The sequence below is a fragment of the Actinoplanes rectilineatus genome, assembly GCF_000962825.1.
Lineage (GTDB): Bacteria > Actinomycetota > Actinomycetes > Mycobacteriales > Micromonosporaceae > Actinoplanes > Actinoplanes rectilineatus.
Map to the genome: position 1 here is coordinate 1 of NZ_JZKF01000020.1, position 55973 is coordinate 55973.

Below are 55973 nucleotides of genomic sequence, written 5' to 3' on the forward strand. Positions count from 1 at the left end.
GCCTCCCCCACTGCCTCCCCCACTGCCTCCCCGACGCCGACCGGGACCCCGGGCACCACGACGTGGGCTGCGGGAACGGCGTACGCGGTGGGCGCCCGGGTGACCTACAACGGTGCGCCCTACCAGTGCCGGCTGGCGCACACCGCCCTGGCCGGATGGGAGCCGCCCAACGTGCCGGCACTGTGGACGGCGCTCTGACGACGACACCGGCGGCGCAGCACTGGAGTTGATCAATCCCCGCCGGCACACCGCACCCGAACGCCGGGAAACAGCGGAACCCCTGCGGCCGATTGATCAACTGCACTGCTCTCACCACCGGCTCTCACCACCGGCTCTCACCACCGTTCTCGGCTCGCGGGTGGACCGCAGTCGACGGCTGAGCCGACCGAGCCGTCAGCCACGGCTCTCCGGGAGGATGGCAATCAACCGTGGGCGACGGCCCAGCGCCACCCAGCCGTCGCCCACGGTCGTTTCCGACCCCCGGACGAACCACAACCGACGGCCGAGCCAACCCAGCCGTCACCCACGGCCGCCTCCGACCCCCGGACGAACCACAACCGACGGCCGAGCCGGCCGGAACGCCACTCGACCTCTCCCGATCTCGGCAACGGCCCCGGACAGGCCGCGAGCGGCTGAACGGCGCCGACGCACGAGGCCACCGGAGACGGCGCCCGGCAGACGCAGCAGCATCGACGGCCATGTTCATAATCGACTCAAGCTCAGTGGCATGGGGGGTACGCTCGCCGGATGCCTGAGTTGATCACGCCGACGACCGCCCTGCACCGCGCCTGGATAGAGCAGCGCGACGAGTGGGGCCGGGGCGTGCACCAGGACGGCGCCGGTCTGCGGCCGGACGACGACGTGGACTCGCCCGCCGGTTTCGAGGCCTGGGTGCGGAAACTCGCCGCCGAGGAGGATCCGTCGGTCGCACCCGTCCCGGGTTGGGTGCACTGCACCTACCGCTGGATCGTCGAGGACGGCCGTCTCGCCGGGGCGATCGCCCTGCGGCACGAACTGAACGACTTCCTGCTCGAGGCGGGCGGTCACATCGGCTACGGCATACGCCCGTCGGCCCGCGGCCGTGGCCTCGCCGTCTGGGCCCTGGGCGCGATGCTCGACGTGGCCCGCGACCGGGGTTTCGACCGGGTCCTGGTGACCTGCAATGTCACGAACCCGGCGTCCGAGGCGGTCATCGTCCGCCAGGGTGGTGTCCTGGAGGACGTGCGGGAGACGTCCCTGGGCACCCTCAAGCGGTTCTGGATCACGCTCTGACGTTCGGGAGGACTCTCAGGCCCGGCGTTCCAGGAAGTCGTAGACGTCGCGGTTGTCCACCCCGGGGAAGGTGCCCGGCGGCAGCGCGGCGAGCAGGTGCGAGTGCACCCGGGCGCTCGGCCACGCGTTGCCCGACCAGCGGTCCACCATCGCGGCGGGCGCCCGGCGGCAGCAGTCCGGGTCGGGACAGGTCGAGACGGTACGCCCGGAGACGTCCCCGCCCCGGAACCAGCGGGCGTGTTCATAGGGTGTCCCGACCGTCACCGAGAACTCCCCGGACCGGGTCGACTCCACGTGGACCGTGCACCAGTACGTCCCGGCGACGGTGTCGGTGAACTGGTAGAACGACGAGTACGGGTCCTCCGCCTCGAACACCGTGCGCGACGCCCACTGGCGGCACACCGGCTGCCCCTCGATCGCCCCGGTCACGTCGGAGGGGAAACGGACGTTGTCGTTCTCGTACGCCTTGTAGACGATGCCGCTCTCGTGCACCCGGGCGAAGTGCACCGGGATGCCGAAGTGGTGGGTGGCCAGGTTGGTGAACCGGTGGGCGGCCGTCTCGTAGGACACCCCGAACGCGTCCCGGAAGTCGTCGATCGCCAGGGCCCGGTCGGCTTTCGCCGCGGTCAGGAAGTCGACCGCGAACCGTTCCGGCATGAGCAGCGCCGCCGCGAAGTAGTTGACCTCGACCCGCTGCCGCAGGAAGTCGCCGTAGTCGGCCGGGTCGTTGTGCCCGAGCACGAAGTGTCCCAGTGTCTGCAGCACGACGGCCCGCGGGTCGTGGCCCTTGCCGCTGGCCACCTGGGGCAGGTAGATCCGGCGGTTCCGCAGGTCGGTGACCGAGCGGGTGGAGGTCGGCAGGTCGTTGACGTAGTGCAGGCTGAACCCGATCTGGGCGGCGATGTCGAGGATCCCCCGCTGGGACAGCGGGCCGGTCGCGTGGCGTACCGAAAGAAGAACCTCGGCGGCCGCACCCTCGATCTCGGCGAAGTAGTTGTCGCGCTCGCGCATGTCGGCGCGCAGCGCCGCGTTGGCGCGCCGGGCCACCTCCGGGGTGGCGCTCTGTTCGGCCCGCACCCGGCCCAGTTCGCGGTGCAGCCCGATCAGCGCTTCCAGGGCGTCGGCCGGCAGCCTGCGCCCGGCGCGTACCGGCGGCAGGCCGAGTGCCGCATAGGTCTCGCTGTTCTGCAGGCGGGCCAGCTCGATCTCCAGCCCGGCGCGCCGGCTCGGCGCCTCCGGCCGGAGAAGATCCTGCAGGGGTACGCCGAGAGCGCCCGCAATCGCCTGCAGCACCGACAGTTTCGGCTCGCGCCGCCCGTTCTCGATCAGCGACAGCTGGGACGGCGCCCGTCCGGCGGCCGCGCTGAGCTGTTCGAGCGTCAGTCCCTTGGACCGGCGCAGGTGCCGTAGCCGCTGCCCGAGGGTCACGAGATCGATGTCGGTCGGTGAATCCGTCACGGCTTTTGACGCTAGCAGAATTTCCGCACTTCTTCTGCCGACAAAGGCCTTCAACGACGGCCCCGGGTCCCCTGAAAGTGGAGTTCTTCTGAAAGAGAGGGCACTCCGATGACCGACACCAGAGGCGGTACCGCTGCGGACCTCACTCGGGCCTGGGCCGGCGACCCGCGATGGACCGGCGTGACGCGCGACTACACCGCGCACGACGTCGTGAAACTGCGCGGCACCCTGCAGGAACGGCACACGCTCGCCGAGCGCGGCGCCGACCGGCTGTGGAACCTGCTGCACTCCGAGGACTACGTCAACGCGCTCGGCGCCCTCACCGGCGGCCAGGCGACCCAGATGGTGCGGGCCGGCCTGAAGGCGATCTACCTGTCCGGCTGGCAGGTCGCGGCGGACGCCAACCTGTCCGGTCACACCTACCCGGACCAGTCGCTCTACCCGGCGAACTCGGTGCCCGCGGTGGTCCGGCGGATCAACAACGCGCTGCTGCGCGCCGACCAGATCGACACCGCGGCCGGCCGGCACGACCGGGACTGGTTCGCGCCGATCGTCGCCGACGCGGAGGCCGGTTTCGGCGGCCCGCTCAACGCGTTCGAACTGATGAAGGCCATGATCGCGGCCGGCGCGGCGGGTGTGCACTGGGAGGACCAACTGGCCAGCGAGAAGAAGTGCGGGCACCTGGGCGGAAAGGTCCTCGTCCCGACCCAGCAGCACATCCGCACGCTCAACGCGGCCCGCCTCGCCGCCGACGTCACCGGCGTGCCGACCCTGGTCATCGCCCGCACCGACGCGCTCGCCGCCGACCTGCTCACCACCGACGTCGACGAACGCGACCAGCGGTTCCTCACCGGCGAACGCACCGCCGAAGGTTTCTTCCGGGTGCGGCCGGGTGCCGGGGCGGCGATCGCCCGCGGTGTCGCGTACGCCGGCTACGCCGACCTGCTCTGGGTGGAGACCGGCAAACCGGATCTGGAGTTCGCCAAGCGGTTCGCCGAGGCGGTGCACGCCGAGCACCCCGGCAAGATGCTCGCCTACAACTGCTCGCCGTCGTTCAACTGGAAGCGCAACCTGGACGACGCCGACATCGCCCGCTTCCAGAAGGAGCTCGGTGCGATGGGCTACAAATTCCAGTTCGTCACGCTGGCCGGCTTCCACGCCCTGAACCACTCGATGTTCGACCTGGCCCGCGGGTACGCCGAGTCCGGCATGACCGCGTACGTGAAGTTGCAGGAGGCCGAGTTCGCCGCCGAGGCCGACGGATACACCGCGACCAAGCACCAGGCCGAGGTCGGCACCGGTTACTTCGACGCGGTCTCCACCGCGCTGAACCCGTCGTCGTCCACCACCGCCCTGCGCGGCTCGACCGAGACGGAGCAGTTCTGACATGGGCTTTCCCGAAGAGATCACCCTCACCGGCGACCGCCACCCGGAGATTCTCACCGACGAGGCGCTGACGTTCATCGCCGCGCTGGACCGCGAGTTCGGCGCCCGCCGCGTCCAGCTGCTGGAACGCCGGCGCCGGCGCCGGACCACCCGGGTGGACGAACTGGACTTCCTGAACTCCACCCGGCACGTCCGCGACGACCCGTCCTGGCAGGTCGCGCCGCCGGCGCCCGGCCTGCTGGACCGGCGTGTCGAGATCACCGGACCACCCGAGCGCAAGATGACCATCAACGCGCTCAATTCCGGCGCTCGCGTGTGGATGGCCGACTTCGAGGACGCGACCTCGCCGACCTGGGAGAACGTGATCCTGGGGCAGGTGAACCTGCGCGACGCGCTGGACGGGACGCTTGACTTCACGGCGGCGGACGGCCGGATCTACGAGGTCAAGTCCGAGATCCCCACCATCATGGTCCGCCCGCGCGGCTGGCACCTGCCCGAATGCCACCTCCGGATCGGCGGCCGGGCCGTCTCCGCCTCACTGTTCGACTTCGGCCTCTACCTGTTCCACTGCGGACACCGGCAGCTCGCCCGCGGCAGCGGCCCCTACTTCTACCTGCCGAAACTGGAGTCGCACCTGGAGGCCCGCCTCTGGAACGACGTGTTCGTCTTCGCCCAGGACCATCTGGGCATCCCCCGCGGCACGATCCGGGCCACCGTGCTGATCGAGACGGTCAACGCCGCCTTCGAGATGGACGAGATCCTCTACGAGCTGCGCGAACACTCGGCCGGACTGAACGCGGGCCGCTGGGACTACCTGTTCAGCATGATCAAGAACAGGCCGGACGTGGTGCTGCCGGAACGGTCCCAGGTCACCATGACGACACCGTTCATGCGCGCGTACACCGAACTGCTCGTCAAGACCTGCCACCGCCGCGGCGCCCACGCCATCGGCGGGATGGCCGCCGTCGTCCCCAGCCGCGACCCGGTCGCCGCGAAACGCGCCCTCAACCAGGTCCGCCAGGACAAACGCCGCGAGGTCGGCGACGGCTTCGACGGCTCCTGGGTCGCCCACCCCGCCCTGGTCGCCACCTGCCGCGAGGTCTTCGACCAGTGGCTCGCCGCCGAACCGCACCAGATCGTGCGCAAACGCGACGATGTCCGGGTCACCGCCGCCCAGCTGCTGCAGGTGCGGTCCGGCGGTGTCACGGTCAGCGAGGTCGCCCTGCGCACCAACGTCAGCGTCGCCCTGCGTTACATCGCCGCCTGGCTCGGCGGGCGCGGCGCGGTCGCCCTGAACGGCCTGATGGAGGACGCCGCCACCGCCGAGATCTGCCGCGCCCAACTCTGGCAGTGGATCACCAACGGCACGCCGACCGACGACGGCATCCCGGTCACCGCCGCCCTGGTCACCCGCATGCTCCGCGAGGAGCTGGACGTCCTGGCCGAGACCGGAGCCCTGGACGAGGACGAGACGCGCCGCTTCCACCAGGCCCGCACCCTGCTCACGGTCCTGACGACCGAACGGACGTGCCCGGAGTTCCTCACCCTGCCGGCATACCTACGGCACCTGTCGGCCGCTCCGGTCGCCGCCCACGCCCCTGTCGCGGCGTGACGGCGAGGCGGCACAGAGGGTTGTCGGGACCCTCTGTGCCGCCGCCCCCCACTCTCCGCCCCCGACCCGCGGCGATCCCGGTGCGCCGGCCACCCTGGGCGGTGGCTGCTGCGCCACGATCAGCGTCGCGGTACGGTCAACGGCGGTCCTGCCAGGTGCACAGGCACACCTTGTTGCCCTCCGGGTCGGCGAGGACCCAGAAGCTCGGGGCGTTCTCGTCGGTCACCAGGGTGCCGCCCGCGGCCAGCGCGGCGTCGATGCGAGGCTGCACCTGGGACGGGTCGAGCCACAGGTCCGGGTGCCAGTGCTGCCGCGGCTCGGTGTCGCCGGACTCCTGGAACCACACCGTGGGCACCGTGCCGTCGGCCTTGCGGACCTCGTCGCCGAAGCCCTCGGCGGAACGCTGTTCGGCGCCGAGCACGGCCGCCCAGAACGGCGCGACCGCCTTGGGGGCCGGGCTGTCCAGCGCCATCTCGACACGGGACGGCCCGGCCGGGTCCAGGGCCACCCCGGCCTCGGCTGCCAGCTCACTGATCCGGGTCGCGAGCCGGATGTCGCGCCCGGTGACCACGTCCACGTCGTGACTCCAGAGGCGCACGTCCACGTACGTGTACCGCAGATCCAGATCCGGATGGTGGTCGGCTTCCTCGGCGGCCGCCCCGATCGCCGCGACCAGCGCCAGGCCGGTCGCGAAGTCCCCGGTCGTCAGCCGCGCGTTCAGTGTGCCGAGCAGGTAGACCCACCCGTCCGGGGTGCGGGCGGCGATCTCGGATCCGGTCAGCTTCGTCATGCCCCCATGCTCGCACCGCCCGCCGCTCACCGGCAGCACAGGAAACTCATAGTCAAATTTCAGGACATGTCCGGCTGATACCTGTTGCGGGTCGAACAGCGGACCATCGTCCGGTGCACACCGCGATGAAAGCGCTGCTGGCCGTCGCCGCCGCCCAGGTCATCGGCCTCGCCGTCGTCGGCCACGGCCTGCTGCCCGGCAACGGTTCCATCCTGATGGCGGTCCTGCTGTACTACGTGCTGAGCACCGGCTCCCTCAGCCGGGGCCGTTCCGCCCGCCTGCTCACCGCCGGCGTGGCTCTCCTGACCGTGGTCGCCGTCCTGAGCGACGGTTTCAGCGGCGAGGCGTGGCCAGGCGTGTTCGGCATCGGGCTCGCCGCCCTGTACGGGGCCGCCTTCCTGCTGGTCGCCGCCTTCCTGAACCACCGGGGCTGGCCCGCCCGCCGCCCGACCCTGCTCTGGGCCGGCACCGTCGTCGCGGTCCCCATGGCGATCCTCTCCTTCCTGGCACTCCCCGCCCCCGGAGTGTCCGAGCGGCGCTGGTCCCCCGACGTCGTCACGTGGACAGCCACTCCGCAGGGTCTTCAGGAGCGTCGCCTGGCGCCGGCACCGGATGAGCCGCCGACGGAGGTGAGCACGTTCCGGTTCGACGCTACCGACCCGGACAGCACCGGCTTGAACGCCACCGACTTTAACGCCATCGATGCCGACGCCTTGCAGGCGGTGATCGTGGAGATGGACAGGAAGCGGGCGGAGGAGCAGGCCGCCGCCCCGCCGCCGAGCCAGTGGGCGATCGCCGTCGACCCCGCCCCCCTTTCCACCCTCCTCGTCATGTCCCTGATGATCGTCCTGCTCACGCTGGTCACCGTGATAACTCCGGCTGAACCGGAGGATCCGTTCGCCCCCGGCCCGTACATCCCCGGCATAATGCTTCTCATCGATGTCGGGGAGGGCAGTGGATGAGCGGGCCGATGGCGCCGTGGTGGCAGGAGACCCACCGGGCGGCACAGTTGCTGGCGTCCACGGTCGGTGCGGCCGTGACCCGGGCCGGGGAGAGTGGCGTCTACGAGTCGCCGCCCGGCACTCCACCGCCGCGCCGGCGACGGCAGCCGGCCTCGCTGCGGCACCTGGCCGAGGTGATCCGCACGCACCGGCTGGCGCCGGGGCTCTCGGTCGACAAGGACATCGTCGCGGGTGTGCTGGCCGGCGATCTGAAGCACGTCACCGATCCGACCGCTGTCGTGGCGGTGGCCCGGGCCGCGCACCGGATCGCCGGCACCGAGTTCACCGACACGGACGCCGAGCGGCTGACCGTCGCCTGCGCGCACGTCGCCGAGCTGGCCGCCCGCGCCCGTGAGGCGGACGAGACGGCCGGTGACCGGGTGCCGGTCCCGCTGGAAACCCCGATAAAAGACGAAAAGCCCGTCATCGACGCCTACTTCACCACCCGGCCACCGCGCCGGCGGCGACTCCTGATCGCCGCCGGCCTCGCCGTCGCCACCCTGGCCGGTGCGGCCGGCGCCGCCGTCGCGCTGTCCCCGGGCGAGGGGCAGAGCGACGGCGGCACCCCCGATACGGCCGCCTCCGCCCCGGACGCCGACTGCCTGACCGGCGCCTCCGGCAACGATGTGATCCCCCGGACCCCCGAGTTCTTCGCCGACGACGCGGCAACCCGGCTCAGTCCCACCCTGGACTTCGACGCGATGAACGGGTCGGCCCGGTACGCCCGGCACGAGGGACGCACCTATTACTGGGGGCGGGCCGGTTCGGACGATCAGACCCCGCATTCCGGTGGTTCCCGGGTGCGGTGGCGGATCGCGGACGGCCCGTGGCGCAGTTGTGCCACCCCGTTGCCGCAGACCGAACGCGGTTACGTGCACTCGCCGGCGGTCGCCACCACGATCGGCGGGCAGGCGGTCACGCTCCAGGTCTGCCTGTGGCGGGACAGCCCGTTCCGGGAGAACTGCACGACCGAGATCGCCACCGGTTAGGCGGTCGGCGCGTACCAGTTGGGGGTGGTGTATCCGTTCCAGGACAGCCGGTACTTGCGCAGGGTGGCGAAGGTGGTGTCGGCACACTGCTGGTAGCCGGGGCTGTTCAGGGTCTGCACGTTGCCGCTGCCCGGGTCGAAGCGGCCGGTGATGAAGTACCCGTCGTTGTGGGTGTCGCAGACGACACCGACGTAGCTGCTGCCCGACTTGATGATGACGACGTAGCCGACGAGGACGGTGCGCGCGTCGTTGTACAGGTACAGGGTGCTGCCGGACGAGTCCGCCTCGTAGTCCGGCCCCACGGCCAGGGCCGGCGACGCGATCAGGGTGGCGCCGACGGCACCGGCGACGGCCACCGCCGCCGCCCGCTTGAAGATGCCCATGTGCTGCTCCTTCCCGGTCACCGCGTGTCGGTGACGGGACCAAGCATCGGCGGACGACGATCCGCCCTTCAAGGCGTAACCGTCTCCTGAGCTGGTGATCTGTCCCCCGCAGACAGATAGCGAGAGGGCAGGACAGCGCGAGCCATCACGGTCACGCAGGTGATGCCGTTGATGAAGGCGGCGACCACGTCGCTCGGGTGGTGCATGCCCCGGTACATCCGGGCCAGCGCCACCCCGAGCGGGACCAGGATCAGCGCCCAGCACAACGCCTTGAGCCAGGTGTGCCGGGCCAGGCCGGCGAGCAGCACCGCCAGCCCGAGATAGAGCGCGACCGCCGCGGAGGTGTGACCGGACGGGAAGCTGGAGGTGGGGGGCGACTCGTCGAGGCGCTGCACCTCGGGGCGGGGCCGGTCGATCGCCACCGTGGTGAAGTAGAAGATCAGGGCCTGCGCGGTGACCGCCAGGCTGAGGAAGACCGGCTCGCGCCAGCGCCGCAGGGTGATCGCCAGGATCACCGCGGCGAGCGCGGTCACCCCGATGATCACTTCGGTGTTGGCGATGCCGCTGAGCACCGAGGACACGTCGGTGAGCACCGGGGTGCGGTCCGCGGCGAGTTCGCGGTTGACCGCGTCCTCGACGGTCAGCGGCCAGAGGTGGGCGGCGGCCCGGGTGAGCAGCATCCCGAGGCCGACCATGAACAGGAGCAGTGTGCCGAGCGGCAGCACCACCCGCTTGAATGTGTGAAGGGCGATGGCGGGCACCGCCGCTACCTACCCCCGGACGCTCTCCGGCACACTCCGGCGCCCGGCGAGACGGCGGAACACCGGCACGGTCACCGCCGGGACGGCCAGGCCGACCAGCAGCCCGGCCAGGACGTCGCTGGTCCAGTGCACGCCGAGCAGCACCCGGCTGTAGGCGGTGACCAGCGGGATCAGGATCGCCGCCGTCCACAGCAGAACACGGGCCGCCGGGCGCTCCCGGACGGTGGGCAGCAGGACGAGCAGGAAGACGGCCGCGCCGAGCGCGTTGTTCAGGGCGTGGCCGGAGGGGAAGGACAGGCCCGCGGCCTGGGCCACCGGATCGAGGAACTCCGGGCGGTGCCTTCCGATCAGCAGTTTGAGGAGTACGCCGAGAAGCCCGCCCGCGATCATCGTGGTCGTCACCCAGATGGCGGTGAGACGATCGTTGTGCCGCCACCACAGCCAGCCGACGAGTCCCAGGGAGCCCAGCCGCCACACGTTCGGGTCGAAGACGAGGCTCCACCAGGCCATCGTCTCGACCCAGCCGGGGTGGGCCAGCGCGTAGGCGTGCAGCCGGTCGGTGACCGCCTGGTCGGCGTCGTGCAGGGGACCGGCTCCGGCCACCACCATCAGAGCGGTGAGCAGGAACGGGCCCAGCAGGAGCGCCGCGGCCACGGCTGCCGCGCTCGTGCGTACGCTGGAGAAGATCTTGTGCTCGGACCGCATGGCGGCCAATTACCCCATGTTCTCCTGTACGTCACCTGAGGTTCAGGAACAGTTTCCCTCGTGGTTCCGGCGCACCCGCTTAGCAACCGGCGGGACACTCAGGCCGTGGCGTCCCCGGGCGATGGGCCGGTCGTGGCGTCCAACGGGTATGTCCGCCCCTGGGCGGTGTGGCTGGCGGTGGCGGGTGCGGCCGCGGTCGCGTACCCACTGATGCCCGCCGGCCCGGTCGCCAAGATCTACTTCAACGTACTGGGCGTCGGGTCGGTGCTCGCCGTCTTCGCCGGGATCGCCCGGCACCGGCCCGGCAACCGGGGAGCCTGGCTGCTGTTCGGGGCCGGGACCGCGATGTTCATCTCCGGCGACGTCTGCTACGACCTGATGGAGCAGACCCTCGGCGAATACCCGTACCCCTCCTGGGCGGACGGGCTCTATCTGGCCGCGTACCCGCTGCTGTGCCTGGGCCTGTCCCGGCTCGGCAAGGGCCGCGCCGACCGCGTTCACGACGTCGGCGGCATGATCGACGCGGCGGTGATCTCCACCGGGATCGGGCTCGTCTACTGGGTGTTCGTGATCGGCCCGACGCTGTCCGACGCCGGCACGCCGATCGCCGAACGACTGGTCACCATCGGCTACCCGGCGGCCGACGTGCTGCTGACCGCGGTCGGCGCCCGCATGATCACCCGGACCGAGAACCGGTCGCCGAGCCTGCGACTACTCGGCCTGGGCACCATCCTGCTGCTGTGCTGCGACGTCTTCTACTCGCTGCTGTCCAGCGCGCAGGCGTACACCGGAGGGATCTTCGATGCCGGTTTCCTGCTGAGTTACGTCTGCTGGGGGGCCGCGGCACTGCACCCGTCGATGCGGTGGCGTCCCGACCCGGCGGGCTCGGCGGAGTACCGCATCGGCGCCCGCCGGCTCACCCTGCTCGCCGCCTGCTCGATGCTCGCGCCCGGCGTGCTGTTCGTGCAGGGGCTGAGCCGGACGGCGATCTCCTGGGTCGCCGTCGGAGTCGGCGCGGTCGCCCTGTTCCTGCTGGTGGTGGCCCGGATGTGGGGTTTCGTCACGCAGGTGCAGCACCAGGCGCACCGCCTCGAGGGCCTGGCCATGCGCGACGAACTGACCGGGACCGCCAACCGGCGGCGTTTCGAACAGCGCCTCCACGAACAGCTGGCGGCCGGTCCGGTCGCGGTGTTCCTGCTCGACCTGGACGGCTTCAAGACGATCAACGACCGGTTCGGGCACGCGGTCGGCGACGAACTGCTGGCCGCGGTCGCCACCCGGATCGCCGCCGAGGTTCCGCCGGAGGGGCTGGTCGCGCGAATGGGCGGCGACGAGTTCGCCGTGCTGCTGCCCGCCGCCCCTTCCGGCTCCGCCCCTTCCGGGGACGGCTTGGACGCGCTCGCCGACCGGCTCCGGTCGGCGATCCGGCGCCCGGTGCGGGCGGGCGGGCACGACCTGCTGATCAGCACCAGCATCGGCATCACCGCCGGCACCTGCGCCGACCCCATGGAACTGCTGCGGCAGGCCGACGTCGCCATGTACGCGGCCAAGGCCGACGGCGGACGCCAGCGCCACTACGACCCGGAGCTCGACGACCGGGCCGGCGAGGAGGCCCGTCTCGGCGCGGACCTGCGCTCCGGCCTGGCCCGCGGCGAGTTCCACCTGGTCTACCAGCCGATCGTGGAACTCCCGCACGGCGCCGTCGTCGCGGTGGAGAGCCTGATCCGCTGGCAGCATCCGACCCGCGGGTTCGTCGGCCCGGACCAGTTCATCCCGGTCGCCGAACGCAACGGCCTGATCGTCGAACTGGGCGAATGGATCCTGCGCACCGCCTGCGAACAGTTCGTGTCCTGGCAGCGCGAGGGCGTCGCCCCACCCCACTTCGGCGTGAACGTCTCCGCCCGCCAACTCGCCGAACCCGGCTTCGCCGGACTGGTCGCCGACGTCCTCGCGTCCACCGGCGTCCACCCGCACAACCTGGTCGTCGAGGTGACCGAGACGGCCGTCTTCGGCGGCGGCGCGGCGGCGGCCTCGGTCCGTGAGCTCGTCGACCTGGGCGTCGACATCGCCCTGGACGACTTCGGCACCGGCCACTCCTCCTTGGGCCTGCTCCAGACCCTGCCGGTCCGCATCCTCAAGGTCGACAAATCCTTCGTGGAGAACGTGACGATGGCCGGCCGGCACGCGGTGATCGCCACCGCCCTGATCCAGGTCGCCGACGGGCTGGGCCTGGTGGCGGTGGCCGAAGGCGTGGAGACGGCGGAGCAGGCCGCCGAGCTGTACCGTCTCGGTTACCGCAAAGCCCAGGGCTACCACTTCGGCCGCCCGGCGGTGGTTCCCGACTTCGCCCAGAAGACCTCCCTCACCAGGGCGAATACTCCGACGTAGCCGGACTGTCCACCTTGTAGACTCCCGGCGAGGTGGAGGAACTCCGCGACAAACTGGCGAAGGCCGGCGCGACGGTGCACGTCCTCGAACAGCGTGAACTGGAGAACTACCTCGCCGTCCCGCGCGCACTGGCCACGTTCATCCAGAAGAAGCGCCGCGACGGCGGTCGGGACGGCGGCGACGTCACCGAGGAGAAGGTTGCGGCGGCCCTGGAGAAATGCGGTGCCGAGCTGCGTACGATCACCCTCCGCAAGCGGGTCGTCAAAGCTCTGCGTGATCCCGTGGCGATTCCGTCCCGGCTCGACGGAGACGGAGAACTCGCCCACCTCCTCGAAGGCGCGATTCGTACGGTGATAGCCGAGTGGGAGAAACGACGGGACGAGGCCGCCGACATGGTGGAGCGGGAGGCCCGCGACGTCGACCACGCCTGGACCGGCGACTGGCGGGCGGTGGCCCCCGGTGACGAGTTGCTGGACGCGGTCTGCCGGCAGTTCGGGGTTCGCTTCAAGAAGAACAAGGACGGCGCCACGCTGGCCGCACTGCTGACGGCGGACGAGGTTCCGAAGGAGTTGTCCGACCTGCTCAGGACCTTGAGCGCGTAGCCCCGGACCGCACCCAGCCACAGCCCACGCCGCCCCGTCCCGTCCCGTCCCGATCTTGGTGCCCCAGCCACCGCCGAAGGCCGTCAACGCACCAAGATCGCCAGCCGCCGGGGCGGACACCAGCGATCTTGGTGCGACCACCACCCCACACGGGGACCGACGCACCAAGATCGACGGGGCAGGGGCAGGTGGCCGCGAAGGGATGGGTACGGGAAGTAGGTCGTACCCCCGAAGGAAGGCCACAGAGCGGGAGAGAACCCCGTCAGCCGCGCAGTTCGCGGACCGCGTCCACCAGTTCCTGCTGGCTGATCGGGGAGGCCGCACCGGCCCGCGCCTCCTGCATCGCCTTGGTCAGCTGGACGCGCCGCAGCACCTCCTTGATGTCCGCGCCGGTCATCCCGGTGCTCGCGACGCCCAGCGCCGACAGGTCCAGGTCGTCGGCGAACATCCGGAACCCGTCCGACTCGTGGGCGGCGATCAGGCCGCGGATCATCTTGCGGAAAATCTCCGCGCGGGTGTTCTCGTCCGGGCGTGGAACGCTGATCTTCACGTCGAAGCGACCGGAACGGATCAGTGACTCGTCGACCCGGTGCGGGAAGTTCGTGGTGGCCACCACCAGGACGTTCGGGTTCACTTCGATCAGGTCGTTCATCTCCTGCTTGAAGATGCCGGCCACCGCGTTCAGGGCCTGGCTGGCGGCGTCCCCGCCGGCGCCCGCGTAGCTCACGATCGAGTCGAACTCGTCGAACAGGATCAGGGTCGGCACCCGGTAGCGGCGGGCCTCCCGGAAGATGTGTTTGATGTTGCGTTCCGAGCCGCCGAGGTACTTGTCCAGGATCTCCGGGGTGCGGATCTCCCGGAAGTCGGCACCGATCTCGTTCGCCAGGGCCCGGGACAGCATCGTCTTGCCGGTGCCGGGCGGCCCGTACATCAGGATGCCCTGGGGCCGGCGCGCGCCCCACCGGGCCATCGCCTCCGGGTGCGCGAACGAGGTGGCGATCTGGCGCAGTTCGGCGACCACCTCGGTGAGGCCGCCGACCATGTCGAGCGTGACCGTTCTGGTGGTGGGCGGCGCCTTCGGCAGCGTCTCCCGGCTGATCACGTAGCGGCGGCCGGCCAGCGCGTCCGGGCCGGTCAGGTCGATCACGGCCTGCAGGGTGAGGGTGACGAACGCGCGCAGGTGTTCCGGCCCGACCTCGTCCCGCGGCACCTGTGCCTCCAGGTGGGCGACGGTGCCGCTGGGCGCGTAGGTCACGGTCGCCTGCATCCCGACCACGGCGTCGGCGATCACTGCGGGTTCGCGGTCGGCCGCCGGGCCGCTCGTCTTGACGAGACCCAGTTTCCGGTACGCCGCCGCAGCGGCCGTCCCGACACTGTCCACGATCATCGTGGTCACCTGGTCGCCGGCGGCGATCCGTTTGGCGAGCAGCAGACCGATCGGGTCTCGTCCGAGCACCAGGCCGCGCATCCGTTCGGCGGTCATCGGTTCCGGCTCGCAGGAGATCCGTGCGGTGAACAAATGGGCGGGGGCACCCGGCCCGGCGACGCTGGTGACGGTGAGGTCGACCCGCTGGACCGGGGCCGGCCAGGTGGCGTGGCGCAGCAGGCCGACCGGGTTGACCCGGGCTGCGGCCAGCAGGGTGGCCGTGTCCAGCATCTCCACGGTCGCGCCCGCGTATTCGAAGGTCTCGCCGCGCGGTCGCGCAAAGCTCGCCTCGGACATGTTCTCCTCCGTCCTGCGAATTCCGACCGGACACGACCAACAGTGACACGTTCGGGCACGCAGGGTGTTGTTCGGCTTCCGGCAGGCATCGAGGCGGGTTAATCTCAGCCCGCTCACGTCCCGTCCTGACAGGAGTACCCGTTGCGAAGACTCGCCATTCCCACCATCGCCGCCCTGCTGCTCACCCTCGCCCCACAACCGGCGAACGCGGGCGGCCACGACGACGCGAGACGCCTGCGTGAGGCCGTCACCGTCAACGGCGTTCTGGAACACCTGCGCGCCCTGCAGAAGATCGCCGACCGTAACGACGGCACCCGCGCCTCCGGGACGCCGGGGTTCACCGCGAGCGCCGGTTACGTGAAGGACAAGCTCCGTAGGGCCGGATACCAGGTCACCGAGCAGGTCTTCACCTTCCCGTTCTACAAGGAACTGGCCCCGGCCGTGCTGGAGCGGGTCTCCCCCGCCGGCCCGGCGTACGAGACGGTCACCTTCGATTTCTCCGGCACCGGCGACGTGACCGGCCAGGTCGTCCCGGCGCTCAACAACGTGCTGCCGCCGACCGAGGCGCCCAGTTCCACCGCGGGCTGCGCGGCCGCCGACTTCGCCCCGGCGTCGGCCGCCGCACCGCAGGTCGCGCTGGTGCAGCGCGGCGGCTGCGATTTCGTGGTCAAGGCGAAGAACGCGAAGGCCGCCGGGTACGACGCCGTGATCATCTTCAACGAGGGCCAGGAGGGCCGTCAGGTGCTGTTCCAGGGCACCCTGGGCGAGCCGTTCGACCTGCCGGTGGTCGGCCTGAGTTTCGCCGACGGCAGCGCCCTGGCCACCGCCGCGGCGGCCGGCACGGTCAGCGTGCACGTGAAGACCAGCACGTTCATCGACCCGACCGCGAAGACCAGCAACATCGTCGCGGACGCGCGGGGCGGTGACCCGAACCGGGTGCTGGTCGTCGGCGCCCACCTGGACTCGGTGATCGACGGTCCGGGCATCAACGACAACGGCAGCGGTTCGGCCACCATCCTGGAGATCGCCGAACAGATCGCCAAGCTGAAACTGTCCACGAAGCAGAAGCTGCGGTTCACCTTCTGGGGCGCGGAGGAGTTGGGCCTGCTCGGCTCGGAGCACTACGTGGCCCAGCTGACCGACGCGCAGCGCGCCACCATCTTCGCCAACCTGAACTTCGACATGGTCGGCTCGCCGAACTACGTCCGTTTCGTCTACGACGGCGACGGCTCGGACACCGGCACCGCCGGCCCGGCCGGCTCGGGCGAGCTCGAGTCGGTGTTCACCAGCTACTTCGCGAGCAAGGGCCTGGCCAGTTCCCCGACCGAGTTCAACGGCCGTTCCGACTACGGCCCGTTCATCGCGGTCGGCATCCCGGCCGGCGGTCTGTTCAGCGGCGCCGAGGGTGTCAAGACGGCGGAGGAGGCAGCCGTCTACGGCGGCACGGCCGGTGAGCCGTACGACTCCTGCTACCACGAGGCCTGCGACGACATCACCAACCTGAGCAAGCCGGCGTTGAGTGAGCTCGGCGACGCGGCTGCCCACGGCGTCCTCACCGTCGCCCGCAGCAAGGCCGTCTTCACCCCGGCCGCCGCCACCGCCCCCGCGGCGGCTCCGGCCGAGCACGCCGGGTCACACGCGGTCCGCTGATCCCTCTGGTTCGTGGCCGGTCCGTTCCACGGGCGGACCGGCCGCCAGCCAGCGGACACCGAGCACTATCAGGCACGCCACCAGGCCGCCGATGACGGTCTCCAGGCCGCGGTCCCAGAGCAGGCCGCCGATCGGGCGCGGGGCGGCGACCTGGTTCATCACCAGCGCGAGTGGGGTGATGAAGAGCATCGCCACGCCGTAGTGCCGGCCCACCGTCAGTTCGGCGGCCACCTGCAACACCGCCAGGGCCAGCACCGCGGGGTACGGGTCGAGGTGCAGCGCCAGGAGAGCGGCGGCCAGGACCAGCCCGAGCAGGGTGCCGCCGATCCGGTGGCCGGCGCGGACCAGCCGGGCGGTGAACCCGCGGGCGCTGAGCGGGGCCACCGCGGCGACCGTCGCCCAGTACGGGTGGCCGATCCCGGCGGCGGTGGCGGTCGCGCCGGCGGTCAGCGCGGCGAGGGCGCAGAACGCGGAGGTGCGCCAGTCGACCGGTAGCCCCTTCGGCCCGGCGGCCGGTCCGCTCCGGTCCCGCAAGAGGCTCCCGATCAGGATCGAGAAGGCGGCGCTCGCCGCGGTCACCGCCAGCGCGGTGAGCAGGTTCGCCGGTTCCTGCGGGACGGAGGCCACCGCGCCGAACGCGAACACCAGGAACAACGGTCCGGGCGGATGCCAGTCCGCGGCGCTCGCCACCGCGTTGCCCAGCCCGGCGACCACGGCGGCCACCCCGACGGCGATCCAGGCACGGTCTCCGGACAGGCCGGTCAGCACACCGAGCAGCACCGCGACGACCAGGGCCGCGCCCGCGCCGAGCTGCATGACCAGGCGGGACAGTCCGACCCGGTTGCGCCCGTAGAGCGAGGTGAACGCGCCGAACGCGGCGAACATCGACCAGTGCGGACGGTCGGCCGCGAGCACCAGCAGCTGGGGCACGGCCACACTCACCCCGGCCCGCAGCGCCGGTGCGGTCCCGGCCGGAACAGGGAATCTCATACCGCCCTCGACCCTAGGACGCCATGATCACCGGTCGTGGCCGCAACCGCGGAATGTAACCCGGGCCTCACCAGCTGAGCAGGGCCGCGGGCTGCTCCTCGTCCTCGTCGAACGCCTCGGCCAGCTCGCCGAACGCCTCCTCCACCGGGGCCAGCGCCGCCAGCACCTCGTCGAGGGGGCACGGCCCGGCGAACCGGGCGGCGCCCCCGTCGACGGCGAGCAGCGCGAGGAGGTTGTCCCCGTCCGGGAGCACCCCGGCGGTGTCCTCCCAGAACAGCACGTGCCCGCCGCCGTCGTCGCCGGTGAACCGTGCCGCACCGGCCAGCGTCAGCAGCAGCCGCCGGGCCGCGAACTCCCAGACCACGTGTTCGCCGACCGTCCAGAAGTAGGCTTCGAGCGCGCCGTCCCGGTGCCGTACGACGGTGAACGTCTCGCCCTCCGCACCGGCCGCCCGCGCGGTCAGCAGCCGCCGCGGCGTCCAGTCCGTCTCCGACGTGGACCAGTCGTCCGGGCAGTCCCGCCCGTCCCAGCACCACCCACCGAACATGTCGGCCTTGTTCTCGATGATCGACGCGGTGGGCACCGGGGTGTCCAGCCACTCCCGATAGCTCGACTCGGGCATCCGAATCCGGGCAGCGGTGACAAAGGTGTATGACACGTCCGCATCCTAAGCCCGTTCACCTGGGAAAACGTCAAGCAGCTACCGCACGTCGGCAAGCTGTCGCCCGGTAAGGCGATCCCCCGGCTCGATCAACGGCGTCACCCGGAGCCGCGCCCTCGGCGGGTCATCCGTCGAGGGCGTGCTGTCCCTGGATTCAGGGGGCGTCACCACACCCTGTCCGTCCAGGGGTTGAGACATGGCGATCGGTCATTCACGACAGGTACAGCGGGAGTTCCGGCAGACGGCACATTCGGGTTCATTGCCCGAACCTGCCGCTGTGCAGACCGGGGTCGTTTCGTGGCTGCCACTCCGGCGGACGTGATCAGCGGAGCCGAACCGTGGCCCGCCGCCCCCCGGTACGGTGTTGATCAATCGCCCGCCGACCGCAGACGACGGCCCGGAACCGCCAGCCGTCGGCCACGGCTGCCCGGAGAGCGAAATTCAACCGCTGGCGACGGCTGAGGGACCCCGGCCGTCGACCACGGTTACTTTCGGCTGATCAACGGACCGTGGCCGACGGCCGGGCCGGTCGTCATGCCGCCCAACACCGGACCGGCCACCGCCACGGTGACCGCCGACCACCGACCGGTCCCCACGACCTCGATCACGTCGATGTCGGCGCTGCTCAGCGGAGGCTGCCGACCCCTGTCGAACCATCGGAAGGCGTCGTCGGACGACAGGCGCCGAGACTACGGAACCACTCGACTCATCCGCGTTGCGATGAGTCTTACTCGTCACGAGAAGGCCCTCCTTCCCGATTCGGGGAAGCCCGGCGAGGTGAATCACCTGTCAGCCCTTACCGAGGGGTATCCGCCGGGACAGGACCTGGCCGCGCCACGGGTCACCGGAAGGCTGGGCCATCGCGAAACGCTGTGTGGGCACGAAACCCTGGCTCTCGTAGTAGCGGACGAGCGCCCCGTCGCCACCCGCGTAACAGTCGACCCGGAGCAGCGCCCGGCCCGCCCGCGCGGCCGTCGCCTGCGCGTGGGCGAGCAACCGCGCGCCGATCCCCTGACCGGCGAGTTCCCGGTCGGTGACCAGGAGCATGATGTAGAGCTCCGGCTCGCGGGCCGGGTCGGCGTAGGTCGGCGGGCTGCCGAACCCCAGAGCGCCGACGACCCTCGTGTGCTGGACCGCCAGGTGCAGGCCTCCGCAGGCGGCGACGCGGGAGATCAGCGCGCGCACCCGGGGGCTGGCGGACAGCGGCGACGTCCCCCACTGGCCGGACCGTCCGTGGCTGGTCAGCCAGCCGACCGCGTCGTCCAGCAGGGCGAGGACCGCGGGGAGGTCGGCGGGGCGGCCGGGGCGCACGTCTGTCCACTCTGCACTGTCGGTCACCCTGCCATGATGCCCGTCACGTCTAGACCCGTTTCGTGGTCAGGGTGCGAAGCCCGTCCGCGTGGTGACTTCGGGCGCGCTGGACGCCCGAAGTCAACACACCCGTGGCGGTGTGGTGAATACGGGCGCGCTGGACGCCCCAAATCAACACACCCCTGACGGCGTGGTGAATACGGGCGCACTCGACGCCCCAAATCAACACACCCCTGACGGCGTGGTGAATACGGGCGCACTCGACGCCCCAAATCAACACACCCCTGACGGCGTGGTGAATTCGGGCGTGCTGAGCGCCCGAAATCACCACAGAGGCAGACCCTGACTGCGAAGGGTGTCTAGCACGGGCCTCGGGGTTACGTCCGCCGAGTTCCTCATTTAGCCCGCGCCGCAGCCGAAACTCCGGGAGCAGGACTTACCGGGAGGGCGTGGAGATGGGCATTTTCGGCCGGCGCACGGTTCAGACGTCTACCGCGGAGGCGGAGGCGGCTGAGGCGCGGGAGAACGCCGCCGCGGTCATCACCGTGGTTCGCGCCCTGCAGAACGCCACCACCTGGGCGAGTGCGGCCCAGGCCGCCCTGGATTCGGTCCGTGAGTGTTTCGGGTGGGCGTACGGCTCCTACTGGCGGATCGACCCGGATGCGAAGGTGCTGCGGTTCGCGGTCGAGTCGGGCGATGCTGGACCGGATTTCCGGAAGGTCACCCTGGAGGCGTCGTTCGCCGAGGGTGTCGGGTTGTCCGGCCGGGCCTGGCGGTCCAAGGATCTGGTCTTCGTCCCGGACATCGGGCAGGTCGCCGACTGTGTCCGCGCGCCGGTCGCCACCCGGGTCGGTGTGAAGAGTGGCGTCTGCTTCCCGTTGACCGAGAACGGTCGGGTGGTCGCGACCATGGACTTCTTCGCCACCGAGACCGTGGAGCCGTCGAAGCAGCGCCTCGACACGTTGCGCAGCATCGGCCTGCTGGTGTCGCAGGCGTTGCAGCGGGTGCACGAGTCGGAGCAGCAGGCCTCGGCCGCCAAGGACGTGGCGGCGGTCAACACGGTGCTGCGCCAGGTGACGTCGGCGCGGCGGGAGGCCGACATGATCCGGCAGGCGCTGGACACCATCCGGCAGGAGTTCGGCTGGGCGTACGGGTCGTTCTGGGCGGTGGACGCCGAGCGGGGTGCGCTGGTCTTCAACCTGGAGTCCGGGGACGCGGGCGCCGAGTTCCGCGAGGTGACCCGGGCGGCCAGTTTCGCGCCGGGCGTCGGCCTGGCGGGCCGGACGTGGCGGGCCCGGGACATGGTGTTCGTGGCCGATCTGGCCGAGGTGAAGGACTGTGTCCGGGCGCCGGCCGCTCAGCGGGTGGGCGTGAAGTCCGGTGTCTGCCTGCCGATCATCGTGCAGGACGAGGTGATCGGGACGCTCGACTTCTTCGCCACCGAGCGTCTCCGGTTGTCCGAGAGCCGGGAGTCCGCGCTGCGCAACACCGCGTTCCTGGTGTCGCAGGCGGTGCAGCGGATCCGGGAGACCGACCGGCTGAGCAACGCCGGTACCGAGCTGGTCGGTTCGATCAAGGAGGTCGAGCGCAACGTCTCGCAGGCCAGTGAGGTGGCCGGGCAGGCCAGTGACGTGACCGGGCAGGCGAACGCGATGGTGTCCCGGCTGTCCGCGTCCAGCGCCAAGATCGGTGACGTGGTCAAGGTGATCACGACGATCGCCGAGCAGACGAACCTGCTGGCGCTGAACGCGACGATCGAGGCGGCCCGGGCCGGCGAGGCCGGGCGGGGGTTCGCGGTGGTCGCGACCGAGGTCAAGGATCTGGCGCAGAGCACGGCGCGGGCCACCCAGGACGTCACCGAGCTGATCAACGCGATTCAGACCGACGCCGGCAACGTGGTCGAGTCGCTGGCCGCGATCGGGGACATCGTCAACCAGATCAACGAGACCCAGACGCTGATCAGCAGCGTGCTGGCCGAGCAGTCCTCGGTGACGAAGGACATCATCAACAGCAAGAACTGAACTGTTCACGCCGAAAGGCCCCACCCGTTACCGGGTGGGGCCTTTTTGTAATCGAAGACCGCTTTCGATCTCTGTGCGCACGTGGCAGGGTTCACACAGCGCCACCAGAAGACTGCGAACAGCTGATTGTCGCTGTCCGTATTCCCGGCGTACGCCTCCTCTCCATCCGGCACTTTCATGATCCACCGGTACCGCTCAAGGAGGAACAAACAAGTGCGCACTCTCCCCCGCAGGTCCGTCATCATGCTGGCGGCCGCGACCACCGTTCTCGCCACCACCGCGTGCTCCCCGCCCGAGAAGGAGTCCGAGGCGTCGTCGAGCAGCGCGGCGTCCGCCACCAGCGCGGCCGACCTCGGCGGCCTGGAGGCCCTGATCACCGCGGCGAAAGCGGAGGGGCGACTCAACGTGATCGCCCTCCCGCCGGACTGGGCGAACTACGGCGAGATCATCAAGGCGTTCGAGGCCAAGTACTCGATCAAGGTCGACTCGGCCCAGCCGGACGGTTCCAGCCAGGACGAGATCAACGCGGCCAACCAGCTCAAGGGCCAGGACACCGCACCGGACGTGTTCGACCTCGGCATGTCGGTGGCGACCGCCAACACCGCGATGTTCGCGCCGTACAAGGTGGCGACGTTCGCCGAGATCCCGGACGACCTCAAGGACGCGAACGGCACCTGGGTCAACGACTACGGCGGCTACATGTCGATCGGCTACGACAGCGCCAAGGTGCCCGCGCCGACCAGCGTCGCCGACCTGCTCAAGGCCGACTACAAGGGCAAGGTCGCACTCAACGGCGACCCGACCCAGGCCGGCGCGGCGTTCGCCGGCGTCCAGATGGCCTCGATCGCGAACGGCGGCACCGCCGAGGACATCACCGCGGGCGTGAAGTTCTTCGGTGATCTGAAGAAGGCCGGCAACTTCCTGCCCGTCGACCCGACCCCGGCCACCATCGAGTCCGGACAGACCCCGGTCGTCTTCGACTGGGACTACCTGAACGCCGCCCAGTCGGCGAAGACCCCGACGTGGAAGGTGCTGCTCCCGGCGAACGCCGTGCTCGGCTCCTACTACACCCAGGCGATCAACAAGGACGCCCCGCACCCGGCGGCCGCACGCCTCTGGCAGGAGTTCCTCTACTCCGACGAGGGCCAGAACCTGTGGCTCAAGGGTGGCGCCCGCCCGGCGCGCGCCGACGCCATGCAGAAGGCCGGCACCATCGACGCCGCCGCCTACGCGGCACTGCCCGCGGTCGAGGGCACCCCGGTCGTCCCGACCGAGGCGCAGAACACCACGGCGAAGGAGTACCTGACCGCGAACTGGGCCAAGGCCATTGGCTGAGATCGTCGCGGACGCACCGCAGCGCGTGGCCCGCCGGCCACGCCTGCGGGGCGCCGCCCTGCTCGGTGCGGTGCCGTTCTTCGCGTACGTCACGATCTTCCTGGTCGTCCCGACCCTCGTCGTCCTGATCGGCGCGTTCACCGGCGACGGCGGGCACGGGTTCACCCTGGAGAACGTGCGGGCGCTCGGCGACGAGTACATCGTCGCCGCCTTCGGCCGCTCCATCACCCTCTCCGCGGTCAGCGCACTCATCGGTGCCGTCCTCGGCGCGATTCTGGCGTACGCGCTGGTCACCGCGAACCCCCGCGGCGTACTGCGGCGCACCGTCACCGCGCTGGCCGGAGTCCTCGCCCAGTTCGGCGGCGTCACCCTGGCGTTCGCGTTCCTGGCGACCATCGGACTGTCCGGCTTCCTCACCCTCTGGCTGACGGAACACGGCTTCGACCCGTACGCGAACGGGGTCTGGCTCTTCGAACTTCCGGGTCTGACCCTGGTCTACACCTACTTCCAGATCCCGCTGATGGTGATCGTCTTCCTGCCCGCGCTGGACGGCATCCGTCCCCAGTGGCGGGAGGCGACCGAGAGTCTCGGCGGCACCACCTGGCAGTACTGGACGCGGGTGGCCGGACCGCTGCTCGCACCGGCGTTCCTCGGCTCGGCGCTGCTGCTCTTCGCCAATGCCTTCTCCGCGTACGCGACCGCGGCCGCCCTGGTCAGCCAGGGCAGCCCGATCGTCCCGCTGCAGATCCGCGGCGCGCTGACCAGCGAGGTCGTCCTCGGCCAGGCCAACCTGGGCAAGGCGATGGCCCTCGGCATGGTGATCGTGGTGGCCGTGGTGATGGCGCTCTACTCCCTGCTGCAGAGGAGGACCGCTCGATGGCTGGGCTGATCACGCGCCGGGCCCGCCGTCAGCGGGTGTTCCGCTGGACGGTGCTGACCGTCCTCGGTGTCTTCTTCGCGCTGCCGATGGTGGCCATGGTCGAGTTCAGCACCCGCAACGACGAGACCTGGCCACTGCTGCTGGACTGGTCGCAGCTGAGCGCGACCTACCCGGAACTGTCCACCGGCATCATCGCCTCGCTCGGACAGGCCGCGCTGACGGCACTGCTGATGCTGGCGCTGCTGGTGCCGACCGCCATCTGGGTACGCCTGCGCCTGCCCCGGTTGCGGCCGATCGTCGAGTTCCTGTGCCTGCTGCCGCTCACCATCCCGGCGATCGTGCTGGTGGTCGGACTGGCGCCGGTGTACGCCTGGGTCAACTACTTCGTCGGCGGGTCCTCGCTGACGCTCGTCTTCGCGTACACCATCCTGGTCCTGCCCTACGCCTACCGCGCGATCGACACAGGCCTGTCCGCGATCGACGTGCGGACGCTGTCCGAGGCGGCCCGCAGCCTGGGTGCCGGCTGGCTGACGGTGATCTGGCGGGTGGTCCTGCCGAACATCCGGTCGGCGGTGCTCTCCGCAGCGTTCCTCACCGTGGCGCTGGTGCTCGGCGAGTTCACCATCGCGTCTCTGCTGCACCGCACGAACCTGCAGGTCGCCATCGAGTTCCTGGGCAAGAGCAGCGCCACCATGTCGGTGGCCGTGTCGCTCGCCGCCCTGCTGCTCGCCTTCGTCCTGCTGCTGGCACTGTCCCTGTTCGGCGACCGCCGGCAGTCTTCTCCGTCCGGCGAACGCCGGCAGTCTTCTCTGTTCGGCAGACGCCGGCAGTCCTCGAAGGAGAGTTCATGACCGGCGTGGCGGTACACCTGGAGGGTCTGCGCCGCACGTTCGGCCACGTGCACGCCCTCGACGACCTGGACCTGTCGATCGAGCCGGGTGAACTGATCGCGCTGCTCGGGCCGTCCGGCTGCGGCAAGACGACCGCGCTGCGCATCCTGGGCGGGCTCGACGACGCCGACGGCGGGCGGGTCATGGTCGGCGGCAAGGACGTCACGGGGCTGCCGGCCAACAAGCGCGGGATGGGGATGGTGTTCCAGGCGTACAGTCTCTTCCCGCATCTCGACGCCCAGCGCAACGTGGAGTTCGGTCTGCGCCTGCGGTCGTCGAAGAAGGCCGCGCAGCGGGCGTCGGAGATGCTCGACCTGGTGGGTCTGAGCGGGTTCGCCGGCCGCTATCCGCATCAGCTCTCCGGCGGTCAGCAGCAGCGGGTGGCGCTGGCCCGGGCCCTGGCGATCGAACCGCAGGTGCTGCTGCTCGACGAGCCGCTGTCCGCCCTGGACGCGAAGGTCCGGGTGCAGCTGCGCGACGAGATCCGCCGGATCCAGACGGAGGTCGGCACCACCACCCTGTTCGTCACGCACGACCAGGAGGAGGCCCTCGCGGTCGCCGACCGGGTCGGTGTGATGCGGGCCGGCAGGCTGGAGCAGCTGGCCGCGCCCTCCGAGGTCTATCTGCGCCCGGCGACCGCGTTCGTGGCGGACTTCGTCGGTCTGAGCAACCGTCTTCCCGGCGTCGTCTCCGGGGAGAACGTCGAGGTGCTCGGCGCCCGTCTGCCGCTGGTGGCCCCGCACGGCGGTGGCGCGGCGACCGCGCTGGTCCGGCCGGAGGCGGTCGAGGTGGTGGCGGACCCGGCCGGGGCGGCCCGGGTGGTGACCAGCAGCTTCCTCGGGCCGACCAGCCGGGTGACGGTCACCGTCGGCGAACAGGTGGTGGTGGCGCAGGTGCCGAGCAGCCGGCTGGGCTCGCTCCCGGCCGGCGCGCCGGTGCGGATCACCCTGCAGCCGGTGCCGGTCGCCCTGGAATAGACCGTCTGTCGCAAATGTGAGCCGAATATAAGGCCCGGGTCGAAATTCGACCCGGGCCACCGTTTTACACGCCCCCGTGCTCGGGTTACAGTCGGATCTCTCGTGGGAGCGCTCCCACGAGGCTCTACCCCGAGAACGATGCTGATCTTAGCCCGCCGCACCCCGTCTCGGGACACCCCGATCCCGCCGGCATCCACTCCCGCCAGAGAGGACCCGGCAGGCGGCCCGGGCCCCCATACCGGGTCGCCGTCCGCCGGGGCCCACCTCCGGGTGGGCCCCGGCACCCTCATACTAACTCCTCACTTATATAAGTGATTCTTGATAGGGTTCTCGCGTGCATGCGTTCGACGTGCTCGGTGATCCGGTCCGTCGCCGGATCCTCGAGCTGCTCACCGATGGTGAGCAGACCTCCGGCGCCGTCACCGCCACCATCCGGGCGGAGTTCGGCATCACCCAGCCCGCCGTCTCCCAGCACCTCAAGGTGCTACGGGACAACGGCTTCGCCACCGTGCGCCCCGAGGGCGCCCGACGGCTCTACGCGGTCGACGACACCGCGCTGCGCCAGGTGGACGAGTGGCTGGAGCCGTTCCGGAGGTTCTGGACGCCGCGTCTCGCCGCGATGGCCACCGAGGTGGCCCGCGGCAAACGCCGGCGGCGCCTCGCCGCCGGCGACGACGACTGACCCGCAGGGAGCCCCGAGATGATCGACGTCCGACACCAGATCAGCGACGTCCGCCGGACACTCGGCGACCGCACGCTCGAGGCCGGCGAAGCCCGCGTCCTCACCATCAGCCAGAGCTACGACACCGACGTCGACGACATGTGGGAGGTGGTCACCGACGCCGACCGGATCGCCCGGTGGTTCCTGCCCGTCACCGGCGACCTCAAGGAAGGCGGGCGCTTCCAGTTCGAGGGCAACGCCGGCGGCACGATCACCGGCTGCGACCGGCCACGGTCGTATGCCGCCACCTGGGAGTTCGGCGACCAGACCAGCTGGGTCGAGGTGCACCTCACCCCCGAAGGCCCGGACCGCACCCGGTTCACCCTGCGACACACCGCCCCCGTCGACGACCACTGGGAGCAGTTCGGCCCGGCCGCCGTCGGCATCGGCTGGGACTCCGGCCTGCTCGGCCTGGCGATGCACCTGTCCGCCCCGGACGCCCCGCGCGACCCCGCCGAGATCATGGCGTGGTCCGCCTCCGACGACGGCAAGCTGTTCATGCGCCTGAGCGCCGACGCCTGGGCCGAAGCGGACAGCGCCACCGGCACCGAGGCGGAGGTCGCCCGGACCCGCGCGTCAAACACCTACACCGCCTACACCGGCGGCTGAGCCAGCCGGGCGCCCCTCACCCTCCTTCCCGGGTACGCCTCAAGCCGCCCGCCCCTTTTGGTGATCTTGGTGCGGTGACCACCGCCCGAGGCGGTTCCCGCACCAAGATCGCCAAGGAGGCGCGGCGGCGCGCGGCGCGTTCGGCGACGGTCAGTCGGCGCGTTCGGCGGCGGTGAGGCGGGCGGGGAGGGCGGGGCCGCGGCGGCGGGACTTCAGGCGGCCGCGTACGTCCTCGGCGCGCAGGCGGGCCGGCCCGAGCTTGTCGCGGACGGTCAGCCAGGTGCGGGCGGCCCGGATGCGGGGGCCGCGGCGGGCCGGGGTGGACAGCTGGTACCCGAAACGGGTCAGCCGGTCGCCGAACACCGCCTCGCACTGGGCGGCCTCCTCCTCCGACAGACGCTCCTGCCAGCTGCTCACCCGCTGCGTGGTCACCTCCGAGCGGGTCAGCGAGTGCCACGTCTTGTACGCGGGCACGGCCACCGGGGCCAGCTCGCTCGGACGGGCCATCGCCGGGTCGTAGTCCTCGTCGAGGAATCGGCAGATCGCCCGCAGGTGGGTCTCCGGGTCGGCGACCAGGTCTTCGTACCGCACCTGGTGGTAGACGTCGGTCGGGTAGCTGCGGGCGGCCCGCAGCGACGCGTCGGCGGAGCGCGCCCAGTAATCGATCAGTTCGTTGAAGTCGGCCGGCCGCCAGGGCGTCTCCTTGAGCGACGCCACGCAGTCCCGGCCGTCGCGCATGATGTTGATGATCTGCGCGTCGGGGAACAGTCGCAGAATCACCGGCAGGTTCCGCAGGTACGAGGGCCGCTTGTCGCCCCAGCGCGGTTTGCCGAACCGGTCCGCGTACAGCTTGAAGACGGTGCCGAGCGCGGAGCCGAGTGTCGGCGGGGCGGTCGCGACGGCCGCGATCACCTCGGACGCCTCGAGACCGAGGTCGTCGAAGTGCAGGGTCCCCGTGATCCACTCGGCGAGGGCGCGGCGCTGCGCGGGGTCGCTCAGGTCGCCGAACTCGTGCCGGCGGAAGTACGCGGGCAGCAGGAACCTGCTCTCCGGCGGCAGCGCGATCCGCGGGTGGGCGTGCAGCATCAGCTGGAGCATCGTCGTGCCGGAGCGCGGGCATCCGACGACGAAGATCGGGCGGTCAGTGGACATGGCTAGGCACCATAAACTCCGGTTTGTCCGATTTGCAAAAAAGCTAGCATTTCGGCGGCTTATGTGAGTACCAGTCGGCAATGTGTCCCCCGACCGGGGGAGTGTCGGTCATTGCCCTGCCGTCCGGTTTCGCGTAGTCCGTACACCATGACCGGAGCCGAACTGCTGAGCTACTGCCTGGCCAAACCGGGTGCCTGGAAGGACGAGCCCTGGGACGGCGACACCGTCGTCAAGGTCGGCCCGAAGATCTTCGCGTTCCTGGGGACCGCCGGCGCCACCGTCGGCGTCAAGTGCGGCCGCAACCGCGACGACGCCGGCGAATGGCTGACCCGGTTCCCGGACGACGCGACGGCCAGCGCGTACATCGGCCGGTACGGCTGGAACACCCTGCGGCTGAACGGCGCGATCGGCGACGACGAGATTCTCGAGGCGGTCGACACCTCGTACGACACGGTGGTCGCCGCACTCCCCCGCAAGGATCGCCCTTGACCTGCACCCCGGTTCAGGGGTGAAGCTGACCGGCATGTCGATCGACGTGAGCGCGTACCTCGACCGGATCGGTGTGGCGGCGACGGGAGTGCCCGACGCGAGCCTGCTCCGCGAACTGCACCACGCCCACCTGCGGACGGTCCCGTTCGAGAACCTCAGCATCCACCAGGGCGAGCGCCTCTCGCTGGACGAGGACGCGCTGATCGACAAGATCGTACAGAGGCGGCGGGGTGGATTCTGTTTCGAACTCAACGGGGCGTTCGCGCTGCTGCTGAACGCGCTCGGATATCCGGTACGCCGGGTCGCCGCCCGCGTCGGGCAGGGCCCGATCCTCGATCACCTGGCGCTGCTGGTGACCACCCCGGACGACGGCATCACTTGGCTCGCCGACGTGGGGTTCGGTAGTCACAGCAGCTATCCGCTCCGGCTCGCGGAACGCGGCGTGCAGCAGGACCCGGGCGGCGCGTTCACGCTGGTCGACGCGGCGCACGGGGACGTGCAGGTGGTCCGGGACGGCGAGCCGAAGTATCGCCTGGAACGCCGGCCGCGGCCGCTGTCGGACTTCACGATGGGTTGCTGGTGGCACCAGACGTCGCCGGAGTCGCACTTCACCCACAAGCCGCTCTGCACCCGGCTGGACGGCCACGACCGGATCACGATCAGCGACCGTACGCTGATCCGGACCCGTGGCGGCGGACGTGAGGAGACCACGCTGACCGATGCCGCCCTGCTCGCCGCCTATCGTGACCTGTTCGGCATCACCCTGGACTCCCCGCCCACCGCCCGGCATGCGGCACCGGCGCCCGCCTGACACCGGTCACCCGGTCAGCCCGCGCAGGATGTCCGCGACCGCGCCGCCCACACCACCGCCGGCCGCGGGCTCCGGAGTCTTCGCCGCGTTTTCACCGTTGTTCGCGGGCTGCTCGGGAGGCTTGCCCGCCGCGTCGGCGCCGGAGCCGCCCGGGAGCCCTTCGGCGATACCGCCCGCCGCGCCACCCAGCGCCCCACCGGCGACGCCGCCGTCCTTGCGCGCGGCCTCGTTCAGCGCGGCGCCGACGTCCTGCAGCGCGTTGGTGACCGCGGCCGCGATGACGGCCAGTTCCCCGCTCGCGCCGGTCAGGTCGTCCATCTCGATGATGGGACGGCCGGCGAGTTCGGTGTAGCTTGCGGTCAGCACCTCGGTATTCGCGGCCAGTTCCGCCCGGGCGGCGGTGACCTCCGCCCCCGCCGCCTGGTAGGCGACGACCTTGCGCTGGTATTCCGCCAGCGCCGCGGCACCACCGCCCAGCACCGACGCGCTGGGTGCCGCGCCCGGCTCCAGGATCAGGAGACCGGCCACCCGCAGGCCACCGGCGACCGCGATGTCGCGGGCCTGCGCCATCCGGGACTGCGCCACGGCGAGACCGTCCGCGAACCGGCTGAACGTGTCGGCGATCGAGCGGGCGTCGTCGTGCAGGGCGCCTGCCTTCGCCGACGCTCCGGCCATCCGGGTACGGAACGCGGACGCCGCCCGTCCTGCCCAGTGGGCGGTGGTCTCGTCCGCCGCGGACTGCAGTGTCTCGACGCTGCGGCCCACGTCACGGGCCAGGGTGCCGCGGAGCCAGTCGGCGGCGGACTGCACCGAGCCCGGGTTCCCGTCGACCGTGGTGTCGATCGGCATCAGTCGGCCCCACCGATCCGCCGCGCGGCGCCGGCGTCCTCGGACGCGTACACCCGGCTCGCCTCGCTGACCCGCGCGGCGGCCTCGCGAAGGCCGGCGCCGAGGGTGGCCGCGCTCGCCGTGAGACGTTCCAGTGCTCCGGCGACCAGGGCGGTCGCGTCTCCGGCGTCGGGGGCGGCGGGCGCTCCCGCCGTGGTGGAGGCGAGGTCGTCGCCGGAGCCGCGGAGCCGGGCGGCGATGGCCTCGATCTGTTCCGGGTCGACGTGCAGGTGGTCCGCCATGATCCTTTCCTCTCCCCGTTCGGTTACTCGCGTTTACCGGCGGCGGAGCGAAACGGTTCGACGACCATGCGTGACTGGCACAAAGCGAAGACGGCCACGCACGACTGGCACAAAGCGAAGACAGCCACACGCGACCGGCACAACGAAGACGGGCCACACGCGAGGCGTACCGAAGAAAGAAGGCCGGACCCGGAAATCCGGGCCCGGCCTCAGCGACTCGGGGTCAGCTGAGCTTCTTCGACTTGGTGATCGCGGCGGTCAGCGCCTCGAGCAGCGGAGCCGCGCCGTTCCACGAGTAGATCGGGACGGCCTGCCACGGGAAGACCTGGTTGGCCTTGACCGCGGGCAGCTCGGCCCACGTCGGCTTGGCGGCCAGGTCGGCCGGCTGCAGGGTGCCGGTCCGCGCGTCCAGGAAGATGATGTCGGCCGCGTACTTGTCGGCGTTCTCCCAGCTCAGCGACTCGTAGTAGTCACCGCCGTCGGTCTTCTCCGGGACGATGATGTCGACGCCGAGCTCCTTGAAGTACATCAGGTCGCTGGAGACGCCCGGGTTCGACACGTAGAAGATGTCGGCCGCACCGGAGCCGGCCAGCACCTTGATGCCGCCGCTGGCCTTGGCTGCGGCGCTCAGGTCGGCGGCGGCCTTCTCGAAGCGGGCCTTCGCCTCGGTGACCTTGGCAGCGCCGAGGTCGGCACCGAGGGACTCGGCGAGGGCCGCGTACCGCTCGATCGGCTTGGTCAGCGGGACCCGGCCGACGGTGATCGTGGCGGTCGGCGCGAGCGAGAGGATCTTGTCCTTGCTCTCGTCCGGGATGTACCAGTAGGCGCCCGGGTCGAACATGTGCGTGACGAGCAGCTCAGGGTTGAGTGCCGCGTACTTCTCCACGGAGAACTCGCCCCAGGCGTTGCCGATGATCTCGACCTTGGTGATGTCGAGCTCGCCGGCCTGGGCCTCGGCGGTGCCGTCGGCCTTCTTCGTCTCACCGAAGACACCGACGATCTTGTCCTGGAGTCCGAGGTCGACGAGCGCGGCGGCGGTGCCGGTGAAGGCGACGATCCGCTCCGGGGTCTTGTCCGCGGTCAGGTCCTTGGGCTGGTCGTCGGTGAACTTCCACGGACCCGCGGCAGCGGTGGAGCTCTCCGGCGACGACCCGCTGTCGTCGGTGCCACCGCAGGCGGCGAGCAGCGCGCCGATACCGGCGGCGCCACCGGCGGCCAGCAGGCCACGACGCGACAAAGAAAGGTTCGAAAACGACATCGTCAGTTCTTTCTCATGGGTACGACCGGCCTCTCGACCGCGTGAATGGTTAGGCTAACCTAACGAACCGAACGCGCGTCAACAGGTGCCGCCGAACCGTGACGGGAGACCTGCACTGTCCACTTATGACACGCCCACTGACCAGCGGCGAGAGCCCGGGACACCATCGACGCCCGCGGCTGCCTCGCCAGTGGTCAAACGCGTACCCGCCCGTCTGGCCGGACTCCTCGTCGCGCTGCTCGTCCTCGCCGCCGTGGTGGTACTCAGCATCGGCTTCGGCGCCCGGTTCCTCTCCCCCGGCGAGGTCTGGGCCGGACTGTGGGACCCGGCGTCGCCGTTCTACCGGATCGTCCACGAGATGCGGCTGCCGCGTACCCTGCTCGGCCTGATGGTCGGCATGGCGCTCGGCCTGTCCGGTGCGATCATGCAGGCGCTCACCCGCAACCCGCTCGCCGACCCCGGCCTGCTCGGCATCAACGCCGGCGCCGCGGCGGGCGTGGCCAGCGCGGCGGTCTTCCTCGGCGTCGGCACGTTCTACGGCTACATCTGGTTCGCCCTCGGCGGCGCCGCGGTCGTCACCGCCCTGGTGTACGCGGTCGGCGGCGGCCGCACCGCCACCCCGGCCCGGCTCGCGCTCGCCGGCGCGGCACTCAACGCGACGCTCTACTCCTACGTCAGCGCCACCCTGCTGTCCGACTCGCAGGCGATCGAGAAGGTGCGCTTCTGGACCGCGGGTTCGCTGGCCAGCGCCGACTTCGCCACCGCCACCCGGCTGCTGCCGTTCTTCGCGGCCGGCCTGCTGGTCGCGCTCGCGGTGGCCCGCCCGCTCAACGCGCTCTCCCTCGGCGACGACGCGGCCCGCGCCCTGGGCGCCCGGCCCGCCGTCATCCGGATCGCGGTGATCGTCGCGGTCACCCTGCTCTGCGGCGGCGCCACCGCGGCCTGCGGGCCGATCGTCTTCGTCGGACTGCTGATCCCGCACCTGGTCCGCCCGATCACCGGACCGGACCTGCGCTGGATGCTGCCGTACACCGCGGTCCTCGCCCCGGTCCTGCTGCTCGGCGCGGACGTGCTCGGCCGGATCCTGGGCAGCCCCAGCGAACTGCAGGTCGGCACGGTCACCGCGGTCCTCGGCGGTCCCCTGTTCCTCTATCTCGTGCGAGTCGCCCGATGACCACCACCGTCCTCGACAAGAGCATCGGCAGCCGAGTCGGCATCCGCCCCCGGGCGGTGACCGTCGGCATCGCCGCGGCCGTCGGCACCGCCGTGATCAGCGTCTTCACCCTGGGCACCGGGGAATACCCGATCGCCCCCGCCGACGTGGTCCGCACCCTGCTCGGCCAGGGCACCACGGCACAGGACTTCATCGTCAACGAACTGCGCCTGCCCCGGCTGATCACCGCGATCGTGGTCGGCATGTGCCTGGCCGCCGGCGGCGCGGTCTTCCAGTCCCTGGTCCGCAACCCGCTGGGCAGCCCGGACGTCCTCGGCATCACCAACGGCGCGAGCACCGCGGCGCTGACCGTGGTGATCCTCGGCGGCAGCAGCACCCAACTCTCCCTCGCGGCGGTGGCCGGTGGCCTCGCGGCGGCCCTGCTGATCCAAGTGATCGGCGGCAAGCACGGCCTGCACGGCTACCGGTTCATCCTGTGCGGCATCGGGCTGGCCGCCATCCTGAACGGCATCAGCGGCTACCTGCTGACCCGGGGCATCCAGATGGAGAACGCGCGGGCCATGCTCTGGCTCACCGGCAGCCTGGACGGCCGGGACTGGCAGCAGGCCGGCCCGCTGCTGATCGTGCTCGCCGTGACCCTGCCGATCCTGCTGCTGGCCTGCGGTCCCGGACTGCGGATCCTGGAGATGGGCGACGACGCGGCGTCCGCCCTCGGCGTACCCGTGAAGGTTCTGCGCACCGGGGCGCTGTTCACCGCGGCACTGCTGGTCTCGTGCGCGGCGGCCGCGGCCGGACCGGTCGCGTTCGTCGCGCTGATCGCGCCGCACCTGGCGAAACGACTCACCCGGGCGCCCGGCCCGAACCTGGTGCCGTCCCTGGCAACCGGCGCCCTGCTGCTGGTCGGCGCGGACTGGCTGGCCCAGCACGCCGGCGACTCGGCGCTCCCGGTCGGCGTGGTCACCGGTGCGGTCGGCGGCGCCTACCTGGTCTGGCTGCTGACCACCGAACGCAAGGCCGGCCGGATCTGATGACCGAATCAAGGAGAGAACGATGACCGGTACGCCGCGGCTGAGCGGTTCGCAGATGACGCTGGCCTACGACAAACGGGTCATCGCCGAAGAACTCAGCGTCGACATCCCGGACGGCTCGTTCACCGTGATCATCGGGCCGAACGCGTGCGGCAAGTCCACCCTGCTGCGCGCCCTGTCCCGGCTGCTCAAACCGACGACCGGCACGGTGCTGCTGGACGGCCAGGACGTGCACTCGCTGCCCACCCGGGCCGTCGCCAGGACGCTGGGCCTGCTGCCCCAGTCGTCGACCGCGCCGGACGGCATCACCGTCGCCGAACTGGTCGCCCGCGGACGGTACCCGCACCAGAGCATCCTGCGCCGCTGGTCCAGCGACGACGAGCAGGTGGTCACCGAGTCGATGACCGCCACCGGCATCGCCGACCTGGCCGACCGCAACGTCGACGAACTCTCCGGCGGCCAGCGCCAGCGGGTGTGGATCGCGATGGCGCTGGCCCAGCAGACACCACTGCTGCTGCTGGACGAGCCGACCACGTACCTGGACATCGCGCACCAGATCGAGGTGCTGGACCTCTGCGCCGAACTGCACGAACGCCAGGGCCGCACCCTGGTGGCGGTGCTGCACGACCTGAACCACGCGGCCCGCTACGCCACCCACCTGATCGCCATGCGCGGCGGCAAGGTGGCGGCGTCCGGCGAGCCGTCCGCGGTGCTCACCGAGAAGCTGGTGGAAGAGGTGTTCGGCCTGCCCTGCCAGGTGATCGACGACCCGCAGACGGGCACGCCGCTGGTGGTCCCGGCCGCCCGCCGCCGCGCCGCCGTGCCCGATCCCGCCTAGAAACGTTTCGTGGTCAGGGTGCGAAGCCCATCCGCGTGGTGATTTCGGGCGCCCTGGACGCCCGAAGTCACCACACCCGTGGCGGTGTGGTGAATACGGGCGCACTCGACGCCCCAAATCACCACACCCCTGACGGTGTGGTGAATACGGGCGCGCTGAACGCCCCAAATCACCACGCTGTTGTGGGTGTGGTGAATTCGGGCGTGCTGAGCGCCCGAAATCACCACAGAGGCAGACCCTGACTGCGAAAGGTGTCTAGAAACGTCCCGCCGGCCCGGAACCGTGGGCGGCCGGCGCAGGCGGGGAGAGCCGCGGGCGCCGGCCGGATCCGGCGGCGTTACAGGGGGTGCTCGATCAGGACCACCGGAACGGAGTGCCCGCCGTACAACTCCGGGATCTGGGTGGAGATCGCGGCGTTGGTCTCGATGGCTTCGCGCAGGACGTGGCCGACCATGAGGGGTCCGGTCAGCAACTTCTGCATCGGGTAGTGCTGAAGCCTCGGGGCCGCCAGGTCACCCACCTGGTCCGCGTTGCCCTCGTGGAGGTCGAGCGTGGACAGGCCACGAATCCGGTAGATGTGTGCCCATGCCGCCCGGGGCATCCGCATCGCCGCTTGCGCTTCGGCGATGGCGGTCGCCGGCACAAGCAGGCTCATCTCTCCCGCCTGTGCGCTCCGACACGAGCCACATCAGGTCGGGATGGCCCTGCACCAGCTCGACGACCGCGGAGGCGTCCAGGACTCGAGGCTTCTTCACTCCGACTGCTGCTTCTTGTGGTTCGCCCAGAATTCGGCGATGGCCTTGTTGTTCTCATGCATCCGCCGTTCGTCGTCGGCAGTCCATTCCGGGGCGGGGACGCCCAGTTGCGCGGCGATTTCCCTCATCGATTCCTTGGCCTTCGCCGCCTCGGCGACATAGTCGATCGTCATGCGCCCACGGTAGGGATCGACCAGTCGGAATCGATATCCCCGACCCGGGTGACCAGGTCATCTGTCTATCCCTCTAAAGAACGCGCTTCAGTCGCGCGCGATTCTCTCCAGCATTTGGCGCAGGGTCTGCGGTTCGCTTCGGGACATCTCCGAGGTCCATGCGGCTTCGATCTCGGCGAGCGCATTCCGTGCGGCCCGCTGACCGGCGCGTCCCCGGTCGGTGAGCGCGGCGCTGACGCGCCAGGACTGATCAAGGAGCGAGGACCAGCCCCATCTCGTACGCGATGATGACCAGGTGCACCCGGTCGCGGGCGTCGAGTTTCGTGAACAATCGGGCCACGTGTGCCTTGGCGGTGGCCGGACTGATGTGCAGATCCGTGGCGATCTCCGCGTTCGAACGGCCCCTCCCCACCAGCGTGAGGACCTCTCGTTCCCGGTCGGTGATGCCCGCGGAGCTGCGCCGTGGGACGGCCGGTGGCGCCGGGGGCGGGGCCACGAACTGCTCGATCAGGCGGCGGGTCACACTCGGGGCGATCAGCGCGTCGCCGCCCGCCACCACGCGGATCGCTCCGAGGATGTCGTCGAGGGCCATGTCCTTGACCAGGAATCCGCTGGCTCCCGCGCGCAGCGCCGCGTACACGTAATCGTCGTCGTCGAACGTGGTGAGCATCAGCACCCGGGCCGGGTCGGGGCCGGCCTGGATGTGGCGGGTGGCTTCGATGCCGTCCATCACCGGCATCCGGATGTCCATCACCACCACGTCGGGTCGTTCGTCGCGGGTGAGCCGGACCGCCTCGGTGCCGGTGGCGGCCTCGCCGACGACCCGCAGGTCGCCGGTGCCGTCGATCAGCACCCGGAGTCCGCTGCGGATCAGTGGCTGGTCGTCGGCGAGCAGCACCCGGACGGTCATGCGATGCGCTCGAGGGTCGGCAGCGGGATGCTCGCCGTCACCCGGAATCCGCCGGACGGTCCGGGTCCGGCGGTGAACACGCCGTCCAGCAGGCTGATCCGTTCCCGCATGCCGGCGATGCCGTAGCCGGGGCCGTCGGCGGAGCCGCCCCGCCCGTCGTCGGTCACGGTGACGGCCAGGGTGGTGGGGCCGCGGTCCACGAGGACCGCGCAGTGGCCGGCCCCGGAATGCCGGATCACGTTGGTGACCGCCTCCTGGATGATGCGGAACGCGGACAGGTCGATGTCCGGTGGCAGCGGGGTCCGCTCGCCCGCCCAGCGTAGATCCACCTCGACACCGGCCTGCGCGGTCCGGGTGACCAGGCCGTCGAGGTCGGCGAGGCCGGGCGCCGGGTCGAGGGGTGCCGGTCCGGCCCCGGTGTCGTGGCGGCGCAGGGTGCCCAGCATCCGGCGCAGGGAGGCGGCGGTGTCGCGGCTGGTCTCCTCGATGGCGGCGAGGGCGTCGCGGGCCGCTTCGGGTTGGGTGTCGATGACCCGGCGGCCCATGCCGGCCTGCACCGAGATGACCCCGATGCTGTGCGCGATCATGTCGTGCAGTTCGCGGGCGATGCGCAGGCGTTCGGCCTGAACGGCCCGGTCCTCGGCCTGCCGGCGTTGCGTGGCGGCGTACCGGCGGCGTTGCCGCAGCGAGTCGCCGATCACCCAGGCGGTGATCACGGCCAGCACCTCGATGGTGATCATGGTGAGGACGTCGGAACGGCTGGCGAACAGGGCCATCGCGATCTGGACGACAGCGACCAGCGCCGCGGCCGGGGCAGACCGTTGCCGGCGTTCCCGGGCCGCCACGTACCCGACCACGATGTCGAGCGCCACGAACAGGACGTAGGTGGCGACCTGCGCGAGGCCGTCCTCGCCGGCGACGAACAGCACACCGATGCCGCTGACGAGGATCAGCAGCAGGCCGGCGAGCGGGGTGCGGCGTAGCAACGGCACCGGGAGCAGCAGGGACAGGCCGGCCGCGACGGTCAGCACCACCTCGTGGCCGAACGGCATCAGCACCGCGGCGAGCAGGGCGACCGGGAAGAGGAGGGCATAGGCCCAGGCGCGTACGGCGGACATGCGGTGATCGTAGGAAGCCGGCCGGGGGCGGGGCATCGGCCCGTGGGATTACGCCCGCGGGCCACCTCGGGGGCCGCCCGCGGGACGATGACGGGCACGGCGCCGCTCCGGCACCTTCTGCGGCATGGTCAGAGCGTTGCGAACCTTCCTCGTCGCCGTCGTGGTGGCGGTGACCCCGTCGGCCGGTGTCCTGCTGGCGCCACCCGCCGCCCCGGCACGGGCCGGTGCCGCCCCGGACCTCGGGAGCATGCCCCTGGTCGATCGGTACGCCGCGAACCGCCGGCTGATGACCGGATACCCGGCGGGCGACTACCTGTTCTTCGACGCCCGGGGCCGGGGACGGGTGATGCAGGTGTTCGGCGACCTGGCGTCGGCCCCGCGGATCGTGGTGCTGGTGCCCGGGATGAGCAACCGGCTGGCGAACTTCTGGCGCGGCGTGGGCGGTGAACGCTTCCGGTCACCCGCGGTCCAGGCCGCCGATCTGTGGGCCGCCACCTCCGGGGTGGCGGTGATCGCCTGGCTCGGTTACGACGCGCCGCGGACGTTCGGTGAGGCGGGACGCCCGGATCTGGCCGAGGCGGGCGCCGACGCCCTGGTCCGGTTCGTCGACGACCTGACCGCGCTGCGCCCGGACGCGACCGTCGCGGTGTTCGGGCACAGCTACGGCTCGACGGTGATCGGCCATGCCGCGTCCCGGCTGCCCGCGCGGGTCACCGACATCGCGGTCTACGGCAGTCCCGGGATGGGCGTGGACACCGTCGCCGCCCTGGGCACCTCTGCCCGGGTCTGGGCCGGGTGCAGCGCCGGGGACGCGATCCGGCTCGTGCCGGGTGTCCGGGTGCTCGGTCTGGGTCACGGCCGCCACCCGGAGGACCCCGGGTTCGGCGCACGACCGTTCCCCACCGCGGACGTGTCCGATCACGATCACTACCTGGCGCCCGGTACCGACTCGCTGGCCGCGCTCGCCGCCATCGCGGAGGGAACGGGGGAAGTCGCGTGAGGGACCGGACGATCGACGCCCTGCGTGCCGTCGCCATCGTCGGCGTGGTGCTCGGGCACTGGCTGGTCTCGGCCGTGGTGGTCGGCGACGACGGCGCCTGGCACGGGGCCAGCCCGCTGACCGGCCGTCCCACGCTGGCCCCGGCGACCTGGTTCCTGCAGACCCTGGCCCTGTTCTTCTTCGCGGCCGGATTCGCCTCGGCACGTAGGCACACGACGCGCTCCCGGAGCGCCAACCGCTGGAAGCCACTGATCGCGCTGGCCGTCGTCGGGGTCCCGGCGATGGGCCTCCTCACGCTCACCGGCGCCCCGGACAGCACCCGGCACGTGATCCTCTCCCTGGTCACCCACCCGATGTGGTTCCTGCTCGTCTACCTGGCCCTGTCCGCTCTGGCCCCGCTGCTGCGCCGGGTGGGACTTCGTGGCGTACCCCCGCTGGTGGCCCTGATCGTCCTCAGTGACATCTGGCGGCACCTGGCGCCGGCCGGCCGGCTCACCGTCCCGGCGACCCTGATCGGCTGGTCCGTCCCGTTCCTGCTGGGCATCGTCCTGGCCGACGGCCGTCTGCCCCGCCGGGCCGGTGCGGTCCTGCTGCCCGGCGGCCTGGTCACCGGCACGCTCCTGGTGACCGTCGCCGGATATCCGCCCAGCGCGGTGGGCGTCCCCGGCGACGGCTGGTCCAACCTCGCCCCGCCGTCACTGTTCACCCTCGCCCTCGGCGCCGCCCAGATCGGCGTCTTCCTGCTGGTGCGCCCGCATCTGGGCCGGTGGCTGGAGCGTCCGCTGATCGGGGCGCCGGTCGCCGCGCTCAACCGCCACGCCCTGACCGTGTTCTGCTGGCACCAGACCGCCCTGCTCCTGGTCACCTCGGCCGGGGCGGTCGCCGGAACACTCCCCGGCCTGCTGGACACGCCGACCGGGGACTGGCCGCTGCACCGGCTGCTCTGGATCCCGGTCTTCGCCGTCGCCCTCGCCGTGCTCTGTGCTGCCTTTCCCGGCTCCGCTGTGCGAAGGTCAAGCGAATCCATTGTGGTCGGTCAGGGGGACAGCGCATGGGGGACGGGACAGTCGGCATCGTCGGCGCGGGCATCGTCGGACTCGCCATCGGACGGGAGATCGCCCTGCGGCGCCCCGGGACCCGCGTCGTCGTGATGGAGAAGGAAGCCGAGGTGGGCCGGCACCAGACCGGCCACAATTCGGGGGTCGTGCACGCCGGCATCTACTACCCGCCCGGCAGCCTCAAGGCGGAACTCTGCACCCGCGGGCGGTCGCTTCTCCGGGAATACTGCGCCGAACACGACATCGCCTATCAGGAGTGCGGAAAACTCGTCGTGGCGGTGCACGCCGGCGAACTGGGCCGGTTGGACGAACTGGAGAAACGGGCGCGGGCCAACGGCGTACCCCATCTGAGAAGAACCGACGCGGCCGGGATCCGCGACATCGAAGCGCACGCCACCGGCCTGGCCGCGCTGCATTCCCCGGAAACGGCGATAACCGATTTCCCGGCCATTGCGCGAAGACTTGCGCTCGACATCGAGAAAAGCGGCGGTTCGGTACGCGTGAAGAGCCCGGTCACCCGCATCACCCGCGATCCGGGCTCGATCACGGTCGTGGCCGGCGACCGGACCGAACGCGTCGAGCACCTGATCGTCTGCGCCGGCATCCACACCGACCGGGTGGCGCAGCTGGCCGGCGACACCGCCGAACCCCGCATCATCCCGTTCCGCGGCGAGTACATGGCCGTCCGCCCGGAGAAGGCCGGCCTGGTCCGCGGCATGATCTACCCGGTGCCGGACCCGAGGTACCCGTTCCTCGGCGTCCACTTCACCCGCCGCGTCACCGGCGTCGTCGAGGTCGGCCCGAACGCGGTGCTCGCCACCGCCCGCGAAGGCTACCGCCGCACCGCGGTCTCGGCCCGCGACCTGGCCGGCATCGCCACCTGGCCCGGCACCTGGCGGATGGCCCGCAAGCATTGGCGCACCGGGATCCGTGAGGTCGGCGGTTCCCTGTCGATCGGCCGCTACATGGCTGACGCGATGCGTTACGTCCCGGAGATCGGCCCGGGCGACGTGGTGCGTGCGGGGGCCGGGGTGCGCGCCCAGGCCCTGGACCGCAACGGCACCCTGGTGGACGATTTCCGCATCCACCGGCTGGGCGCGGTCACGGCCATCCGCAACGCCCCGTCCCCCGCGGCAACCTCATCTTTGGCGATAGCCGAACACGTGGTCCGCGAGGTGTTCGGAAGCTGACGCGCCGGTCTTTACTCAGGGGTACTCGTCGGCGAGGCGGCCCTGCACCGCGCGATCGGCGGCCGGCAGGTGATGCACGAGCAGCTCGCCCGTCTCGCCGAAGCCGCAGACCAGCCCAACGTTCAGGTGCAGGTGCTCCCCTACGCGGCCGGCGCGTACATGCCCGAGGTCGGCGGTTTTCAGGTGCTGCGCTTCGCCGACAGCGAAGCGGGAGACGTAGCCTGCGTGGAGATCCTGGGCAGGACGCTCTATCTGGATGACCGAGCCGAGGTCGAACTGTACCGAGACGCCTGGGAGGACGTGCGGGAGAAAGCCGCTCCGCACCGGGAGTCACTGGACTTGATCAGAGCGGCAGCCGAGGAGATGAAGTGATGGCTGACAAGGGTTACGACCACCTCGACCGGAACGATCTGGCGTGGCGCAAGGGCAACCGCTCGTCGGCAGCGGCGGCGACTGCGTGGAGGTCGCCGATCTGCCCGACGGCGGCTTCGCGGTGCGGGACAGCAAGGACCCGGACGGCCCGATTCTGTTCTTCACTCCGGGCGAACGCGCCGCGTTCGTCGCGGGAGTGCGGGAGGAGAACCTCCTCTGAGCAGCCACTCGCCTGACCGGAACGGGCGCATGATCGAGAAGGCGGCCGACGACGGGGATCTGGACCTGCTGCGCGAGCTGATCAACGCCGATCCGCCGCCGCACGACGTGCTGCTGCGGGTCTTGGCGACGGCCCGTGCCTGGTTCGGCCGCGACCCGGCGACCGAACTGCGCGAACGGCTCGGTGCACCGGACGCGACGGTCGAGACCGGGGTGCTGACGTTCGAGGAGTATCTGCCGACCGTGCGGTGGGTCCGCGCCGTCGCGCCCGATGGCCGCCGGGTCGAGGTGCGACTCGCGCACCGGGCGATCGTCACGTTCGTCGAGTGGGCTATCGGCCTCCGGGCGCCGCGGGACGAACTGCTCGAACGCGCGCTCTGGTCGGGCGACCCGGAGTCTCAGGACTGGTCGGAGGTCGAGGTCGCGATCAGCCGCCGGGTGCCGGTCGACGAGAGCGCTCAGTGGGCGGCCGGCAAGCTCAGCGATCCGGATCCGATGGCGCGACGGTTCGCCGCCGGGCTGTTGCACGGGATGAGCTTCGACATGGAGGGGAAAGCCTGTGTCGGGGCGCTGCGCGACCGTTTCGGGGTGGAGTCCGACGGTGCGACGCTCAGCTCGGTGATCGGCGCGTACGCCAACTTCCTCGACGACCGGCCGGCGATGCCCGAGTTGATCCCGCTCGCCCGCGATCCCCGCGTCGACGTGCGGTGCCGGGTCGCCGGCGAACTCATGACCGATGCTGACGGGCAGCCGGCCGAGATTCTCGCGGCGCAGCTCGGCCTGACCCACGACGAGGATCCGACCGTGCGACGGGTGGCGCTGTCGGCGCTGTCCCACGGTCCGGCCGACGTGCCCGCGATTCGCGAGCTGCTCGCCCTCCACCTGGCCGACGACGATCGGCATCTGCGGGCCGAGGCGGCGATCGGCCTCGCGCGGCGCGGGGACGGCCGGGCGTTGGAGGAGTTGCAACGGCTGGCTCAGGAGGACGGCTACGAGTCGTCGACCTGGCACTCCTACTGGGGCCTACTCAAAATGCTCGAGTAGCGGCCGTCATCAGGGTCCGCGTGGTGACTTCAGCCGCCCATCCCTCCCGAGAACACCACACCCCACCACGGGTGTGGTGAATTGAGGCGTCCAGCCCGCCCGTAATCACCACACCACCACGGGTGTGGTGAATTGGGGCGTCCAGCACACCCGAAATCACCACACCACCACGGGCGTGATGAATTGGGGCGTCCAGCACGCCCGAAATCACCACACCACCAGGGGCGTGGTGAATTGGGGCGTCCAGCACGCCCGAAATCACCACGCGGATGGGCTTCGTACCCTGATGACGAAACGCGTCTAGCCGGCGGGGGTGGCGGGCAGGCGGACGGTGACGACGGTGCCGTGGGGGCGGTTGGCGCGGGCGCTCACCGCGCCGCCGTGCTGGGCCGCCGTCTGCGCGACGATCGCCAGGCCCAGGCCGGAGCCGGGCGTCGCGCGGGCCGCCGTCGAGCGGTAGAAGCGATCGAAGACGTGTGGCAGGTCGGAAGCGGCGATGCCCGGGCCGTTGTCCGCGACCGTCAGGCGGGCGCCGCCCGGGCCGTCGGCGTGCAGGCGGGTGCGGACCGTGCCGCCGGCCGGGCTCCATTTGGCGGCGTTGTCGAGGATGTTGACGGCCATACGTTCGAGTTCGCCGGGGCGGCCCAGGACGGTCAGCGGGCTCAACTCGGTGTCGAAGGTCAGGCCGGGGGCGCGCAGGCTGACCCGGTTGATCGCGGCGGTCACCACCTCGGCCAGGTCGACCTGTTCGATCGTTTCGCGGCTGCCCTCCTCGCGGGACAGTTCGACGAGTTCGGTGGTCAGGGTGGTCAGTTCGCGGACCTGGGCGTCCAGGTCGTGCAGCAGCTGGGCGCGTTCCTCCGGGGGCAGCCGGTGGGCCAGTTCCGGCTGGCGTTCCACGGCCAGCAGCAGTTCCACGTTGGTGCGGATGCTCGTCAGCGGGGTGCGCAGTTCGTGGCCGGCGTCTTCGACCAGGGCGCGCTGGGCGCTGCGGGAGGCGTCGATCGCGGTCAGCATCGCGTTGACGGAGCGTCCGAGCCGGGCGATCTCGTCGTCGCCGGCCACGTCGATCGGCCGGGTCAGGTCCATCGTGACGGCGACGTCCTCGACGGCTTCGGTCAGCCGGTCGACGGGGGCCAGGCCGGCGCGGGAGACGGTGCGGCCGAGCAGGGCGGCGCCGGCGATCCCGGCCGCGCAGCCGACGGCGAGGAGGGCCGCGAACAGGGCCAGGACCCGCTTGTCCGGGTCCTGGTCGAGGGCGACCTGGACCGCTCCCCCGCCGTCGACCGGCACGGTCAGCATCAGGTAGTCGCCGGGGCCGAGGGTGACGACCTCCTGGGTCTCCTCGTTCCCGCCGGCGGCGATGGCCGCGGCGGTGTCGGTGACCGGCAGCGGGGTGGCGCTGCCGCCGATGACGGCGCCGGTCTCGTCGATGATCTGCCAGCAGGGGCCGATCTCCTTGTGGCCGGGTCCGGGGTCGGGGCCTTTGCGGGTGCTCTGGGTGGCCAGCCACTGTGCCGGGTTCTCGGCGATCGTCCCGGCGTCGGCGAGGAGTTCCGCGGAGACCTTGCCTTCCTGGATCTCGCGGACGGTGAGCCACGCCCCGCCGGAGACCAGCAGGACGGCCGCCGCGACCGCCCCGGTGACCAGCAGCGACAGCCGGTCGTGCAGGGTCCGTGCCCGCCACCACCGTTTCACAGCGGTTCCTCCCGTAGCACGAATCCGACTCCACGAACGGTGTGCAGCAGCCGCGCCTCGCCGTCGGCCTCCAGCTTGCGCCGCAGGTAGCCGAGGTAGACGTGCAGGCTGTTCGAGCCCTCGCCGAAGTCGTAGCCCCAGACCTGTTCGAAGAGGGCCGCCCGGGAGAGGACCTGTCGCGGGTGGCGCAGGAACACTTCGAGGATCTCGAACTCGGTCCGGGTCAGGCGCAGCGGGCGGTCGCCGCGCCACGCTTCCCGAGTACGCGGATTCAGGCGTACCTCAAGAAAGGAGAGGCCGTCACCAAGGGAGGAGAGGCCGTCCCCGGTCGGTGTGGACAGGGCCGAACGCCGCAGCAGTGCCCGCATCCGGGCCAGCAGTTCCTGGAGGGCGAACGGTTTGACCAGGTAGTCGTCGGCGCCGGCGTCGAGGCCCGCGACCCGGTCGCCGACGCTGTCGCGGGCGGTGAGCATCAGGACCGGGACGAGGACGCCTTCGGCGCGGAGCCGGCGGCAGGCTTCCAGGCCGTCCATGCGGGGCATGTTGACGTCGAGGATCAGGGCGTCCGGCTCGTTGTCGCGGACCGCTTCGAGGGCGTGCAGGCCGTCGCCGGCGATCTCCACCTGATATCCCTGGAACCGCAGGGTGCGCGCCAGGGAGTCGCGCACCGCCGCGTCGTCCTCCACCACCAGGATCCGCATGCCCCCTACCCTGCCAGGGCGGTCAGGGTGTCATGTCAGCTGGGCGTCGTCGAGTGCGGTCTGCAGCGACTCCTTGTAGCCCTCGCTGGTGTAGGTGGCGCCGGACACCGAGTCGATGTCCGCGCTCTGCGCCGCGAGGGTCTCCTCGACGAGGGTGGGGACGGCGCTGCCGCTGATCTGTTCGTGGCGGGCGCTGCCGCTGGGGTAGACCGGCACCGACACCGAGGTGATCTTGCCGTCGGCGACGGTGATGACGACCTGGATGTCGCCTTCCTGGGTCTGCACGGTGTCGCCGGTGTAGGTGTCGCCGTCCGCAGCGCCGGAGGAGGCGACGGTGGACGAAGCGGTGACCGCGGAGGTTCCGGTGCTGGTGCGGTAGCTGAAGAGCAGCACCAGCGCGGCCACGGTGGAGAGCATCCAGAGGGAGACGCGTCGCATGTCGGGGACCTTCCTTACCAGGAGAACAGCTCGGTGTGCACGCGCTTGGGCCGGACGCCGGCCTCGATCGCGGCGGTGCGGGCGGCGGCGGCCCAGGCCTCGGGGCCGCAGATGTAGACGTGCGCGGCGGCGATCTGCGGGGCGCACTGGGCGAGCGCCTCGGCGTCGCCGTGGTCGGCGACCGCGGCGGGCAGCCAGGAGGAGCGTCCGGTGGGGCGCGGGCCGACCAGCGGCACGATCCGCAGGCCGCGCTGGGCGGCGAGCCGTTCCAGTTCGTCGCGGAAGGCCAGGTCGTCCTCGGTGCGGGCCCGGTAGATCAGGGTGGCCTCGCCGGCGTGGTAGGGCAGTTCGCCGAGCAGGGACAGCAGCGGGGTGATGCCGATGCCGCAGGCCATCATGACCACCGGGCCGCCGGTGTAGCTCTCGCCGGTCAGCTTGCCGAACGGCCCCTCGAAGATCACCTTGGTGCCGGGCTGGAGGGCGGCGATCCGGCTGCTGCCGTCGCCCTGGCTCTTCACGGTGATCCGCAGGGCGTCCCGGTCGGGGGTGGCCGAGAGCGAGAACGGGTTGGCGCGGGTCCAGCCGGGTCCGTCCAGGAACCGCCAGTGGAAGAACTGCCCGGCGCGGGCGGGCATCTCGGCGAGACGCTCACCGGTGAGATACACCGAGGTCAGACCCGGTCCTTCCGGAACCACACGGCTCACCGTCAGGCGGTGCCTGCGGTTGCGGATCAACGGCAGGATCAGACGGTACGCGACGACGGCGCCCGCCGACACCGCGTACAGCGTCCACCAGTACGTGCGGGCGGCCGCCGAGCCGGTGAAGGATTCGCCGGTCCAGATCTGGTGCGGCAGGGCCAGTCCGACACCGAGGTACGCGTACAGGTGCAGCAGGTGCCACGACTCATAGCGCAGTCTGCGGCGGGCGGCCCGGACGGACGTGACGACGACGAGCAGGAGCAGCACCGTGCCGGCCGCGGCGAGCAGCATGCCGGGGTAGGTGAGGACCAGGTCGACGAACTGGGTGATCACGTTCGTGGTGCCGTACGCGTACCCGATGGTGATCGTGATGATGTGGGTCAGCATCAGCCAGAACGACGTGAAACCGGTCATCCGGTGCCAGCGGGCGAGCTTGTCCTGGCCGAAGGCCTTCTCCACGAACGGGATCCGCGACATCAGCAGGACCTGCAGCAGGAGCAGGTCGGAGGCGTACAGGCCGGTGAGCCGGCCGATCGCGGTGATCGTCTCGGCGCCGCCGGCCGCGATGTCCGACAGCCCGCCGTTGCTCACCCACAGGGCGGTGACGACGAGCAGGCTCAGGCCGGCGATCACCCCGCCGGCGTCGGCCCACCAGCGTGGGGTGTCCCGGGGCTTGCGGTGCAGTGCGGTCACGGCGGTGGCGGTCATGTCACCAAAACTGACCGCGGCTCCTAAGAGCGGGGCCTGATGACATTAAACGTTTTCTAAGAGAACGCCGATCAGGCCGTTGCCATAGAGCTTTCACAGGATTCCGACAGGATCATCGGTCCCAATGGGAACACCTGATGAATTCCGGCTGAAGGAAATCCTGTGACCACATTGCTCGCCGTTGCGGCCGACCTCGTCGCGATCGCCCTGTTGACGTTCGGCGTCTATTTCCCGCGGCACCGCCGGCGGGATCTCGTCGCGGCTTTCCTGGGCATCAACGTCGGTGTCCTGGCGGTGACGATCGTGCTGGCCGACTCCACGACGGTCGGCGCGGGTCTCGGCCTCGGTCTCTTCGGCGTGCTGTCGATCATCCGGCTGCGCTCCGACGAGATCGCCCAGCACGAGATCGCCTACTACTTCGCGGCGCTCGCCCTCGGCCTGATCGCCGGGCTCGGTGGCGCGCCGACCGTGCTCACCGGCAGCCTGATGCTGCTGGTCATCGCGGCGCTGTTCGTCGGCGACCACCCGTCGCTGCTGCGCCGCCACCGCAGCCAGCAGATCCGGCTGGACGTCGCGTTCACCGACGAGACCGCGCTGCGCGCCCACCTGGAGAGCCTGCTCGGCGGCCAGGTGACGAGCATCGTGGTGAAGCAGATCGACCTGGTGAACGACAGTTCCCTGGTCGACGTCCGCTACCTCGCCCCGGTCGGCGTCCGCGAGCGGGTGAGCGTCGGATGATCGCCACCGCCATCCGCCGGTTCCGGCCGATCTCGCTGGACGAGCTGGTCGGCGAGGCCGAGCTGCTGACCCGGCTGGACCGCAAGTACCTGCTGCCCGCCACGGAGCTGCCCATGCTGCTGGACCGGATGCCGCACGACGTCCGGGTCCTGCAGATCGGCGCCGAGCAGAGTTTCGGCTACCGCTCGATCTACTTCGACACCCCGGCGCTGGACAGTTACCTGGCGGCCGCGCACGGACGGCGGCGCCGCTTCAAGATCCGGATCCGCAGCTACCTCGACACCGGCGCGCACTTCGTGGAGGTGAAGACCCGGGCGGCGCGCGGGATGACGGCCAAGGAGCGGATCCCGTACGCCGGGGACGGCCGCACCCTCGGCCCGGAGGGCCGTGCCCACGCGGACTCCGTGCTGACCGAGGCGGGCCTGGCCCCGGCCGGGTACGAGTTCCGCCCGGTGATGGCCACGTTCTACCGCCGCACCACGCTCTTCGTCCCCTCCACCGGCAGCCGGGTCACCGTCGACACCGACCTGACCTGGCAACTGCCGGACGGCCGGGTCGCCCGGATGCCGGACTCGGTGATCGTCGAGACCAAGTCGGCCCGGGCCGCGTCCGACGTCGACCGGCTGCTCTGGTCCCTGCATCACCGGCCCTGCTCGATCTCCAAGTACGCCACCGGTCTCGCCGCTCTGCGTCCCGAACTGCCCGCCAACAAGTGGCACCCGGTCCTTCGCCGCCACTTCTCGTTCTAGAAGGAAGCTCCCGATGCGCCTCCGTAAGAGACTGATCGCCGCCGTCAGCTCCGCCGTCCTCGCCGCCGCCCTGATCGCCGGGTGCTCGTCGAGCAGTACCGACAGCACCGCCGCCGCCGAGACCGCCGCGGTCACCACCGTCGACGCGTCGACCGTGGACGGCACCCAGGACGCCGCAACCGTCCTGGCTGCCGACAAGTCGGCGCACACCACTGCCGAAGCCGGGACCGCCGCGGACATCACGCTGAGCGGCACCTCCGCCACCTCGTCCGCCGAGGGCGTCACCGTGGACGGGTCGACCGTCACGATCACCGCGGCCGGCACGTACCGGATCAGCGGGACGCTCACCGACGGCCAGATCGTGGTGAACGCCGCGGACGCCACCGTGGTGCTGATCCTGGACGGCGCGGACATCACCAGTTCCACCTCCGCCGCGATCGCCGCCACCGAGGTGGATCAGCTCGTGGTGCAGCTCGCCGACGGCACCACCAACACCCTTTCCGACACTTCGTCGTACGCCGAGGGCGCCGACGTCAACGCCGCCCTGTTCAGCGCGGGCGACCTGTCGATCACCGGGGGCGGCACACTGGCCGTGACCGGCAACGGCAACGACGGCATCGCGAGCAAGGACGGCCTGCTCGTCGCGTCCGGCACGGTCACCGTGTCGGCGAAGGACGACGGCCTGCGCGGCAAGGACTACGTGGTCGTCGACGGCGGCACGATCACGGTGACCGCCGGCGGCGACGGGGTGAAGGCCGACAACGACGAGGACACCGACGCCGGGTACGTGTCGGTCACCGCCGGCACGCTGACCGTCACGTCGGCCGGCGACGGCATCGACGCGGCCACCGACCTGGTGGTCACCGGTGGCACCGTCGCGGTGGTCTCCGGCGGCGGCCACGGCACCGCGCCCGGCGAGGACGTCTCGGCCAAGGGCCTCAAGTCCGGCGTGCTCACCGTCCTGGAGGGCGGCACGATCACCGCCGACTCGTCCGACGACGCCGTGCACAGCGACGGGGCGGTGCACTTCAACGGCGCGACGGTCACCGTGGCCAGCGGCGACGACGGCGTGCACGCCGAGGGCCAGCTGATCATCGACGAGAGCACGGTCGAGGTCACCTCGGCCGTCGAGGGGCTGGAGGGCGCGCACATCGTGCTCAACTCGGGCGCCGCGAGCGTGGTGTCCAGCGACGACGGGGTCAACGCCGCGGGCAACGACTCGACCGAGGAGGACAGCGGCGGGAACGGCGGCGGGCCGGGCGGCGAGCAGGTCGGCGACTTCTCCGTCACGGTCGGCGGCGGCACGCTGGTGATCGACTCCGAGGGCGACGGCCTGGACTCCAACGGCGTCGCGACGATCACCGGCGGCACCGTGGTGGTCAACGGCCCGGAGCGCAACGGCAACGGCGCGCTCGACGTGAACGGCACCTTCAGCATCAGCGGCGGCACCCTGGTCGCGGCGGGCAGCTCCGGCATGGCGGTGGCGCCGGGCACGGATTCGGAGCAGGGCTGGCTGTCCGCGACGCTGGACGACACCGTCGCGGCCGGCACCACGCTGCAGATCGTCGACGGCGACGGCACCGTGGTCGCCACGTTCGTGACCGGCAAGAGCATGCAGAACATCGTCTACTCGTCGTCGGCGATCACCAGCGGTACGTCGTACTCCGTCTACAGCGGCGGCACCGCGGACGGCGCGAGCACCGGCGGGCTGTCCGCGTCCGGCACGCTCGGCTCGGCCACCGAGGTCGCCACGGTGACCGCGGGCGAGGCGCCGGCCGGCGGGCGCGGCGGGCCCCGCTGATCCCTGCGGGACGATCGCCGGCCGTCGCGGGGGAACCCCCGTCCCGTCCGCGCCGGAGACCCCCGGCGGTCGCCCCGCCAGAGCGGCCCGCGGAACCGGACTCATGCCGGTTCCGCGGGCCGTTCGCTGTCCGCCTGTTCAACCTCGGACACGAGATCTCACAGGAGGACGCCCCGGCCCACCCGGGCGCGAGATCGGGTGCGAGTATGCTTCGTCCACAACAGACGATCGTTCACCACGAGGATGTGGCCGTGCCCGAGCCAGAACACTCCGAGTTGGACAAGACGCCGGAGACCGCACGGATCTGGAACTATCTGCTCGGCGGGACCGACAACCTCCCGGTCGACCGGGCCGTCGGCGATCAGATCACCGCCGCGCTCCCGCACTTCGCCGAACACGCCCGTCTCTCGCGCCGCTACCTGGCCCGGGCCGTCCGTCACCTGGCCGGCGAGGCCGGGATCCGGCAGTTCCTGGACGTCGGGGCCGGCCTGCCCACGGCGGACAACACGCACGAGGTCGCCCAGGCGGTCGCTCCGGACGCCCGGATCGTCTACGTCGACTACGATCCCTACGTGGCGGAGCACGCGAAAGACCTGCTCACCAGCACCCCGCAGGGATCGACGGCCTACGTCCGGGCCGATCTGCGCGACCCGGCGACGATCCTGCGCGAGGCCGCGGCGACGCTCGACCTCGAGCAGCCGGTGGCCCTGCTGCTGATGGGCATTCTCGGTCACGTGGAGAGTGACGAGGAGGCCAAGTCGCTGATCGGCCGGCTGCTGGACGGGCTCGCCCCCGGCAGCTACCTGGCGATGTACGACGGCAGCGACACCGACGAGGAGGTCCGGGAGGCCACCCGCATCTGGAACCTCTCCGCCAATCCTCAGTATCATCTGCGCAGCCCGGAACGGATCGCGGCCCTGTTCGAGGGCCTCGAGCTGATCGAGCCGGGCGTGGTCGCGGTGACCCGCTGGCGTCCGGACCCGGACGCGGCGGAGGCCGCGGCGATCTCGCAGTTCTGCGCGGTCGGCCGCAAGTCCTGAACGTGATACAGCCCCCCGCGGGGGAGGTCGAGGTGTCCGACAACCACGACGGCGGCGGCTCGACCGTGCGCCGGTTACAGCTGGGTGCGCATCTGCGCTCCCTGCGCCATGCCGCGGGGCTGAGCCGGGATCAGGCCGGCTGGAGCATCCGCGGCTCCGAATCCAAGATCAGCCGGATGGAGCTGGGCCGGGTCAGCTTCAAGGAACGTGACATCGTCGACCTGCTCCGGCTGTACGGCGTCGACGACCCGGACGAGCACCGGCGGGTGGTGGGGCTGGCCCGGCAGGCCAACGCGCCCAGCTGGTGGCACGCGTACGGCGACGTGCTGGACACCTGGTTCCAGAACTACCTGGACCTGGAGCAGGCGGCCGAGCTGATCCGCACCTACGAGGTGCAGTTCGTGCCCGGACTGCTGCAGACCGACGCGTACGCCCGTGCCGTGATCCGCCTCGGCCATGACAGCGCCGACCCGGACGAGATCGACCGCCGGGCGAGACTGCGGATGGCCCGCAAGCAGGTCCTGCAACGGCCGGACGCGCCCCGGTTGTGGGCGGTGCTGGACGAGGCGGTGCTGCGGCGGCCGATCGGCGGGCGGGCGGTGCTGCGCGAACAGATCGAGTACCTCCTCGAGATCAGCGCCTCGCCGAACGTCCGGCTGCAGGTGATGCCGTTCGACCGGGGTGGGCACGCGGCCGCCGGCGGCGCGTTCAGCATCCTGCGGTTCCCGCACGAGAAGCTGCCCGACGTGGTCTACATCGAGCACCTCACCAGCGGCCTCTACCTGGAGAAACGCGAGGACGTCGACATGTACGCGGCGGCCATCGGGCGGCTCTTCATCGAGGCCGAGCACCCCAGCCGTACACCCGACATCCTCCAGGGGATCCTCTCCGGTTAAGACATAACCGGGTCACAGAGGACCCACAAGATCCGCGGGTTGACTGCGGGATGTGACGAATCCCCGGAAGTTCAGCCGCCGCAACGTCCTCGCGGGTGGTCTGGGCGTTCTCGCCGCCGCAGCCGGCGGGAGCGCCTGGGCACTCGACCGGTACGTGATCGACCACGTCGAGGTCAGCAACGCGTCGAGCATCGCCGCGCAGAACGTGGCCGCCGCCGAGGCCGCCACCGGCGGCACCGCGACCGCCACCACGTACACCAGCGACACCGCAAAGATCTCCATCGAGACGGTCTCCACCGACTCGCTGACCTATTTCGTCGCGGACGTGCAGGTCACCGACGCGACGATCGTGCGGTCCGCGTTCGCCGGCGACCAGTTCGGCGAGAACATCATCGCCAACCCGTCGGAGATCGCCTCCTCGGTCAACGCGGTTCTCGCGATCAACGGCGACTACTACGGGTTCCGGGACACCGGCATCGTGATCCGCAACGGGGTGAAGTTCCGCGACAGCGGCGCCCGGCAGGGGCTCGCGCTCTACGCCGACGGTTCGATGAAGCTGTACGACGAGACCGCGACCACCGCCGACGAACTGCTCGCCGCCGGGGTGTGGAACACCCTGTCCTTCGGCCCGGGACTGGTCGAGAACGGTGCCGCGATCGACGGCATCGACGCCGTCGAGGTGGACACCAACGTCGGCAACCACTCGATCCAGGGGCGGCAGCCGCGGACCGGGATCGGCCTGGTCGCCGAGAATCATCTGCTGTTCGTGGTGGTGGACGGCCGCGCACAGGGTTACAGCGTCGGCGTGACCATGCCGGAGTTCGCGAAGATCTTCGTCGACCGCGGGGCGCGGGTGGCGTACAACCTGGACGGCGGCGGCTCCTCCGCGATGATCTTCTCGGGTGGGCTGGTCAACAACCCGCTCGGCAAGGGCAGGGAACGCGGCACCAGCGACATCCTCTACGTGGCGGGCTGACCGATGATCGTGCTGATCCCCGCGTACCAACCCGATCACCGGCTCGTCGACCTCGTCCGGCAGCTGGCCCGCCGGGTCGTCGTGGTCGACGACGGGAGCGGGCCCGCGTACACGAGAGTCTTCGACGAGGCGCGCGCAGCCGGCGCCGAGATCGTCACGCTCAAACGCAACCGGGGCAAGGGCGCCGCCCTGAAGATCGGCTTCGGGCACATCGAGGCCCACCATCGCGGGCACGACGTGGTCTGCGCGGACAGCGACGGCCAGCACCGCCCGCAGGACATCGAGGCGGTCGCCGCGCGGCTGGAGGCCACCGGCGCGCCGATGGTGCTCGGGGTACGCCGGTTCACCGGCCGGGTGCCGGCCCGCAGCCGGTTCGGCAACGCCACGACCCGGCTGCTGTTCCTGCTGGTCACCGGCTGCGCGATCACCGACACGCAGACCGGGCTGCGGGGCTATCCGGCCACCATGCTGCGGCGGCTGGGCGAGGTGCCGGGCGAGCGTTTCGAGTACGAGCTGCGCCTGCTGCTGACCGCGGCCCGGGAGAGGATGCCGATCGAGGAGGTGGAGATCGCCACGGTCTACCTGGACGGCAACAGTTCGTCGCATTTCCGGCCGTTGCAGGACTCGGCCCGGATCTACGCGCCGCTGCTGGCGTTCGCCGGCTCGTCGCTGCTGGCGTTCGCGATCGACGCGGCCCTGCTGGCGGTCCTGGTCGCGGCGACCGGTCAGGTGGTGCTGTCGGCGGTGCTGGCCCGGCTGGTCAGCGCCACGGTCAACTACACGGTGAACCGGAGGGCCGTCTTCCACGCGTCGGGAAGCGTCCCGCACCGGCGGGCGGCACCACGGTACGCCGCTCTGGCCGCGGTCTCGCTCACCGCCAACGTGCTGCTGCTGAGCGGCCTCAGCAACCTTCTCGGATCGCTGGTGGTGGCCAAGCTGGTCACCGAGGTGACGCTGTTCCTGGCCGGTTTCCTGATCCAGCGGTCGTTCGTCTATCAGCGGCCGGCGCCGGTACGCCCCGAACTACCGGCAGTCCGGTCCTGGTGACTTTATGTAGAGCATTGTCTATGCTCAGGGCTACCCGTCCCCTATGGTCGGGTGTTCCTGCCGTCTACCGGCCCGGGGAGAACTGAGCACCGTGGAACTGAGCACCGTGGAAGAACTCGCCGCCAACCGGCCATCCGTTCCTCTTCGCCGTGACGCGGCGAAGACCGTACGTCCCGAGGTCGAACGGCGCCTGCGGCGGATCGCCCCCGGACCGGACCCGACGCGAGAGCGGCGATCTATTGACGTATCGCGCTTCCAGTCCGCCATCTGAGGTCGTCCGCCAGTTCGTTCTCAAGGTTCACGGCCTCTGCAACCTCGCCTGCGACCACTGTTACGTCTATGAACACGCCGACCAGACCTGGCGTGACCGCCCGGCCTTCATGACCCCGGCGACCGTGCGCCGCGCCGCCGAGCGGATCGCCGACCACGCGGCACGGCACCGGCTCGACACCGTCGGCATCGTCCTGCACGGCGGGGAGCCGCTGCTTCTCGGGCCGGACCGGCTGGAGGCGGCGCTCACCGCGATCACCTCGGTCGTCGGCGCCGTCACCCGCATCGACTGGCGGATGCAGACCAACGGGATCCTGCTCACCGACCGCCTCGCCGAGATCCTGCTGGCGTTCGGCGTCAAGGTCGGCGTCTCGCTCGACGGCGGGCGCGAGGCCAACGACCGGCACCGGCGGTACCAGCACGGCGGCGGCAGTTTCGACGCGACGGTCCGCGGCATCTCCCTGCTCCGGCAGGAGCGCTACCGTCCGGTGTACGCCGGGATCCTGTGCACCGTCGACGTGGCCAACGACCCGGACGCGGTGTACACCGCCCTGTTGGAGCAGCAGCCGCCGCGCCTGGACTTCCTGCTCCCGCACGCCACCTGGGAGACGCCCCCGCCGCGGCCGGCCGGGGCCGCCACCCCGTACGCGGACTGGCTGAACCGGATCCGGACCCGCTGGCTCGCCGACGGACGGCCGGTGCCGATCCGGCTGTTCGACTCCCTGGAGGCGACGGCCGCGGGCGGCGACAGCGAGACGGAGTCCGTCGGCGGGGACCGGGGCGACCTCGCGGTGATCGAGACGGACGGGTCCTGGGAGCAGCCGGACTCGATGAAGACGACCTTCGACGGCGCGGCGGCCACCGGACTGTCCGTGTTCACCGCCTCCGCCGACGATCTGCTGCGCCTGCCGGTGATGCGGCAGCGGACCGCGCTGTCGGCCACGTGCCGCGCCTGCCCGGTGGTGACCCGCTGCGGCGGCGGCCTCTACGCGCACCGGTACCGGCACGGGAACGGCTTCGACAACCCGTCCGTGTACTGCGCCGACCTGAAGGAGCTCATCGTCACCATGGACAGCCTTCCGCTCTGGGTGGTCGGCCGGCTCTCCGGCGGCGACGCCGTGACGGCGCTGTCGGTGGCGCAGGAGTCGTTCGTCCGGGCCCTGCTGGTCACGGTGGCCGACTCGTGCGACGACGGTCCCGCCGCGGACGCCTGGGATCTGCTCGAGGACCTCGACACCCGGTTCCCGGACGCGGTACGCCAGGTGGTCGCCCATCCGTTCCTGCGGGTCTGGGCGATCCGCCGCCTGCGGGAGAACGCGTCCGCCGGCCGTCTCGCCGACCTGGCCGCCGCGGTGCTGGTGACCGCCGGGGACCCGGCC

The 55973-nt window shown here is 71.0% G+C and carries 56 protein-coding genes and 1 pseudogene (1 of these 57 running past the window's edge); 36 read left to right on the forward strand and 21 right to left on the reverse strand.

What is annotated here, in order from left to right; genetic code table 11:
- Together WH85_RS50455 and WH85_RS17105 are read left to right on the forward strand one after the other, a co-directional pair.
- On the forward strand, positions 1-198 hold a 198-nt coding region (locus WH85_RS50455; RefSeq protein WP_342669796.1), incomplete at its 5' end, for a carbohydrate-binding protein.
- Positions 199-747: 549 nt separating this feature from the next.
- A complete protein-coding gene (locus tag WH85_RS17105) occupies positions 748-1272 on the forward strand; it encodes a GNAT family N-acetyltransferase (protein ID WP_045742883.1) in 525 nt (174 codons plus the stop codon).
- 15 nt (positions 1273-1287) lie between these two features.
- On the opposite strand, the gene WH85_RS17110 is transcribed toward WH85_RS17105, so the two are convergent.
- Entirely contained in the window at positions 1288-2730 is a 1443-nt protein-coding gene (locus WH85_RS17110) for an XRE family transcriptional regulator (protein WP_245673972.1), read from the reverse strand.
- Positions 2731-2838: 108 nt separating this feature from the next.
- Between WH85_RS17110 and aceA the strand changes: the two genes are divergently transcribed.
- Both aceA and aceB read left to right on the forward strand, forming a co-directional pair.
- Positions 2839-4116, forward strand: a complete 1278-nt coding sequence (gene aceA / locus WH85_RS17115; protein ID WP_045742885.1) for an isocitrate lyase — start codon at positions 2839-2841, stop codon at positions 4114-4116.
- 1 nt (position 4117) lies between these two features.
- A complete protein-coding gene (aceB, locus tag WH85_RS17120) occupies positions 4118-5728 on the forward strand; it encodes a malate synthase A (protein WP_045742886.1) in 1611 nt (536 codons plus the stop codon).
- Between the two features lie 136 nt (positions 5729-5864).
- Here the strand turns inward: aceB and WH85_RS17125 are convergent, their stop codons facing one another.
- On the reverse strand, positions 5865-6518 hold the full coding sequence (locus WH85_RS17125) for a VOC family protein (protein WP_045742887.1): 654 nt from the start codon (positions 6516-6518) through the stop codon (positions 5865-5867).
- Positions 6519-6631: 113 nt separating this feature from the next.
- Between WH85_RS17125 and WH85_RS17130 the strand changes: the two genes are divergently transcribed.
- Together WH85_RS17130 and WH85_RS17135 are read left to right on the forward strand one after the other, a co-directional pair.
- Entirely contained in the window at positions 6632-7480 is an 849-nt protein-coding gene (locus WH85_RS17130; RefSeq protein WP_045742888.1) for a hypothetical protein, read from the forward strand.
- Positions 7477-8508, forward strand: a complete 1032-nt coding sequence (locus WH85_RS17135; protein WP_157411057.1) for a hypothetical protein — start codon at positions 7477-7479, stop codon at positions 8506-8508. The genes WH85_RS17130 and WH85_RS17135 overlap by 4 nt, the downstream gene beginning before the upstream one ends.
- Here the strand turns inward: WH85_RS17135 and WH85_RS17140 are convergent.
- From WH85_RS17140 to WH85_RS17150, 3 genes are all read right to left on the reverse strand, one after another.
- On the reverse strand, positions 8505-8891 hold the full coding sequence (locus WH85_RS17140) for a hypothetical protein (RefSeq protein ID WP_157411058.1): 387 nt from the start codon (positions 8889-8891) through the stop codon (positions 8505-8507). The genes WH85_RS17135 and WH85_RS17140 overlap by 4 nt on opposite strands.
- 68 nt (positions 8892-8959) lie before the next feature.
- Positions 8960-9652, reverse strand: coding sequence for a phosphatase PAP2 family protein (locus WH85_RS17145; RefSeq protein WP_052720506.1), 693 nt, complete (start codon positions 9650-9652; stop codon positions 8960-8962).
- A gap of 9 nt (positions 9653-9661) precedes the next feature.
- Positions 9662-10357, reverse strand: coding sequence for a phosphatase PAP2 family protein (locus tag WH85_RS17150; RefSeq protein ID WP_045742891.1), 696 nt, complete (start codon positions 10355-10357; stop codon positions 9662-9664).
- Between the two features lie 105 nt (positions 10358-10462).
- Here WH85_RS17150 and WH85_RS17155 point away from each other — a divergent pair, with 105 nt between their 5' ends.
- Entirely contained in the window at positions 10463-12745 is a 2283-nt protein-coding gene (locus WH85_RS17155) for a putative bifunctional diguanylate cyclase/phosphodiesterase (protein WP_342669797.1), read from the forward strand.
- Between the two features lie 32 nt (positions 12746-12777).
- Positions 12778-13347, forward strand: a complete 570-nt coding sequence (locus WH85_RS17160) for a hypothetical protein (RefSeq protein WP_045742893.1) — start codon at positions 12778-12780, stop codon at positions 13345-13347.
- A gap of 262 nt (positions 13348-13609) precedes the next feature.
- On the opposite strand, the gene WH85_RS17165 is transcribed toward WH85_RS17160, so the two are convergent.
- Positions 13610-15070 carry an ATP-binding protein gene (locus tag WH85_RS17165; protein WP_045742894.1) on the reverse strand — a complete coding sequence of 487 codons (1461 nt, stop codon included), beginning with the start codon at positions 15068-15070 and terminating at the stop codon, positions 13610-13612.
- Between the two features lie 141 nt (positions 15071-15211).
- Here WH85_RS17165 and WH85_RS17170 point away from each other — a divergent pair, with 141 nt between their 5' ends.
- Positions 15212-16720: a M20/M25/M40 family metallo-hydrolase gene (locus tag WH85_RS17170; protein WP_063775517.1), complete on the forward strand. Its 1509-nt coding sequence runs from the start codon at positions 15212-15214 to the stop codon at positions 16718-16720.
- On the opposite strand, the gene WH85_RS17175 is transcribed toward WH85_RS17170, so the two are convergent.
- From WH85_RS17175 to WH85_RS17185, 3 genes are all read right to left on the reverse strand, one after another.
- On the reverse strand, positions 16703-17710 hold the full coding sequence (locus tag WH85_RS17175; RefSeq protein ID WP_045742895.1) for an FUSC family protein: 1008 nt from the start codon (positions 17708-17710) through the stop codon (positions 16703-16705). The genes WH85_RS17170 and WH85_RS17175 overlap by 18 nt on opposite strands.
- A gap of 67 nt (positions 17711-17777) precedes the next feature.
- The gene (locus WH85_RS17180; RefSeq protein WP_157411059.1) at positions 17778-18368 is read right to left on the reverse strand and encodes a hypothetical protein; all 591 of its coding nucleotides are present in this window, start codon (positions 18366-18368) and stop codon (positions 17778-17780) included.
- A 792-nt stretch (positions 18369-19160) separates the two neighbouring features.
- Positions 19161-19709 carry a GNAT family N-acetyltransferase gene (locus WH85_RS17185; RefSeq protein WP_045742897.1) on the reverse strand — a complete coding sequence of 183 codons (549 nt, stop codon included), beginning with the start codon at positions 19707-19709 and terminating at the stop codon, positions 19161-19163.
- Positions 19710-20137: 428 nt separating this feature from the next.
- Between WH85_RS17185 and WH85_RS17195 the strand changes: the two genes are divergently transcribed.
- The 7 genes from WH85_RS17195 (at position 20138) to WH85_RS17225 (ending at position 27115) form a co-directional block, all read left to right on the forward strand.
- Complete coding sequence (locus WH85_RS17195; protein ID WP_045742899.1) at positions 20138-21703, forward strand: GAF domain-containing protein; 1566 nt, start codon at positions 20138-20140, stop codon at positions 21701-21703.
- Between the two features lie 213 nt (positions 21704-21916).
- Positions 21917-23038 carry an ABC transporter substrate-binding protein gene (locus tag WH85_RS17200; RefSeq protein WP_245673973.1) on the forward strand — a complete coding sequence of 374 codons (1122 nt, stop codon included), beginning with the start codon at positions 21917-21919 and terminating at the stop codon, positions 23036-23038.
- Complete coding sequence (locus tag WH85_RS17205; protein WP_083449057.1) at positions 23031-23927, forward strand: ABC transporter permease; 897 nt, start codon at positions 23031-23033, stop codon at positions 23925-23927. Before WH85_RS17200 ends, WH85_RS17205 begins: the two co-directional genes overlap by 8 nt.
- Positions 23915-24769, forward strand: coding sequence for an ABC transporter permease (locus WH85_RS17210; protein WP_045742900.1), 855 nt, complete (start codon positions 23915-23917; stop codon positions 24767-24769). The genes WH85_RS17205 and WH85_RS17210 overlap by 13 nt, the downstream gene beginning before the upstream one ends.
- Entirely contained in the window at positions 24766-25785 is a 1020-nt protein-coding gene (locus WH85_RS17215) for an ABC transporter ATP-binding protein (RefSeq protein ID WP_045742901.1), read from the forward strand. The genes WH85_RS17210 and WH85_RS17215 overlap by 4 nt, the downstream gene beginning before the upstream one ends.
- Before the next feature lie 334 nt (positions 25786-26119).
- Positions 26120-26467, forward strand: a complete 348-nt coding sequence (locus tag WH85_RS17220; RefSeq protein ID WP_045742902.1) for an ArsR/SmtB family transcription factor — start codon at positions 26120-26122, stop codon at positions 26465-26467.
- Positions 26468-26485: 18 nt separating this feature from the next.
- Positions 26486-27115, forward strand: a complete 630-nt coding sequence (locus WH85_RS17225) for an SRPBCC family protein (RefSeq protein ID WP_045742903.1) — start codon at positions 26486-26488, stop codon at positions 27113-27115.
- Between the two features lie 150 nt (positions 27116-27265).
- Here the strand turns inward: WH85_RS17225 and WH85_RS17230 are convergent, their stop codons facing one another.
- Positions 27266-28267 (reverse strand): sulfotransferase, encoded by a 1002-nt coding sequence (locus tag WH85_RS17230; RefSeq protein WP_045742904.1) that lies wholly within the window; start codon positions 28265-28267, stop codon positions 27266-27268.
- 147 nt (positions 28268-28414) lie between these two features.
- Between WH85_RS17230 and WH85_RS17235 the strand changes: the two genes are divergently transcribed.
- Complete coding sequence (locus tag WH85_RS17235; protein ID WP_045742905.1) at positions 28415-28756, forward strand: MmcQ/YjbR family DNA-binding protein; 342 nt, start codon at positions 28415-28417, stop codon at positions 28754-28756.
- A 34-nt stretch (positions 28757-28790) separates the two neighbouring features.
- Positions 28791-29567 (forward strand): arylamine N-acetyltransferase family protein, encoded by a 777-nt coding sequence (locus tag WH85_RS17240; protein ID WP_045742976.1) that lies wholly within the window; start codon positions 28791-28793, stop codon positions 29565-29567.
- 6 nt (positions 29568-29573) lie between these two features.
- On the opposite strand, the gene WH85_RS17245 is transcribed toward WH85_RS17240, so the two are convergent.
- The 3 genes from WH85_RS17245 to WH85_RS17255 form a co-directional block, all read right to left on the reverse strand.
- Positions 29574-30416, reverse strand: coding sequence for a hypothetical protein (locus WH85_RS17245; protein WP_045742906.1), 843 nt, complete (start codon positions 30414-30416; stop codon positions 29574-29576).
- Positions 30416-30697, reverse strand: coding sequence for a hypothetical protein (locus tag WH85_RS17250; protein WP_052720507.1), 282 nt, complete (start codon positions 30695-30697; stop codon positions 30416-30418). The genes WH85_RS17245 and WH85_RS17250 overlap by 1 nt, the downstream gene beginning before the upstream one ends.
- Before the next feature lie 223 nt (positions 30698-30920).
- Positions 30921-31955: an ABC transporter substrate-binding protein gene (locus WH85_RS17255; protein WP_045742907.1), complete on the reverse strand. Its 1035-nt coding sequence runs from the start codon at positions 31953-31955 to the stop codon at positions 30921-30923.
- A 235-nt stretch (positions 31956-32190) separates the two neighbouring features.
- On the opposite strand from WH85_RS17255, the gene WH85_RS17260 reads away from it, so the two are divergent.
- The 3 genes from WH85_RS17260 to WH85_RS17270 are packed head-to-tail and all read left to right on the forward strand — an operon-like array spanning position 32191 to position 34995.
- On the forward strand, positions 32191-33129 hold the full coding sequence (locus WH85_RS17260; RefSeq protein WP_211275390.1) for a FecCD family ABC transporter permease: 939 nt from the start codon (positions 32191-32193) through the stop codon (positions 33127-33129).
- The gene (locus tag WH85_RS17265) at positions 33126-34157 is read left to right on the forward strand and encodes a FecCD family ABC transporter permease (RefSeq protein ID WP_045742908.1); all 1032 of its coding nucleotides are present in this window, start codon (positions 33126-33128) and stop codon (positions 34155-34157) included. The genes WH85_RS17260 and WH85_RS17265 overlap by 4 nt, the downstream gene beginning before the upstream one ends.
- 22 nt (positions 34158-34179) lie before the next feature.
- On the forward strand, positions 34180-34995 hold the full coding sequence (locus WH85_RS17270; RefSeq protein WP_045742909.1) for an ABC transporter ATP-binding protein: 816 nt from the start codon (positions 34180-34182) through the stop codon (positions 34993-34995).
- 337 nt (positions 34996-35332) lie between these two features.
- Here the strand turns inward: WH85_RS17270 and WH85_RS17275 are convergent, their stop codons facing one another.
- The 4 genes from WH85_RS17275 to WH85_RS17285 form a co-directional block, all read right to left on the reverse strand.
- Positions 35333-35650 (reverse strand): hypothetical protein, encoded by a 318-nt coding sequence (locus WH85_RS17275; RefSeq protein ID WP_245673975.1) that lies wholly within the window; start codon positions 35648-35650, stop codon positions 35333-35335.
- A gap of 96 nt (positions 35651-35746) precedes the next feature.
- Positions 35747-35923, reverse strand: coding sequence for a hypothetical protein (locus WH85_RS50460; RefSeq protein WP_157411060.1), 177 nt, complete (start codon positions 35921-35923; stop codon positions 35747-35749).
- A gap of 250 nt (positions 35924-36173) precedes the next feature.
- A complete protein-coding gene (locus WH85_RS17280) occupies positions 36174-36833 on the reverse strand; it encodes a response regulator (protein ID WP_045742910.1) in 660 nt (219 codons plus the stop codon).
- Positions 36830-37951 (reverse strand): sensor histidine kinase, encoded by a 1122-nt coding sequence (locus tag WH85_RS17285; RefSeq protein WP_045742911.1) that lies wholly within the window; start codon positions 37949-37951, stop codon positions 36830-36832. Before WH85_RS17285 ends, WH85_RS17280 begins: the two co-directional genes overlap by 4 nt.
- A gap of 124 nt (positions 37952-38075) precedes the next feature.
- Here WH85_RS17285 and WH85_RS17290 point away from each other — a divergent pair, with 124 nt between their 5' ends.
- From WH85_RS17290 to WH85_RS17315, 6 genes and pseudogenes are all read left to right on the forward strand, one after another.
- Positions 38076-38951 carry an alpha/beta hydrolase gene (locus tag WH85_RS17290; protein WP_052720508.1) on the forward strand — a complete coding sequence of 292 codons (876 nt, stop codon included), beginning with the start codon at positions 38076-38078 and terminating at the stop codon, positions 38949-38951.
- Positions 38948-40102 carry an acyltransferase family protein gene (locus WH85_RS17295; protein WP_052720509.1) on the forward strand — a complete coding sequence of 385 codons (1155 nt, stop codon included), beginning with the start codon at positions 38948-38950 and terminating at the stop codon, positions 40100-40102. The genes WH85_RS17290 and WH85_RS17295 overlap by 4 nt, the downstream gene beginning before the upstream one ends.
- Positions 40003-41199 carry an L-2-hydroxyglutarate oxidase gene (gene lhgO, locus WH85_RS17300; protein WP_045742912.1) on the forward strand — a complete coding sequence of 399 codons (1197 nt, stop codon included), beginning with the start codon at positions 40003-40005 and terminating at the stop codon, positions 41197-41199. Before WH85_RS17295 ends, lhgO begins: the two co-directional genes overlap by 100 nt.
- 33 nt (positions 41200-41232) lie before the next feature.
- A pseudogene (locus WH85_RS17305) lies at positions 41233-41571 on the forward strand (DUF5753 domain-containing protein); the annotation flags it as partial.
- A gap of 43 nt (positions 41572-41614) precedes the next feature.
- Positions 41615-41791 carry a DUF397 domain-containing protein gene (locus tag WH85_RS17310; RefSeq protein ID WP_211275387.1) on the forward strand — a complete coding sequence of 59 codons (177 nt, stop codon included), beginning with the start codon at positions 41615-41617 and terminating at the stop codon, positions 41789-41791.
- A 29-nt stretch (positions 41792-41820) separates the two neighbouring features.
- Positions 41821-42834 carry a HEAT repeat domain-containing protein gene (locus tag WH85_RS17315; protein ID WP_052720511.1) on the forward strand — a complete coding sequence of 338 codons (1014 nt, stop codon included), beginning with the start codon at positions 41821-41823 and terminating at the stop codon, positions 42832-42834.
- A 300-nt stretch (positions 42835-43134) separates the two neighbouring features.
- Here the strand turns inward: WH85_RS17315 and WH85_RS17320 are convergent, their stop codons facing one another.
- Genes WH85_RS17320 through WH85_RS17335 form a run of 4 tightly spaced genes read right to left on the reverse strand, consistent with a single transcriptional unit; the run spans position 43135 to position 47077 of the window.
- On the reverse strand, positions 43135-44532 hold the full coding sequence (locus WH85_RS17320; protein ID WP_045742913.1) for a HAMP domain-containing sensor histidine kinase: 1398 nt from the start codon (positions 44530-44532) through the stop codon (positions 43135-43137).
- Positions 44529-45233, reverse strand: coding sequence for a response regulator transcription factor (locus tag WH85_RS17325; protein WP_045742914.1), 705 nt, complete (start codon positions 45231-45233; stop codon positions 44529-44531). Before WH85_RS17325 ends, WH85_RS17320 begins: the two co-directional genes overlap by 4 nt.
- Before the next feature lie 30 nt (positions 45234-45263).
- A complete protein-coding gene (locus WH85_RS17330; RefSeq protein WP_045742915.1) occupies positions 45264-45671 on the reverse strand; it encodes an FMN-binding protein in 408 nt (135 codons plus the stop codon).
- 14 nt (positions 45672-45685) lie between these two features.
- A complete protein-coding gene (locus tag WH85_RS17335; RefSeq protein ID WP_045742916.1) occupies positions 45686-47077 on the reverse strand; it encodes a ferredoxin reductase family protein in 1392 nt (463 codons plus the stop codon).
- Between the two features lie 162 nt (positions 47078-47239).
- Here WH85_RS17335 and WH85_RS17340 point away from each other — a divergent pair, with 162 nt between their 5' ends.
- From WH85_RS17340 to WH85_RS17375, 9 genes are all read left to right on the forward strand, one after another.
- The gene (locus tag WH85_RS17340) at positions 47240-47815 is read left to right on the forward strand and encodes a DUF4956 domain-containing protein (RefSeq protein ID WP_045742917.1); all 576 of its coding nucleotides are present in this window, start codon (positions 47240-47242) and stop codon (positions 47813-47815) included.
- A complete protein-coding gene (locus WH85_RS17345; protein ID WP_045742918.1) occupies positions 47812-48564 on the forward strand; it encodes a polyphosphate polymerase domain-containing protein in 753 nt (250 codons plus the stop codon). The genes WH85_RS17340 and WH85_RS17345 overlap by 4 nt, the downstream gene beginning before the upstream one ends.
- Positions 48565-48577: 13 nt before the next feature.
- A complete protein-coding gene (locus tag WH85_RS17350; protein ID WP_045742919.1) occupies positions 48578-50365 on the forward strand; it encodes a carbohydrate-binding domain-containing protein in 1788 nt (595 codons plus the stop codon).
- 245 nt (positions 50366-50610) lie between these two features.
- Positions 50611-51405, forward strand: a complete 795-nt coding sequence (locus WH85_RS17355) for an SAM-dependent methyltransferase (protein ID WP_045742920.1) — start codon at positions 50611-50613, stop codon at positions 51403-51405.
- A gap of 32 nt (positions 51406-51437) precedes the next feature.
- Positions 51438-52301: a helix-turn-helix domain-containing protein gene (locus tag WH85_RS17360; RefSeq protein ID WP_045742983.1), complete on the forward strand. Its 864-nt coding sequence runs from the start codon at positions 51438-51440 to the stop codon at positions 52299-52301.
- Between the two features lie 52 nt (positions 52302-52353).
- Positions 52354-53277, forward strand: coding sequence for a phosphodiester glycosidase family protein (locus WH85_RS17365; RefSeq protein ID WP_245673977.1), 924 nt, complete (start codon positions 52354-52356; stop codon positions 53275-53277).
- A 3-nt stretch (positions 53278-53280) separates the two neighbouring features.
- Positions 53281-54324, forward strand: a complete 1044-nt coding sequence (locus WH85_RS17370; protein ID WP_045742922.1) for a glycosyltransferase — start codon at positions 53281-53283, stop codon at positions 54322-54324.
- Between the two features lie 91 nt (positions 54325-54415).
- Complete coding sequence (locus tag WH85_RS51615; protein WP_169792456.1) at positions 54416-54595, forward strand: hypothetical protein; 180 nt, start codon at positions 54416-54418, stop codon at positions 54593-54595.
- Positions 54564-55973 carry the 5' portion of an FxsB family cyclophane-forming radical SAM/SPASM peptide maturase gene (locus WH85_RS17375; RefSeq protein WP_045742923.1) on the forward strand. The gene runs 801 nt beyond the window's last position, so 1410 of the gene's 2211 nt are visible here — the first part of the coding sequence; the start codon lies at positions 54564-54566; the stop codon falls past the right edge of the window. Before WH85_RS51615 ends, WH85_RS17375 begins: the two co-directional genes overlap by 32 nt.

Bases quoted from the DNA above. Each gene is read 5' to 3' on its own strand.
- WH85_RS17105 (WP_045742883.1), top strand. From the start codon at position 748: ATGCCTGAGTTGATCACGCCGACGACCGCCCTGCACCGCGCCTGGATA.
- aceA (WP_045742885.1), top strand. From the start codon at position 2,839: ATGACCGACACCAGAGGCGGTACCGCTGCGGACCTCACTCGGGCCTGG.
- aceB (WP_045742886.1), top strand. From the start codon at position 4,118: ATGGGCTTTCCCGAAGAGATCACCCTCACCGGCGACCGCCACCCGGAG.
- WH85_RS17125 (WP_045742887.1), bottom strand. From the start codon at position 6,518: ATGACGAAGCTGACCGGATCCGAGATCGCCGCCCGCACCCCGGACGGG.
- WH85_RS17135 (WP_157411057.1), top strand. From the start codon at position 7,477: ATGAGCGGGCCGATGGCGCCGTGGTGGCAGGAGACCCACCGGGCGGCA.
- WH85_RS17140 (WP_157411058.1), bottom strand. From the start codon at position 8,891: ATGGGCATCTTCAAGCGGGCGGCGGCGGTGGCCGTCGCCGGTGCCGTC.
- WH85_RS17150 (WP_045742891.1), bottom strand. From the start codon at position 10,357: ATGCGGTCCGAGCACAAGATCTTCTCCAGCGTACGCACGAGCGCGGCA.
- WH85_RS17165 (WP_045742894.1), bottom strand. From the start codon at position 15,070: ATGTCCGAGGCGAGCTTTGCGCGACCGCGCGGCGAGACCTTCGAATAC.
- WH85_RS17175 (WP_045742895.1), bottom strand. From the start codon at position 17,710: ATGAGATTCCCTGTTCCGGCCGGGACCGCACCGGCGCTGCGGGCCGGG.
- WH85_RS17195 (WP_045742899.1), top strand. From the start codon at position 20,138: ATGGGCATTTTCGGCCGGCGCACGGTTCAGACGTCTACCGCGGAGGCG.
- WH85_RS17210 (WP_045742900.1), top strand. From the start codon at position 23,915: ATGGCTGGGCTGATCACGCGCCGGGCCCGCCGTCAGCGGGTGTTCCGC.
- WH85_RS17215 (WP_045742901.1), top strand. From the start codon at position 24,766: ATGACCGGCGTGGCGGTACACCTGGAGGGTCTGCGCCGCACGTTCGGC.
- WH85_RS17225 (WP_045742903.1), top strand. From the start codon at position 26,486: ATGATCGACGTCCGACACCAGATCAGCGACGTCCGCCGGACACTCGGC.
- WH85_RS17230 (WP_045742904.1), bottom strand. From the start codon at position 28,267: ATGTCCACTGACCGCCCGATCTTCGTCGTCGGATGCCCGCGCTCCGGC.
- WH85_RS17235 (WP_045742905.1), top strand. From the start codon at position 28,415: ATGACCGGAGCCGAACTGCTGAGCTACTGCCTGGCCAAACCGGGTGCC.
- WH85_RS17240 (WP_045742976.1), top strand. From the start codon at position 28,791: ATGTCGATCGACGTGAGCGCGTACCTCGACCGGATCGGTGTGGCGGCG.
- WH85_RS17245 (WP_045742906.1), bottom strand. From the start codon at position 30,416: ATGCCGATCGACACCACGGTCGACGGGAACCCGGGCTCGGTGCAGTCC.
- WH85_RS17250 (WP_052720507.1), bottom strand. From the start codon at position 30,697: ATGGCGGACCACCTGCACGTCGACCCGGAACAGATCGAGGCCATCGCC.
- WH85_RS17255 (WP_045742907.1), bottom strand. From the start codon at position 31,955: ATGTCGTTTTCGAACCTTTCTTTGTCGCGTCGTGGCCTGCTGGCCGCC.
- WH85_RS17265 (WP_045742908.1), top strand. From the start codon at position 33,126: ATGACCACCACCGTCCTCGACAAGAGCATCGGCAGCCGAGTCGGCATC.
- WH85_RS17270 (WP_045742909.1), top strand. From the start codon at position 34,180: ATGACCGGTACGCCGCGGCTGAGCGGTTCGCAGATGACGCTGGCCTAC.
- WH85_RS17275 (WP_245673975.1), bottom strand. From the start codon at position 35,650: ATGAGCCTGCTTGTGCCGGCGACCGCCATCGCCGAAGCGCAAGCGGCG.
- WH85_RS50460 (WP_157411060.1), bottom strand. From the start codon at position 35,923: ATGACGATCGACTATGTCGCCGAGGCGGCGAAGGCCAAGGAATCGATG.
- WH85_RS17280 (WP_045742910.1), bottom strand. From the start codon at position 36,833: ATGACCGTCCGGGTGCTGCTCGCCGACGACCAGCCACTGATCCGCAGC.
- WH85_RS17285 (WP_045742911.1), bottom strand. From the start codon at position 37,951: ATGTCCGCCGTACGCGCCTGGGCCTATGCCCTCCTCTTCCCGGTCGCC.
- WH85_RS17290 (WP_052720508.1), top strand. From the start codon at position 38,076: ATGGTCAGAGCGTTGCGAACCTTCCTCGTCGCCGTCGTGGTGGCGGTG.
- lhgO (WP_045742912.1), top strand. From the start codon at position 40,003: ATGGGGGACGGGACAGTCGGCATCGTCGGCGCGGGCATCGTCGGACTC.
- WH85_RS17315 (WP_052720511.1), top strand. From the start codon at position 41,821: ATGATCGAGAAGGCGGCCGACGACGGGGATCTGGACCTGCTGCGCGAG.
- WH85_RS17325 (WP_045742914.1), bottom strand. From the start codon at position 45,233: ATGCGGATCCTGGTGGTGGAGGACGACGCGGCGGTGCGCGACTCCCTG.
- WH85_RS17330 (WP_045742915.1), bottom strand. From the start codon at position 45,671: ATGCGACGCGTCTCCCTCTGGATGCTCTCCACCGTGGCCGCGCTGGTG.
- WH85_RS17335 (WP_045742916.1), bottom strand. From the start codon at position 47,077: ATGACCGCCACCGCCGTGACCGCACTGCACCGCAAGCCCCGGGACACC.
- WH85_RS17345 (WP_045742918.1), top strand. From the start codon at position 47,812: ATGATCGCCACCGCCATCCGCCGGTTCCGGCCGATCTCGCTGGACGAG.
- WH85_RS17350 (WP_045742919.1), top strand. From the start codon at position 48,578: ATGCGCCTCCGTAAGAGACTGATCGCCGCCGTCAGCTCCGCCGTCCTC.
- WH85_RS17370 (WP_045742922.1), top strand. From the start codon at position 53,281: ATGATCGTGCTGATCCCCGCGTACCAACCCGATCACCGGCTCGTCGAC.